Consider the following 57,087-nt stretch of genomic DNA (forward strand, 5'->3'; position numbering starts at 1 on the left):
GCTGGTACGGCTGGAGGACGGCACCGTGCGCGGCGCCGAGGCGCTCGTCCGCTGGCTGCACCCGGTGCACGGGGTGCTCGGCCCGGACCGCTTCATACCCCTCGCCGAGAGCACCGGCCTCATCGTCCCGCTGGGCCGCTGGGTCCTGGAAGAGGCCGCCCGCCAGGCCCGCTCCTGGCACACCGAGGGCCCGGGCGGCACCCCCTTCCGCGTCAACGTCAACCTCTCGCCCTCCCAGCTCCGCTACCCCGGCCTCGTCGCCGACACCGTCGCCGTGCTGGACGACGCGGGCCTCGACCCCTCCGCCCTGTGCCTGGAGGTCACCGAGAACGCCCTCATCGGCGCCGACGAGGCGGAGCTGCGCCCGCTGCGCCAGCTCGCCGACCTCGGCGTCGACATCGCCCTCGACGACTTCGGTACGGGCTACTCCAACCTCTCGTACCTGCGCCGGCTGCCCGTCAGCACGCTCAAGCTCGACCGCTCCTTCACCCGCGGCATGCAGTGCGCCCCCGCCGACCCCGTCGATGTGAAGATCGTCGAAGGCATCGTCTCGCTCGCCCACACCCTCGACCTGTCGGTCACGGTCGAGGGCGTGGAGACGGGCACCCAGGCGGACCACCTGCGGCTGCTGGGCTGCGACACGGCCCAGGGCTGGTACTACGCCCGCCCCGGCCCGCCGGACCGGCTGCACACCCTCTCCCTGGCGGACGCGGCCTCCGTCTGACGGACGGAGGCCGGCGGGCGCGGGCTCAGCCGGTGGGGGGTGTGGCGGCGGCGCCGTCGAGGGCACGGGACTCCCGGTCCGTCAGCAGCCGTGAGCGGATCAGGAAGCGCACCCCCTCCGGAGCCTCCAGCGAGAAGCCGCTGCCCCGCCCCGGCACCACGTCCACCGTCAGATGGGTGTGGCGCCACCGCTCGAACTGCTCGGCCGACATCCAGAACCCGATGGGCTCCGCCACCCCGTCGACGACCAGCTCGGCCAGCAGCACGTCCGAGCCGCCCGTGCGGAACTCGCCGCGCGGGTAGCACATCGGCGAACTGCCGTCGCAGCAGCCGCCCGACTGGTGGAACATCAGCGGCCCGTGCCGCTCGCCGAGCCGCCGGACGAGCCCGGCGGCGGCGGGGGTGAGGGCGATCCGCGAGACGCCCCCGCCGTTCCCGTGCCCGCTCATGGGTGGTGCCCTTGCCGCCGGCCTAAGTGAGGATTCATGGAATATCCCTCCTCGATGCGCGCCCATGTGCTGAGGGACGACAGCCTGCCCCGAGCCGGGAGCTGATCGCCAGAGGAACGCGACGGAGTCCGCCGCCGGGGCCTCACCCCGGGGCCGTGTACCAGTCGAACTCGTGGCCGACGTGCCGGTAGGTCCCGCGCGGCCGGACGAGCGTCCAGTCGTAGTCGGGCATGTTGTCCCAGGACCGCTGGAAGTCCGCCAGCGCCTCCTGGGTGCGCCGCTGCGCGCAGTGCACCGCGCCGCGCCGGGCGAGCGCCCAGTCGTTGTCCGGCCGGATGCGCAGGGCTTCGTCGAGATCGCGCAACGCCTCCTCGAAGCGGCCCTCGCGCCGGTGGACCTCCCCTCGCCCGGCCAGGCACCAGTCGTAGCCGGGGCGCAGATCGATGGCCCGCGTGAGGTCGGCGTGCGCCTCGTCGTACCGCTCCAGCAGCCGGTACGTCGCGCCGCGCACCGCGTGCGCCCACCACGAGTCCGGCTTGAGGCGCAGGGCGTGGCCGCAGTCGGCCAGAGCCAGATCGTAGTGGCCCTCGCAGCGGTGGGCGCAGGCCCGCCCGATGAACAGCAGCGAGTCGTCGGGCCGGTGGCCGAGGGCGCGGGTGAAGGCCTTGGCCGCGTCCTCGGGCTGCAGGGTGGACAGATAGGACCAGCCGCGTTCGGCGTGGGCCCAGTGGAGTTCGGGGTTGATCTCGACGGCCCGCGCCAGGTCGGCCAGCGCGTCGCCGAACCGTCCCATCAGCCGGTGGGTGGCGCCCCGCCCGGCGAGGGTGACCGGGTCGCCGGGGGCGAGTTCCAGGGCGCGGGTGAAGTCCGCGCGCGATTCCTCGAGACGGGACATGGCGCGGTAGAGGGCGCCGCGCCCCCGGTAGACGCGCGGGGAGGCCGGATCCAGCTGAAGGGCGTCCCGGTAGTCGGCTAGCGCCTCCTCGGCGCGCCCGGCCCTGCGGTGCCGCTCGCCCCGGGCCACGAGCGCCGCGACCCGCCCGGCGGTGTCCAGACCGGGCTCGGCCAGCAGGACGTCCAGGGCGGGGGTGACGTCGGCGCGCTCGTCCGGCAGGACGTCCAGCAGCCGCTGCCCGAGGCTCCGGGCGGCCTCCACGTCGGCCGCCCCGCCGGCCTGCGTCAGCATGTCGGCGCAGGTCCGGACCCGGGGCGGCTCGCAGGCGCAGGCGTCGACGAGGAAGCGCATCGTGGTGCGTGGCGAGCCCTGCGGGAACGCGCACACATGGTGGTAGCGCTCCTCCAGCGCGTACCGCAGCCAGCGGTCGTCGGCCCACCGCGCCTCCGGTGCCAGGGTTTCCTCCAGCCGCAGCCGCCACCCCTCGAACGCGCCGGCCAGCGCCCGGTGCCGGTCGTACCAGCGTTGGGGCGAGTGATGGCGCTGATGGCGCAGGAAGGCCGCCCGGATGGGCTCGTTGTACTGGCAGACGCCGCCCTGGTCGGTGACGAACGCGAGGGTGCGCAGCCAGCCGAAGAGACCGGCGGCCTCCGGGTCGGCCACGGCCCGGTAGACGTCCTCGTCGAGCAGACGGGGGACGGCGCACGCCAGCGCCGCGGCCCGCCGGACCGGGTCGTCCACCCCCTTGAGGACCCGCTCGACCGTGGCGCCGCTGACGTCGGCGAGATGCGGGTCGCCGGGGCCGTTCTCGGCCATCAGGGCCACCTGCCGGGGCAGCCTGCCGGACTCGCGCAGCAGTACGGCGACGCCGCGCTCGTCGGTGATGCCCTTCGCGGCCAGCAACTGCCGGGCCTCCGCCTCGGTGAAGACGTCGAGCGGCATCTGCTGGACCACGCCCAGCTGGTCGCCCCACCCGGCGTAGCCGAGCGGCTGCTGTCCCGCGAGGGCGATCACGGCGTTGCCGGGGAGCGTGCCGTGGACGGCGCTCAGGAGGAGCTCGCGCAGCCAGTCGTCGAGCACCGGCGCCGTGCGCTCGTAGTCGTCGAAGAACAGCGCCAGCCAGGGGCGGCGGCCCGCGATGTCGTGGAGGTCCTTGGCGAAGACGGGCGTGAGCGTCCTGACCGGGGACATCACCAGTTCGACGTCCTCGCGGTTGTGGAAATGGCTGCCGAGCCATTCCCGCAGCCGGTCCGTCGCCTGGGCGAGCTCGGTGGCGTCGGCCGCCTCGGCGACGAACCCGAGGCCGGGCACCAGCCCCAGCGACGCCAGCCCGATCCGTGCCGCCACCCGGCTGGAGGCGGAGGGGGAGCCGTCCCGGCCGGGCGCGGGCTGCGCCGCGTGGGCGAGGGCCTCGGCCTCGCGCAGCTTGCGGTGGTAAGTGGTGAGGAGGCCGTCGAACTTCTTGAGGGGGAAGCCCTGGCGCGCCAGCTCCGCGCCGATGGCCGCCATGGTGTCGACGACGGTGCGGGCCGCGTCGGTGACGTACGCGGTCAGGGCCCCCTGCGCCCGCGCGCCGCTGATCATCTGCTGGAGCAGGAAGGTCTTGCCCACTCCGCTGGCGCCGTGGAGGTGGAAGACGAAACGGTGGGAGGGGTCGTCGGCGGGCTGCCGTAAGTTCTCCTGGAAGCAGGTGAGTTCCGCCTGGCGGCCGACGAGTCCCGAGCGGTGTTGACGAGCGATCAGTTCCTGTAGTGACGTGCCCTGTTCCGGCATCGAACCCCCCGTGCCGTGTCCGTCCCTTTCGCGGTGCCGCACTGCCGTGGTGCCGTGGTGCCGTGGTCAGTATGCGCGCCGGGGCGAACGGTGGCGGACGCAGCGAAGCGCTTCGGGCCGGAATCCGAAGCGGGGGGCGAACGGGGCGGGCGGGTCGGCGGGATGGGCGGGCTCTAGGTGTCGGAGGTGCCCTGGCCGTCGGAGGAGCCCTGGGTGTCGGGGGTGACGCGAGGCTCGGGGAGGGTCCGGCCGGTCCCGGTCAGATAGGCCGAGACCACCAGGTTGGCGGTGTACTCGTGCTGGGCGCGGTCGTAGTCGCCGCCGCAGGTGATCAGGCGGAGTTCGGCGCGGTTGGTGTCGCGGGGGCCGTAGACCTTGTCGTCGTCCCAGTGGTCCTTGTCGACGACGGTGATGTCGTCGACGGTGAACTCGGCGGTGGAGCCGTCCACCCGGGTGACGTTGATCTTCGCGCCGCGCTTGAGGGAGCTCAGTTCGTAGAAGACCGCCGGTGAGGTCGTGGTGTCGACGTGCCCGACGAGCACGGCGGTGCCGGTGCTTCCGGGCGCGGGGCCGTCCTGGTACCAGGAGACGGCGTTGGGGCGCTCGTACGGTGGCGGTTCCACGCCGCCGCGCGGGTCGAGCCCGTGCCCCTCGATCGGGGCCTTCAGCCCCACCGCCTTGATGGCGAGCGCGAGGGGGCCCGCCCCCGGCAACGGTTGGTGTGCCGGGGGCAGGCCGCGCGCAGGGGGTCGGCCCGCGGTGGCCACGTCACCGGGCTTGGGAGCCGAGGCTATCGGCTCCTCCGCGGTGTCGTGACCCCAGAGCCACAGGGCCAGCAGCAGAGCCACCCAGGCCACCCCGGTCAGCAGGCGGCGCTTCGAACCGCCTGTGCGCGCTTCTGACATGACGCCGGTTCGCTCCCTGTCACCGCTTGGCCGCGCTGGCGCGGCGCCGGTACCAGATCAGCCCACCGGCCATACCCACCGTGGCGCCCGCGAGGGCGAGTGCGGGGGCATCGACGGACGTGGACTCGGACGCGGCCACCGGCGCCGTGGCGCCACCACCGGTGTGGTTGCGGCCGTGCGGTCGCTCGTGTTCGCGGCCGTGGTCGTCACGTCCGTGTTCGCGGCCGTGGTCCTCACGTCCGTGGTCGCGCCCGTGGTCGTCCCGGCCGTGGTCCTCCCGACCGTGGTCACGGCCGTGGTCCTCACGTCCGTGGTCCCGGCCGTGGTCCTCGTGGTCCCGGCCGTGATCGTCCCGGCCATGGTCGTCCCGACCGTGGTCGTCCCAGTCGCGGTCACGCCCGTGGTCACGGCCATGGTCGTCACGTCCGTGGTCCCGGCCGTGTTCGCGGCCGTGGTCCTCGTGGTCGCGACCGTGGTCACGGCCGTGGTCGTCCCGACCGTGGTCGTCGTCGTCGCAGTCGTCACGGTCGTGACGGCCGTGATCACGACCGTGGTCGTGGTCGCCACGGCCGTGGTCGTCGTCGCAGTCCTCGTCGTGACCGGTGTGCTGCACGACGCTGCTTTGGGGCGGCTTGACCGGGGTGTTGGAGGAGCCGAGGGCGTATGCGGCAGGTGCCGCGCAGACGGCGACTGCCGTCAGGGTGCCGCAGAGAGCGGTACGGATTGACTTCATTGGGTGTACCTCCTTCGTTTCCGAGGTTCACCCCCCACTCCGGACGGAGCATCCGCAGAGTAGTTCTATTGCTCCATTCGGTAAGCAACATGGGCCGGTCGGGGGAGAGGGATGGGTTCCGCGGCTGAATCCGGGGCCCGTACGGCGTGGCGGGGGCGCGGGGAGCGGGGTGGGAGGTAAGGGGGTGGCCGGCCGCGGCAATCGCCATGCCGCGCGCCACCCGGGGGCGGGGCGTTGGGGCTCTCGGGGGCGTTCCGGCTGCTGACAGGGGTGGCGAAGGTATGGCGGGGCCTGGCGGACGGTGGGCGTTTGGCGTGGCCCGTTGTGGCCGGATTCTCGTCGTCGCAGGTCAAAGGGGTGGCAGGCGCTTGACCGATTGCTAGAGTGACGTTCGCGGTCAGCCGGCGCCGCCGGGAGAACGCCGGGCGGCCGCGGCTGACGACGACCGAGCTCCGCGGAACGGATGGCAGAACGGCGGAGGCCAGTCTCTCGTACGGGACACGAAAGGCCCGGCTCCGGAGGTTGCCGAGAGCCAGGCCCGTCGCGTGCGAGGCATCGTGTGGACCCGGCCGACCTAGCGGCGGTCGGGTCCACACCTTCCGGTGGGGCCGACCAGTCGTCCGGAACCGCCCCAGCCGTACGCCTCAGCGCAGCAGCTGGTCACAACACCGCGCGATGGCGGCAACCGCGTTCAGAAGCACCGCCGAGAGCGTCACCCAGTCCTGAGGGCCCTGACGATCCCGGCCGGGGCGCCGTCCCCGACGCCTCCTCCCGCTCCTCGGTTTCACCATCAGCCGGCTCCTCACCTCTTGACGATCCCGGGTTCGTGCCGGGGCCCCGCCCGGCGGGCGAGGCACTCAGGGGAGGCAGAGCCGTTGCACCCAGTAGCGTAGCGGGCGCGGTGAGTTGAGCGATCCGCGTGGAGGTTTTCGCCGCCTGGTGGGCCGGGTTGCGGCATGATGGGAGATTTTCGCGGACGGTGCGGACGGTGCGGCCCCGTGTCCACGTGACGACGGGGGTCGCCCCCACAGAGTGAACCGGCCCAACTCGTCGGGCACAGAGGCATCTTGTTTCCACTCCATTACGCCATGCTGAGCTGAGCGTTCGCGTGGGCGACACGCTGCGCGGCCAGACTGCGGCGACAGCTCGCGCCACGACACAGCGCCACGACACAGAGACAGAGAGGGCAGGGAGGAAAGTGGTGAAGATCAGACGCATGCGCCGGCCGGTGCTCACCGCCGGCCTGGCCGTACTGACGCTCGTTCTGCCGGCCACGGGTCTGCACGCCCAGGCGGCCGCTCGACCCGCCGATCGGACCGCCGCTCAACCCACCGTACAGCGACTCCCGTTGGGGGACGCCAACCTGCCGGAGACGCGCACGACCACCCAGGTGGCCCCGGGGGTGACCTGGACCCGGATCAAGCGCGGCCGTCCCGACGCCCGTGACCACTGGACGATCGAGGTCGCGCTGCTGAAGGACGAGAGCGCGGCGCGCTCCCTGGCCGCCAAGCTGAAGGCCGCCGGGTTCGCCCCCGTCGTCAGCAGGGTGGACGAGCGTCCCCAGGACCTGCCCTCGAAGCAGCCGTGGGGCTGGCGTGTACGGGTCGGCGAGCTAGCCGACCAGGAGGCGGCCGCCCGCCTGGTGAAGGACCTGCGCGCGGCGGGCTTCCGCCCCACGCACACCTATTTCACGGGGGAGGACGGCAACGGCCGCACCGGCCCCTGGGTCGTCGACGTGCTGCGGGTCTCCGCCGCGCAGCGCGGCCGGGTCCAGGTGCGGCAGGCCCAGGACCGGGTGCCGGGCGGCGAGACGCTGGCCGACATGGTCAAGCACATGGGCGGCATCGCCGGGATCAACGGCAGCTACGGCTCGGACGAGGAGGACGGCACCTTCGGCGACGTCGCCGGCCTGTCGGTCGTCGGTGGCAAACTCGTCAGCGAGGCGGTGCAGGGGACCAGCGCCCTCGTCCTGCCCTCCGACCGGCGAGCCCGCCCCTCCGTCCAGCAACTGAGCACCCACCTGCGCCTGCGCTCCGACGACGGCGCCCAGCGCGAGCTCGACGGGCTGAACCGCTCCCCGGGCAAGATCCGCAACTGCGGTGGCACCGGGGGAGACCTGCCCACCGAGCGGCCGCGCCACGACGTCCAGTGCACCGACGACTCCGAGGTCATCCAGTACACCGACTTCTTCCACGGGCCCGTGCACGCCGGTGACGGCGTCGCGGTGGTTATCGACAAGAACGGCAAGGTGCTGGAGGTACGCGACAAGCGCGGCGGCACGTTCCCCTCCGGCACGACGCTGCTCGCCGGCACGGGCGACGGCGCCGACTGGCTGCGCGCCCACGCCCGCAAGGGCCGGACGGTGACCGTGACGGCCACCGTCCTCGACCGGAACGGCCGGCCCCTCACGGCCACCGCCGGACGCGCCATGGACGTCGCCTCGGGCGGCCCGCAACTGCTCCGGGACGGCCGCGTCGACATCCCCGCGGACGCCGAGGGCTTCAACTACCCCGACGACCCCGGCTTCTTCGACTACTTCAGCACCCACCGGCACCCGCGCAGCCTCGCGGGGGTCGCGGACGACGGCTCGCTGCTGTTCGTCGCCGTCGACGGCAGGCGCCCGGGCTACAGCGAGGGGCTGTCCTTCCGGGAGAGCGCGGAAGTCATGCGGTCCCTCGGCGCGGTGAACGCCCTCAACCTCGACGGGGGCGGATCCACCACCATGGTGGTTGGCGGCCGGCTCATCAACCGGCCCTCCGACAGCACGGGGCCGCGGTTGATGGAGAACGCGCTGATCATTCACTGACGTTCTTGCGGCGTGGCCCTGACGGGTGTCGTGACGTCCCGTCAGGAGCACGGCCGGCGTTCGATGGAATCCATGAAGCGCAGCATGCGGCGGTTGATCTCCTCCGCGTGATCGATCTGGGGCCCGTGGCCGGTGTCCGAGATGATCTCGGCCCGGGCCCCCGGTATCAGGCGAGGAACGCGCTCCACCTGCCGCCGCGGGTGGACGAGAAGGCTGCGCTTGCCGAGCACCAGATAGAGCGGGGTGCGGATGGTGGCCAGTTCCTGCTCGGAGAGGGGGAGCGGCGCCGGGCGGCGGATGCGGTGGGCACGGACTCCCGCCCTGATCATCGCGCGCAGCTCCGGCACGATGAGCACCGGCTGCTCCAGCCAACGCGCCAGCCGGGGGCGCAGCGCCTTGGGGGCGGAGGTCGCGAAGAGGCTGACGAAGATCCAGACGAAGAAGCGCAGCCCCACCTTCTCCAGGCCGCCGGGGTCGAGCAGGGTGACCGAGGCGAGCCGGCCGGACCCGCGGTGCGCCTGGTTCAGCGCGAGCCATCCGCCGTAGGAGGAGCCGACGAGGTGGACGCGGTCGAGGCCGAGCCCATCGAGCGTCTCGTCCAGCCAGCGCGCGGCGTCCTCGGGCCGGTGGAGGGGTTCGCGATGCACGCTGCGGCCCGGGTCGCCCGGGGTGTCGATCGCGTAGACGGGGCGTTCGGCGCTGAACGCGGGCGTGTTGGGGTACCACATCGCGGAGCAGCTGCCGGAGCCGTGCACGAGGACGATCGGGGTGCGGGCGGCACCGGCGGGGTCGTCGGGCCCGTAGCGGTAGACGTGCGTCGTCCCGAACGAGGTCTCCACGTCCGTCTCGGCGACGGCTGTCGCCCCGAGGGCGTAGACGGCGTCGCATGCCGCGAAGTAGCGGTCGCGCAGGGCGTCGTTGACGTATCGCGCGACGTCGGGGCGGGTAGCGGTCTGGGGCACGGGTGGCCTCCTCGGGAACGATCACCTGTTCTTCGTGGTACGACCGTACCATCAACCTGATACGGCGGTACCATAAAGAGGTCCCGGTATGGAGAACCCCTGTCACTGAAGAGCGGAGCCGCAACCGATGCCGAAGCGCGTGGACCACGCAGAGCGGCGCACCGAGATCGCCGAGGCACTCCTCCGCGTCGCCGGACGCCGTGGACTGCACGCCGTGCGGATGCGGGACGTGGCGGCGGAGGCGGGTGTGTCGCTGCGCCTGGTGCAGTACTACTTCGAGACGAAGGAGAAGCTGCTCCTCTACGGGCTGGAGCACCTGAGCGAGCGCTTCGGCGAACGGGTGGCCGCCCGGCTCCGGGCAGCCGGTGACGACCCGGGCCCACGCGCGGTCATCGAGGCGTTCCTGACGGCATCACTGCCGACCGACGAGGCCGGCCGCACCTTCCACCTCGTCTACACCTCGTACGGCGTCCTGGCCGTAACCGACGAGGCCCTCGCCGCCCAGCCCTTCATCCGCAACCCGGAGGCGGCCGAGGACCACCTGACCGAACTCCTGCGGCAGGCCCAGGAAGCGGACCTCACCCACCCGGGAACGGACCCCCGCCTGGAAGCGATCGCTCTGCTCGCTCTGTCGGCGGGCCTGGGTACGAGCATCCTCGTCGGCCAGCGCGGCCCGGAGTCGGCGGTGGAGGTCCTGGGGCGGCAGCTGGACCGGGTCTTCAAGGGGTGAGAATCCCGCGAATTGATGCCCGCACGGGGGCGCGGGGAGGGCGTCCGAAGGTCCTTGAGGCGCTGCGGTTTCTTTTATGCGATCGCTAATGCGGAATGCGGAATTCGGTACGTGCCCGGGAGTCGGCTCCCCTAGCGTGACCGCATGAATGAAGATCGTGACTTCTCGGTACGGTCCCTCCGGAACCTGGTGCCGTACGAGGCGTGGGCAGAGCTGACCCGCCAACCCAAGCCGTACGCATCGGACCAGACCCTGTTACGGCAGGGGGACGGCGGAACCCATGTACTTGCCCTGACCAAGGGGCTGGTGAAGGTGGTCCGTAGAGACCGTGACGGGCGGGAGCGACTGCTCGCCTTCCGTGGGCCAGGTGAAATCCTGGGCGAAATGGCGATCCAGTGCGAAGGGGAACGGCTGGCCGATGTGCGGACGATGACCAAATGCGAAGCCTCCTTGATCCTTGCTGAAGACTTTCAGCGCTTCGTGCGCGAGCACCAGCTTGCGCACCCGCTTGCTGTGCTGGCGTCCACACGGCTGCGAGAGCAGACCGAGATCCATGACGGGGCTGTCCACGAACGCCTCGCCTTGGCGCTGATCCGCCTGGTCGAGGTATCCGGCGTGCAGTCCTTCTCCCTCACTCGGGAAGAGCTGGCCCAGCACATCGGGGTGGGCCGCCGGTCCGTCAGCGAAGCCCTGAAACTCCTCGGTCCGGGCCGGGTCGAGGCGGCGAAGAGCCGCGTCAGCGTGATCAGCGTGGAGAGCCTGAGGAAGGTACTCGACGACTCCATCAGCGGCTAACGGTGTCGTGACTCACGTCACACGTTTTCTGTGCGTGCGGAGCGGAGCGATCGCGCGCCCGCTGTGAAGCTCGAGGGGTTCGACCACGCAACGCACAGGCGTCTCCCGTCCGGCCCGTCACGGGCCGGACGGGCTTCACGAAGGAGCGACACATGCGCGAACACCTCGGCGAATTTCCCCAGGAGAGCCCGCGCCCGTACACCCGCAGCAGGCCTCTCCCCGGCTATCGGGGCATTCTGGCCGTGGACACCAAGGGGTTCACCGGCCATCCCGCCATCGAGCACGAGGCCATCAGCCGTGCCGTACCCGAACTGCTCGAGACCGCGTTCGCCAGGGCGGGGCTGCGCGAGCTCTGGAACGATCGCAAATTCCCCGCCTCGACCGGCGACGGTTACGTCTTCGGGTTCGATCCCGCGCTGATGCCCTTCGTCATCCATCCGCTGCTGCTCACCCTCCAGGACGTACTGACCGACTTCAACGTCCTGTCCCATGGAGCAGTACCCATCAGGCTCCGGGTCAGCCTCCACGTCGGCCCGTTGCCGGACACCGGGGACGAATTCGGCGGCAACGGGACGGTTCGCAATGACACGCACCGGCTGCTCGACTCCCGCCCCGTCAAGGCTGTGCTGGCCTCGCACAAGGAAAGCATCACGCACGTCGCGGCCATCCTCTCCGGCCGCTGCTATGAAGACGCGGTGGCCAGTGGGTACACCGGGCTGCACCCCGATCACTTCGTGGAAGTGGTCGCGACCGTCGACGGAAAGCCCTTCGCCCAGCAGGCATGGATCTACGTACCCCAGCCGTCCGGGCCGCTGTACGAGGAAGACCCGGCCGACGGTACCGGCACGGAGCCGGCGCCGCGAGAGGACCCACGTCCGTCGGAGGGCGGCGGTACGCGGAGCACACGTGTCAGGAACAGCGCTCCCAATGGCAACATCAACACCGGCACTGTGCACGGCGGCCAGAGCGTAGGCAACCACCACGTCGCCGGCGACTATGTCGAAGGAAACAAGGCGGGCCGTGTCCGTGGTTTCCAGGGAGACCAGGTCCGTGGCGACAAGCGCCAGAGGCGATCGTGACCCCGGACGCCTTGCCCGGGCCACCGGAGCCGCCGGGCCCTGAGCGGCCGGTACCCGAAGCCCCGTCCGAGGACGAGTCGACGCGCGCGGAACCCGAGTTCGACGTCTCCGAGCTGATCGATGCCATAGGTGGAGCCTCGGGACCCACGGGGACGTTCGTATATGCCCCGCGTGGAAACATCAACGCGGGTTCCGTCCACGGTGATCAGCACGTGTCCAACAAGGCGACGGATGGGCGGCGGACAGCTCGGGCGTCCAGGGTACGCGAGGGACCGATACCGGAGACGGAGGTGCAGGCCGCCGCATTCGGGTTCGCGGAACCCGCATGGTTCGGGACCGCTTTGACGGAGCTGGGGCAAGGGCTGCTCTTCCTGACCGGACGCCCGGGAACCGGCCGTCGCACCGCGGCACTCAACCTTCTGCGCAAATGTTGCGGGGACGATGCCCAGCTGCGGGCCCTGGACAGCGTCACCGAGCTGGATCGTTGGCAGCCCACCGACGCGTCAGCGCGCGGCTACCTGGTCGATGGACTGTTCCCGTCCCGGCCGCTCGGGCCCGGAGTCCTCGGCCATGTGCGCTCCCTACTGGAGAAAGCCGGGGCGTATATGGTGATCATTCTGCCCGATGACAGAGCGCTGTTGCGGCGCCTCGAACAAGACCTTCACATCAGGCCCATCGCGTGCGAGCCGCCTGCGCCTTCCGCGGTGTTCGGCAGTCGTTTTGAAGCAGTCGTATCGGATCAGCGTGAACGGGAGCGCCTGCTGGCGGCAGTGGGTCACCAGGAACTGGGGGCGCTCCTGGTCCCCGAACTGGTGCCGGCCGAAGTGGTCGAGCTGGTGACCGCCATCGTGTCGGCCGACGGTGACGCGAACGCGTTGGGTGACCTCCGGGCCCGGCTGAGCTACCAGGCCGAGCAGGAAGTTCCGGAACTCATAGAGAAGTTGCGCGGCGATCCGGACTCCCTGTCCTTTCTGCTGGCGGTCTGCGTCTACGAGGGGCTGGATCACCGGATTGTCAGGGAAGAGGCCGACCGGTTGCTGGACCTCGCCGAGGGGCGCCTGACGGCCGTGCTGCCGGCGCAGGATTCTCAAGGATCCGAGAACGCCGGGCGCCCCAATCCGGATTTCGTCTTCCGGCGTCCCCTGACGGAACTGCTGCATGCCGTTCGTGCTTCCCGGCAGACGCGTGAGATCCGCACGGAAGGGGCCTACGCGCACAGTGTGGAAGCGGTCGCGTTTGTAAGGCACCGACAGGCCGAAGCCGTGCTCAGGCACGTGTGGCGTGAGTACGGTCAGCTGTCGGAACTGCTCGTCCGGTGGTTGCGCGAAGTGAAGCGCGACAGCGAACTGACCCTGCCGGTGGGCCGGGTCATGGGGATGGCGACGAGCTGGGGAGGCGGCCGCAGGGCGCTGCGCCACGTCCAGGCGCTCGCCGAATCCGAGCGCACGACCAGCCGCCTCATCGCGGCACATGCTCTGGGCATCGCGGCGGAAGACCCCGTACTGGTCGCGGAGGTGCGTTATCGCCTCCAGCGCTGGAGCCTGGCAGTCAGCCCTCACCTGAGGACCGCAGTGGCGTACGCGTGCGGTGCGGAGTTCGGGCTGTCGCGCCCGGATGTCGCCCTGCAACTGCTCCACACCCTCATCCGTGGCCTGCGGACCCGCGGTGAAGAGGGCGAGGGGCAGGCCGGGGTCCGCATCGCGGTGCGAATGGCGGTTCTGAGACTGTTCCATGCCGGTAACGAGGAGCATGTCTTCGGCCGACTCCTCGAGTGGCTGGGTGCGGACCAAGCCGATGAGGAGGAGCTGTTCGTGTTGTTCGGCCACTTGCTCCGATACCAGCAGTGGTTCCAGCGACAGCTCGCCGACAGGACTCCTCAGGGACAGCTGGTCACTGAGATGATTCGCCGGGCACTGAATTCGGACAGTTCGTTCGACATGACCTGCGCGGCGCTGCTGAGATGGGCTGACTGGGGCAGGTGGGACGAGACATTGTTCCGGGCAGTGGAGAATCTCTTCACTGATTTGGCTGACGCCATGCGACTCGGTGAATTCCGGCTGTTCGTGGAGATCGACCAGGGGGACACCAGCGGCTGGGCGGGGCGGGACACCGCTCGGACCGCGCTCACCAGGTGGCGGGCCGGGGAACGGCGGGAGGCGGCATGAGCGACGACTCGGCCGAGCGTCTCTACTATCGGACGGCGAGATCGCCCCGGTGGGAAATCGTCGGTCACCGCTGGTCGGCCTCAAGGGACTGGGCACTCGTTCTCAGAGACGCCACCGGTGAATATTTCGTCCTCGGCCGCCGCGGGGATCCCGACGACGCCGGCGGGTACGTGCCGATGCCCGACGAGGCCGCGGCGCCGCCCCTGCGCGGCCACTACACCGACGGCTTCCGCGTCGATGTGACCGAGCACGTGGATACCCGGGCCATCGGCCTTCCCACGGTGTACGGCACGGAATCGGTGGAACTGTGGGTGTCGTGGTGGGTGCACGACCCCGTGCGGGTGGTGCGCACGAAGACCGTGCACGGCTGGCACGTTATCCGCACTTACCTCACCACGGCCCTGCGTCATTTGGCCGAGACCCAGGCGGTGGCAGGCAATGGGCTCGGAGCCCCCGAGATCATGCAGCACCTCGGCGTGCCACAGCGCCTGGAAGAGGCAGGCCTGAGCTACCGGGTGTTCGATGTACGGCTCCGGGACAACGGTGAGGAACTTCTCCTCGGCCAGGGGGAGAACGAGGGTGTCCGCTATTCCTGGACGACCAGCCGCCGAGGTGAGTACGAGTTCTGCCTCCAGGCGCTGCACGCCGGACCGGCCTCCCTGGCTGCGCTCTGGCTCCTCAGGCATCCCGATCAGGTCCGCCAGGTCCTGGACTGGGCCGTCGACCACCAGGATCTGCTCAGCCCTCCGCTAACCGACTGGCAGGAGGAGCTGGCCTCGTTGCTCGGCACGCTGACCGATCAGGAACGAAAGGAGATCTCCTACCTGCTGCGTGACCGGATCTCCGCGCTGGGACGCCCGGTTCCCGGCATGGCCGACTGACACGGCTGACTGCAGAAACGCATTCAACAATCAAATAAATGGGTGGGTGTGTCGTCTTCGGGCGGCGCACCCACCTGTGTTTTTGCGCGGTGTTCCGCACGGCCGCACGAAATGTGCTGGAGGCCACTCGCCGTGTGTTCTTCCGGAACAGACAGACCAGCGGCCGTGCGGGAATCTCGAGTCGTTCAGGAAAACGACGCACGAGCAAGGCTCGGGCGTCCCGCTCGATCTCGGGAGGACGATTTGAGGGCAAAAGGATCCGGCCAGGCGGACAATGTGATCGCGTTCCGTCGCCCACAACCGACACCTGAAGCAGTGGGTAGTCGCCACGAGGCGCAGAATGCCATCGACGAGCCCATGGTTCCGCCGGGCACGGTGCTGAACGCCGACCGGGGGATCATCAACACCGGCACGGTCCATGGCGGTCAGCACGTCACCACCATTGAGCTTTCCGGTCGCTCCGAAGGAGCTGACGATGACATCTGACGCATTCCAAGCCGGCGACGTCGATGCTCTCGTAGCGGCCCTGGCGTCCCGGCGCGCGATGGTGGTCCTCGCGTCCAACAGCACCGTCAACACGGGCTCGGTGACGGGTGATCAACGGCAGATCGTGGCCGCCTCACCAGCTTCCGGCCCCGCTGTGGCACCGATTCGGCAGGGCCCTGTACGGCCGAAGGACCTGAGAGTGGCGACGTGCCGTTTCGTGCCGCCTCCCACCTTCGAGAAGGCGCTCGCGGAACTTGAATCCGGTGTCTCCGTGCTCGTCGGAGCTCCCGGGACCGGTCGTGAGACATGTGCCCTCAATCTGCTGGCTCACGGCAGGGACAACCCCGTGCTGGTCCAGTTGGACGGGACGGTGGACCTCTCCCGGTGGAGTCCGCGATCGCAGGAAGTGCATGGCTACCTGATGATGGAACCTCCGGATCCGTTCGCACTCCGCTCCTGGGACCTGTCTCGGCTGGAAGCCTCCTTGACGAAGGTGGGGGCGCGCCTCCTCATCGTGGTGGCGGAGGCCCCCGGCCTGGCCTCTGCCTTGGAAGGCCGCTTGGGCACGCCGGTCCTACGCCACGTGCCTCCTGACCCACGGGAGGTCTTCGCCGCCCATCTCGCGGACATCTGCTCGGGCGAGGACGCGCGCGACCGGCTGCTGCGATCCCTGGGGCCGGACGTCTTGGACGAGTTGCTGCCCGCGGAGCTGCCGCCCCACCATGCGGCACAGGCGGCCGAAGCCGCGGCCCGGCTGTGTGATGCCGGCAGCTCATCCCGCACCGAGGTACTGCGGGCATTGGCCGAGGCGGAAGCACCAGGGCTCGTGGCCCGGGCGCAGGAAGATCCCGTGCTCTTCAGCCACCTGCTCTCACTCAGCGTGTACGGCGGGCTCGAACGCGGCGTCGTCGTGGAACGGGCGGCGGACCTGCTGGAGCTGGCGGTCTCCGAAGGAGAACAGGAGCCCGCGGCACACACGCTGCGCCCTCGGCTTGACCTGGGGCAGGTCGGCACGACTCGCCAGCGGCCGATATCCGAGATCTTGCGTGCCCTTGGGGCGTACTGCACGCGGCACGAAGGGGCGGACGCCACCGACACTGTGTCCTTCTTCTGGCCAACCGTGGGCGATGCCGTCCGGGAAGTCCTGTGCCGGGATCACACGGACCTTCTGCCCCTGTTCCACGCATGGCTCGCCGGCGCCGGGTACGACCCGGAGCAGATCGAACAAGCCGGGCATGCAGCTGCCGCCATGGCCGTGGCGACCGGCGGCAGAAGCCTGCAGCTCCTACGTCCTCTGGCTTTGGTTCCATGGCCCCCGGCCGTCGAAGTGGCCGCTCGGTGCCTTGGAGCGGCCGTCCGCGACCCGGCAGTGGCGGCGAAAGCGGAAGCTCTGCTTGAGCAGTGGAGCGTCGCGCCCGAGGCGGCCCTGCGGAAGGCGGCCGCATACGCCTGCCGCTCGGACGGCGGCCCGTTCACAGTTGGCCGGGCCCTTCGACTACTGCACACCCTTGCGGAATCGCTGAGCAACGACGCGGACGACATGGCTGTCGGAGTAGCTGTCGTGGAAGCGCTGGTGTTGCTTTTCGTAGAGGGCGACTCCCGCGCCAGGGAAACCATCCTTGTGCGGATGAGGGACTGGACCTTGCGGGACGGTATCCCGGGCCAAATGGCAGCGCTCGCATTTCCCGTCATGGCGGGGGTGGATCTCGCATGGTGCGGAAGCCGGATGCTCTCGGATGCCGACACGGCCTCGAGCATGGTCCAGCTGACCGGTCACGCTCTGAACGAACCGGCCACTTACACGTCCATGCGTGACGTCCTCCTCGAATGGTGCTGCGGCGTGGACGGCGTGCCACAACCGGATCCGTCCCTGGAGGAACTGCTCAAGGGCCTGATGAAAGCCAGGGAACCCGGCTTCCTGCGGTGGCTTATGGCCGTCGAACGGGGCCCGGACACGATTCCCGGAAGAGACCTCGCGACGCGACTGCTGACGCTGTGGCGCAGCAAGTCACCGACAAGCAAAGCGAATTGATAGGAGCAGGAGATGTCAGAGTTCTATCGTCCCGGCCTCTTCGCCTCTGTTGAGCGTCAGTGCGTGGGCATGAATCCGACGCCTCGACTACGGCTCCGCGACGGATCAGACGGAGACGGTGTCTCCCTTGAGCTGGAGCAGTCCCGACGGTACCTGTACGACCGTTCCGTGGACCCCGCCGTACGTGCCGACCTGTGGCATCAGATCGCGGAGCGCCGCCTGTCCGGCATCGAGCGGTCCGACTGGCCGACGGCAGTCGTGTGGCTTGGGCTGCCCGGGCTGCGCCGTACTGCGTTCCGGATCACCTGGTACTTTCGCGCGGACCGAGAAGACGTCGAATCCGAACTCGTCGCGTGCTATCTCGAAGCCCTGGCGGAAGTCGGAGCGCATACCCCCGACCCTGGTGATCGGGTACTCCGCGCGGCCTGTTCCCGCGCATGGACCTTATGGCGCAAGGCCCGCCCCGAGACGGCCGTGGAGAACGTGGAAGGGGCCGCACGTCTTCCTTCCGATACGGAAACGGAAGACGGATGGGAAGTGGACTACGACCCGCCCGCGAGCCCGCGCGGACTCTCGGCCACTGTGCGGATCACCGTTCCCGCCCACCGGGTCGAAGGGGTGCGGATCGGCGCGCTGGCGCGGCGATGGGGTCTGGCCGACACGGCCACTTCCACTGGGTACGCGGGCCGGGGCCGCCAGGTCGCGACACTCTCCCTGCGGCGAGTCGGAGGGAATGGATGACCATCCACATCGATACACCGCTTACCTTCCGCGAGATCTTCAATCTCCCGGTCAGCGTCGACCTGAGGACGGCGGCCCGGGCGTTCGGTATGTGCGTGAGCACCGCCTACCGCCTCGTCGCCCGTGATGCCTTCCCCTGTGCCACCGTCCGGGTCGGCGGACGCCATCGCGTGCTCACCGTGGATCTGTTGCGCGCACTGGGTATCCAGGAGCGCCCGGTCTTTGCCGATGAGATCGCCGACGGCGTCGCGCTCACCTTGTTCGACTGACCTTCTCCGGACTGCCGGCGGCTTACGGCCGTTGGCAGTCCACGAACTCTCCTGAAGGAGTCTGCTGTGCCCACTTGCCTTGCCATCGGGGCGAAGACTGCCGTCCTTGACCCTTCCCGCCAAGGCGTCCCGGACAGGCGACACCGGACCGCGTTCTTCTACGAGGACGTCGTCCGTCCCACCTGTGAACAACTGGACCTTACTCCGCTATGGGCGGACGACCTCATGGGCGCAGGTCTGCCTATGGGCCATTTCCTGCGCCTGGTGGCCGAAGCGGACGTCGTCGTCGTGGAACTCAGCGAGTGCGATCAGGAGCTGTCCTTTGCACTCGGAATGCGACACGCGCTCGGCCGATGCACCGTTCATGTCGCCGAGGGGGCTGTCACCCGTCCCGGGGCGGGTGAGATTCCCTTCGTCGAGCTCCCGTCCCACCCTGCGGACGCGGTCATGGCCCGACAGCAGCTCACGACCGTATTGACCGATGCCTTGAACGGAATGGCTCCGGTGATTCCACCCACCGTTTCGTCGGCGCCCCGCGTGGAACAGGCTGTGCACGATGAGGACGCGCCCGGCCTCTTGGACCTGATCGCCGCCGCCGAGGCACAGCTGGAAGGCATCTCGGGCGACATGGCTGCGCTGGAGGCCGCCTTGGCGGATCTCGGGGCGATGGCGGAGCTCATCGGCGAGGACATGGCGCGTGTCAGCCATCCCGGGGCTTCGATGAGCATGAAGCTGGCAGTGGTCAACCGTCTGGGCAAGGCAATCGATGGACCGGCCGGAGACCTGGAGAGAGCGGCCGAGCGCTACGCAGGGCGCATGAAGGCCAGCGTTGTCGCCTTCGGGGCTCTGCTGGAGTGGGTGGGGGACATGCCTCGTCACGAATGGCCGGACGGCGTGGCGGGGATCCTGGACGACGTGATCAAAGTGGCCTCGGACATGCGGACCGCAGCGGTTGAATTTCAGGAAGGGATGGCGCTGATCAATATGTTCGCCGCTTCCAGTCGGCACTTACGCGGCCCCCTACGGCGGATCGGCACCGCCTTCCAGACGATTTTCGGGAGTGTGGCCGTGCTGGAACAGTGGCAAGACACGGCCGTGGCCCTGAGCCGATCCTGACCCGCCCCGACATCCACATGCCATGAGGGCCGCCCGGAGAGACTCCGGGCGGCCCTCCCATCGCGTTTCTCCCATCTCACCTGGCGGCGTCACCTGGGTGTCCGCCCGGCTCGGGCGGACACCCAGGTGTGCGGGCGGGGGCGGCGAAGGGGGCAGGCGCCCATGCCGACGATTTCCTGGCCGCGTATGCGTCTGAAGGCGGTGGTGCTACCGGCGCGACGCGGTGTCGGAGGGGAGTTCGTTGAAACGGTCGCGGTAGTCGCCGGCGAAGCGGCCCAGGTGGGAGACGCCCCACCGGTAGGCGATGGTGCCGACGTTGTCGGTGGTGGTGAGGATGTCCTGGCGGATCCGGTCCAGCCGCAGGTTGCGTACGTAGGACATGGGTGACAGGCCGAGCCGGTCGCGGAATGCGGAGCTGATGGTCCGCGGGGCGCAGTCGGCGGCCTTGGCGATGTCGCCGAGGGTGATGCGCTCGGCGAGGTTGGCTTCGATGAACGCGAGAGCTGCGCGCAAGGAGCGCGGGTGGCCTGGCTGAGGGCCGTCTCGCAGTTCGTCGGTGTGCGAGTGAGGCTGGGCCAGGAGCAGCGCGGTGACGATGCAGCGGAGCTGGCTGCGCTGGAGTTCGGCGCGCTGGAACAGGGGATCTCCCGAGTCCAGTCCCTCCAGGAGGGAGCGGACAGCCAGTCGTATGGCCCGGCCCTCGGGTTTGGACAGGTCCAGGGCGAAGTCGAAGCGGACGGCCGACTCCGGCGGGCTCCCGGTCAGTGCCGCGTATTCCTGGTCGACCAGGGCCGCGTCGATCCGAAGTCCGAGGAAGCGCGACGGGGTTGGGGGCGCGGGGCGCAGTTCCTGGGTGTCTCCGGGGTTGACCACTCCGGCCGTGGCGGTGTCGAGGGTGACGTCCAGGCCGCCGCGGGACGCGGCGATCGCACCGGACACACCTATGTTGACGAAGTAGGAGCTGAGCCCTTCCGTCGAGGAGACGCGTATCTGGAGCGGCGAGGCGAAGTAGCCGACGGCGAAGTCGTGCGCGGCCACCCCGCGCAGTTCGTGATCTCCCCTGCACAGGCCGTCCAGCGGCGATGTGGCGATGGAGCCGCCGAACAGGCGGGTGGCGGCGTTCAGGAGGTCGACGGGGTTCTGGGAACGGGTGATGAGGAAGTTTCGCAGCGGAGGCGGCAACACGTCCACCTTCTTCGGGGCGCCAGCCGTGGGCGCGTGGTGCGGGTGTTCCGGGCCTGCCGCCTTGCTGCCCTGGTGTCAGTGTGTCACCGTTTCCGGTCCGCAATGGGCTGGTCGGCGGTCGGTCGTCCGCAGGTGAACGTCGCCCTCACGAGCGTGCTCACATCGGCGGGGCGACGAACAGCCCGGGATCGGCGTCGTTGTGGGACTTGGCGGCGATGAACTCGTCCATCTCGTCGGCTGTGCCCCATTGATCCGCGTTGGCGGGGTCGCGCAGGTCGTAGAGGTGGGGGTGCCAGGTGTCCTCGTCCAGGATCTCCAGCTCGGTGGTGTACTCGACGGTGTTGCCCGCCCGGTCGAGGTAGTAGCTGAAGGAGTTGTCACCGGCACGGTGACGTCCCGGTCCCCACAGGCGTTCGATGCCCAGGCGCCGCATCCGGCCGGTGCCGCGCATGAACTCGTCGATCCCGCGCATCTCGAAGGAGGCGTGGTGGAAGGCCGCGTGCGGGCCGCGCACGATGCCGAAGCTGTGGTGGAAGGTATTGCACCGCAGGAACCACATGACCTCGATCCCGCCGCGGTTGCCCAGGTACATGGTGTCCGACAGCCGGAATCCCAGGTGTTTGATGTACCAGGCGACTGTGGCCTCGGGGGTGGGGGAGTTCATCAGCACATGGGAGAGGCGTACGGGGACCGACTCGCGGGCCTCGATCTTGCGGTGCCGGCGTGTGGTGACGCCGGCGGAGACCTCGACCACGCGGCCCTCGTTGTCGAAGAAGCGGACCGCGTAGCCGCCACCGGGAGTGTCCAGCAGCTTCGGCTCGTACACCAACCGCACGCCCTGGGCGATCAGTCGTGAGGCCAGGGCATCGACATCGCCGGCGCCGGCGGCACCGAAGGCGATGAGGTCGGTGCGCTTGTGGGCGTCCTCGCGCAGCCGCACCACGTACTGCTCCGGGGAGCCTTCAGCCGCCAGGAACGAGACGCCCGTGTCAGCGGCGGTCTCCGTCAGGCCCCACAGCTCGGTGTAGAAGCGACGCTGCTCGGCGAAGTTCGGCATGGCGACATCGATGTGCCGCAGGTGGGTGATCAGGCTGTTGTCGCTCATGGTGCGTGCACTCCCTTGGGCGCGTGCCCGACTCCGGTCAGGTGTCTGGTTCAGCTCAGCCGTTCGGCCAGCCGGTCGAGGACGGTGGGCAGCACGGGTCCCTCGCCCATGTGGCCGCCGGGGAACATCCGGCCCGTCTTGGGGCCGCCGTGCTCCAGGGCCAGATGGAGGTCGGCGGAGGCGTTCTGCCGGTCGTCCTTGCCGTTGGCCAGAAGCAGCGGGCAGCTCGGGAGGTCCAGGTCGCCCTGGTCGAGCAGGGACAGCTCCGGGCAGCGGGCGACGTACTCCGCGAGGGTGCTGCCGCCAAAGATGCGGGCCCTGGCCGGTTCGCGCTCGCCGTTCTCCTCGGTCTCGCGCGCACGGGCCGCGAAGCCCTCGGCCTCCGACAGCCAGTGTCCGGCCCAGGACACGGGGTCGGCTCCCGGCAGTGTCTCGATGTGCCGCGCGGCGGCTTCGTGATCGATGGCGTTGAAAGGGTTCCTACGCTGCTCCAGGTGCGTACGCAGCCACTGCCGCGTCTCGAGCAGGGTGCGGAACGTTGCCGCAGACATGAGTGCTCCTCCTCTCCTCGTCCGTCGTACGAACAGCCGGTCGGCTACGCGGGCTCGGCCATGAGGCGGTGACAGGCATCGACCAGCGGATACGCTTCGTCGTGGCGCCGAGCCCGCTCCAGGCCGGCGATGGCCACCGAGGTCTCCACGAGCGTTCGGCACCGCTGTGCGCGTCGGCTCACGAACGCCTTGAGCCCCGCGCCGATCGACTCGTGCCGCCCCAGCTCCTGGGCCAGCACGAGGCCGTCCTCGATGGCCAGGGCCGTGCCACTGGCCATCTGTGGTGCGGGTGCGTGGGCGGCGTCGCCGATGACGACGCCGCTGCCGCGGTTCCAGCCGCCCTGCAGGAAGTGCGTCCGCACCGGGCGGCGTATCACCGACTCGGACACGGACACCAGCGGGGCGAGCTCCGCCACCCGGCCGGGGAAGGGCTCCAGCAACTTCCTCAGGCGCGGCGCGAGCTCGGCGTCCGGGAGGACGTCCCGCTCCACCCCGTTCTCCGTCAGGAAGACGTACGCCCGGCTGTCCGAGAGGGGGACGAGTCCTGCCGTATTGACCTTGCCGGCGAAGTGATGGATCCCGGTGCCCCACGACGGGCGCCGCACCAGCGCCCGCCACACCATCTGCCCGTGATAGTCGAGTGAGGCCCGAAGTCCCAGCAGTCCTCGTGCCGAGGAACGGATCCCGTCCGCTCCGACGACGAGCCCGGCCTGCCGCTCGGTCCCGTCCGGCAGCCGCACACGGACCAGCTCTGCCTCCTGGTCCACCGCCGCAACGGTCAGACCGTGGTGCACCACCACGCCGCACCGCTCGGCTTCCGTGTGCAGGATGCGGTGCAGTACGGGACGCGCGATGCCGACCATCGCCGGCCGCCGCGCACCGATCAGACGCGGCAACTGGACCTGGTCCGCGGGTTCGCCGTGCACATCCACGTGCGTAATCACGCTCATGCCGTGGCCCTCGGCCAGACACGCCTCCGCAACCCCCAACTCGGCCAGCGCGCGCAGTGAAGGCCCGGTCAGGCACAACCCCCAGCCATGAGTCGCTCTTGACGGGCTGACCTCGACGATCTCAACCCGCCATCCCGCGCGCGCGAGGGCTGTGGCCGCCGTCAGACCAGCGACACCCGCGCCCACGATCAGGGCCGTCCGCACACCGCGATAGCTGTCCATGTACGCCTCCAGAGCACTGGGTTCTCCGGAACCGTAAGAGCCGTCGGCTCTCCGCCTTATCCGCATCGGGCGGCAACCATCCGCTGTCGGCAATCAGCCGCCAGAGCCGGGTCCCTCTCACGAGAGTCGTCATGGCCCCGATGATCACCGCCTTGTGCCGGGCCGCCTTGCACCGGGCCGCCCTGTGCGTGCCCGGCCACCGGCTGCCGCTCTCGGAGATGCCGGACTGCCCCCGGGCTCCGAACGGGCAGCGGCATTGGCTCGATATATGCCCTAAATCAGCAAACCGTCCAGGTTCGGTCAGGGTAATTCCACAAGATTCTGCCCGGAGTTCTAGCGGATGCGTCCCTTCCCGGTCTCGTGACCCTCATCGAGGATCGGTGACATCCGGAAGAACTCCCTCCGCTTCATTGACTCCGCACTCCAATGAGGATTCATGTTGGCCCCATGCGACTCCCATGCCGCTCCCTCCAGACGGGGATTCAGTGAAGGCCCCGCCCTCTGCGCCCGTCGAGGGCGAGGTGCCTTGGGTGAGGTCACCTGGTGGTATATCCGGCGAAAGCCATGCCGAATGGCGGATGGAAGAGCGCTGGCCCCTTGAGGTTCCGGATCGGTCGTCCAAACAGCACATCCGCACACCCGTCTCCGGAGGTCCCGGTGCCTGCCCAGGCCGCCGTGGAGCCGGAGACCGCCGAAGCGCCTTTGTCGGACCGCGAGATAGAGCTCATAAGGACTTCCCTGTCGGTGGTCGAGCCCTTCGCGGGGGAAATAACGGTCTACTTCTACGCAACCCTGTTCGCCCGCTATCCCGAAGTCCGTGCGATGTTCCCGCATGGGATGGATGATCAGCGCGACCGCCTCCTGCGCGCGCTGTTGCGCATCGTGGATCTGGTCGACGACCCCGAAAGCCTTGTCCGCTTCTGCGGACACCTCGGGCGCGATCACCGTAAGTTCGGCACCCTCCCCGCGCACTTCCCGGCTGTGGGCGAGTGCCTCCTCGACACTCTGGCCCGGTACGCCGGCGTCGCCTGGACCCCGGAAATCGCCGCCGCCTGGACGAAGGCGTACGGCGTGGTCTCCCAAGTCATGATCAGTGCGGCCGAGGAGGACGAGGCGGTACGGCCCGCCGTTTGGCCCGCCACGGTGGTGGACCGTGTCTCGCGCGGCCACGGCATCACCGAAATCACCGTACGTCCACATATCGCCTACGAGTACGCCGCAGGTCAGTACGTGAGCGTCGAGACCCCCTGGTGGCCGAGGCGGTGGCGTTACTACTCCGTCGCCAACGCGCCTCGCGAGGACGGCACACTCACCTTTCACGTGCGCGCCGTGCCCGGCGGCTCGGTCAGCGAGGCGCTGGTGCACCGAGCGGCGGTGGGGGATGTGATCCAGCTGGGGCCTCCGATGGGTGACATGGTCCTGGACGCGGCCGACCACAGCGACCTGCTCTTCGTGGCCGGCGGCACCGGCCTCGCCCCGATCCGCGCGCTCATCGAAGAGGTCGCCCGTCGAGGGGGACGCCATCAAGTGGAACTGTTCCTCGGTGCCCGAACCGGGGCCGAGCTGTACGGAGTCGACGACATGCTCCGGATGGCCCAGCGACACCACTGGCTGACCATCAGGGGTGCGGTCTCCCACGAGCACATCCCCGGAATCCGGGGATCCCTGCCGGACGTGCTGGCCGAATACGGCCCGTGGTACGAGCACGACGTGTTTCTCAGCGGCCCGGTCCAGATGATCGTCTCTGCCAGGGAGACGCTCACCCTCAAGGGCACCCCGTCCCACCGCATCCATCACGACCCGTTCGATACGCCCGTCCTGTCCACTCCCTGAGCCGCACCGCCTGTCCGCTCTGCCAGGAGACCCCTTCGTGACTTTGCCTCCGCCGTCTTTCGGATCAGCGGGTGAACACCGGCTGCAGCAGTACCTGGGTACGGCCCATCGTGCCGCTCGGTTCTACGATCAACAGGTACGCCCCCATCTCACACCCGAGATGCGGGACTTCATCGGCCGACAGGCAATGGTCTTCCTGGCCACCGCCGACTCCCGTGGAGAGTGCGATGCCAGCTTTCGGGCCGGGCCACCGGGATTCGTCCACGTCATCGACGACCGCACCCTTGCCTATCCCGAATTCCGCGGGAACGGCGTGATGGCCAGTGCCGGCAACGTGATCGAGAATCCTCATCTCGGCATGCTCTTCGTGGACTTCACCCACCATCACGTAGGGCTTCACGTCAACGGCGTGGCCCATCTCTACCGCGACTGGGACCTGCGCAGCATCCATCCCGATCTGCCCACCGACATCGCGCCCGGGCGCAGTCCGGAAATGTGGGTCCACCTCACCATCGAAGAGGCATACATCCACTGCTCCAAGCACATCCCCCACCTGGAACCATCCCCCCGCCCCACCGGCCGCGACGCAGCCCGCCCCAAGGACTCGGACTACTTCACCGAGCCCCGCACAACGCACCACCCGGGCCTTCCGTGAACCGCGGGCACGGGAGACCGGCGACCGCTTGTCGACAAGGTCGCGGACCTGCTGCGCGCCGCCGGACATGAGGGTCTCCGACCTGCTTCCGCGCAGGTCGGAGGCCCTTCCCTTACCTCCTAGAAGAAGCCCAGCTTCTTCGGTGAGTAGCTCACCAAGAGGTTCTTCGTCTGCCTGGGGTGCGCGGCTGGTTGCCCATCTGACCTGCGGAGTAGCAGCTGACAATGGTTCTGCGCCGTTCACTGGTCCGCGCATGGTCCGGATCTTGGTCGTGCAGGTCGGCTGCTGTGTCCTGGAGTTCGCTCGATCAGACGTCGCGCTCCAGGATCGGGCGAGGCCGGCGGCCGGACAGGAGCGTCTGATAACCGGGCGGTGAGGCGAGGTGTTCGCACACTCCGCCGTGCTCGCGGAACGCGATGCCCGTCTCTCTCTCCAGGGCAGGGAAGAACTTTTTGGCCTCCGGGGATTGCCCCGTGGTCTGCCAGCTGTAGCCGGGGCCATCGGTGAGCGCCCTGCGGATCAGGCGCTGCCCGAGGCCATGGCGCTGATGGCCAGGGTCGATGGAAATCTTGTTGATACTCCCGACACGACAGGCACCGCACACCACCCACAGCAGACGGCCGATGTCGTACCCATCTCGGTCGAACATTCGGAGGTCTCGGTGCCCAGTCGGCTGCCGCGGCGGCCAGTACAGGAACCGCACCTCGCGATGCTGGGTGGTCAGCAGAATCCAGCGCCACCGTAAAGGCGAGAGACACTCGGGAACAGGCGGTGTCACAGGTTTCTCCTTCGGGTTGGTTTGGGCTGGTGAGCGGCATGTTGGGGCGTCGTGCGTGCGTGGCTAGCTGAATGCATCGCGTGGGCCTCGGATTAGGCGACAGCAGCGGATCAATCCGCTAGCCCTACTCTGCCTGTTCGGCCTGAGGCCCACATTGTGTGCTCGCGTGAAATCGCAGCTTCGGCTTGGTCGACGAACTTTGCCCATTGGGTTTCAGAAGCCGATTCATCAAGCAGGGAGAGGATGTGTCTGATCTCGCGTGCAGTCAGACTATAGGCGGCTGCTTCTGTGTCCAGGCGATGGGCCTGGAACCATGCGGTGATGCCGGCAACTGCCGCGCTGACCACTCCGGATATTTCAAGAGGCAGGGCGCTGTATGCCTTGAGAACTCCAGTTGTAACGCCGATCAGCTCGCCTGCCAGCGCTGCTCTTCGCCATACGCGCGACTGTTTGTCGCGTGCATGAGCCATGCGGGAGTACCAGTCGACTTGCTCCGTCAGTCGGTTGGCCTTATAGGTGGCAATCCGCGTTTCCCTGGAGCTTGCTCGGCACCGTTCCATGGCCTCGTTTACGTCCGGTCCGGATGAGACGTCGACGATCTCTCCAAGGAAGAGCAAGTCTCTCTTGTTGCCAAACGCCCGTACGACCTATGTCACGCGGGCATCTCCTTCTGGCTTCACTCCGGCGTGGACCCGGCCGAGTGCGCCCGCCGGGCTGGCCAGAGCATTGAGGTCCTGTTTCGCGTCTACGCCAAGGTGCTTGCGGCAGGCCAGGAGAGAGCCAACCAGCGGATCGCAACGGCTATGAGGGAGTGGGTAAGCCGGTAGCGCTGATGCCCTGACTCCGGCAGGCGGGGAGTCAGGGCATTCGCAACGAGGGGCCGATTGTTCTCAATATTCGACTATCTATGCGCTGTCTTGACGGCCTTCGTGTGGCTGGTCGAGTTCTTGCTCGCGCCTCTTCTGTTCAACTCGGAGTGCCTCTACCTCCCGAGCAAGCCGGGCGAGGTTGTCATCCTCGTTGTCCCCGTCGTACGGGTAGATCCCCAGGTCGAAGGCGTTCTCCTGATGCTCAATGTCATCGGCTGTCTTTTGCAGGTAGTAGCCCCTCTCTCGGTACTTGTAGTAGCCCGTGAACCCTGCTGCTGTGCCGACGGAGAAGCTGATCCCGACTGTGATCCACTTCCATGGGGCAGGGGTGTCGGCAAAGCTGGCTGCTGCCGTGGTGGCGTACGAGCCGATGATGATGACTGCCTGGAAGGCGTTGTGGACTCTCCGATAATGGGAGCTCTGCCGCCTGTAGGCTTGCAGGCCGCCAGCGATGTCTTCCTTGTAGGCGTACTGCCGTTGATTGAGGGAGAGCCCTACTTGGGAGGCATAGAGACGTCTGCGCTCCTCGGCGAGTTCCAGGTCCAACTCTAGTCGTTGAACCGCCTGCTTCTCGCGATCTGGTCGTGAGCTTTCCCGATCCAACAGGAAGAGCAGAATGGCGATCGAGGCGACGGACAAGGGGGCCGCGATCGTGTTGTAGGGCCTCATGTCTACTGAGCGCCATGTGGATGCTGTCGCCACGTAGATTGAAAGGGTTCCGGTGATCGATGTGATCGTGAAAAGGCGAATCAGGCGAAGCTGTAGTTTTCGAACCCGTATTGCCTCCTGGGCTTTCAGGATCTCTTCTTTGAATTCAAGTAGCTGCTCGACTGGTCCTGGATGTGTTGACATTGCGGTTTCCTGGCGATCGGCGTCTGGAACGGTATCGACTCAAACCAAACAGGGAGATTTGTTGGTCTGCTGCGTTGGGCACCGCAGCCCCGTCGATGTCGGCAGGCCGATCGTCGGGGTCTGCCGCAGAGGAGAGATGGCATGCCGTGTCCCTGGGTGGCTCAAGCTGAAGAGATCACCATCATCCAGGTGAGGCGGCTCCTTCGGGGGCAATCGCTTGGATCTCTCCAGGTTCCTACTCGTGGCCGGCCGTAGATTGGGGGTGTCAACCGTAGGCTGGGCGGCCGGGGTTGGCCCGTGACTGGCCCGGAACCACTGATCGGCCCTGGGGCTGGCGTGGGACAGGGTGGCCTATTCCTCGTAAAGGCCCCGAATCGCCACCCTGTGGCCGTACATGCAGTTAGCGGGCCTCCAGCCTGGTTCGCCGCAGATCGGAGGCCCTTTTCTTCGTCCTAGAAGAAGCCCAGCTTCTTCGGCGAGTAGCTCACCAGAAGATTCTTCGTCTGCTGATAGTGCTCCAGCATCATCTTGTGCCCCTCCCTCCCGATCCCCGACTGCTTGTAGCCTCCGAAGGCGGCGTGGGCCGGGTAGGTGTGGTAGCAGTTGGTCCAGACGCGGCCGGCCTGGATGGTGCGGCCGGCGCGGTAGGCGGTGGTGCCGTTGCGGGTCCAGACGCCGGCGCCTAGGCCGTAGAGGGTGTCGTTGGCGAGGGACATGGCGTCGTCGAAGTCGGTGAAGGACGTGACGGCGACGACCGGGCCGAAGATCTCCTCCTGGAAGACGCGCATGCGGTTGTGGCCCTCGAGGATGGTGGGCTGGACGTAGTAGCCGCCCGCGAGTTCGCCGCCCAGGTCGGCTCGGGTGCCGCCCGTCAGGATGCGGGCGCCTTCCTGCTTGCCGATGTCGAGGTAGGAGAGGATCTTCTCCAACTGGTCGTTGGAGGCCTGGGCGCCGATCATGGTGTCGGTGTCCAGGGGGTGGCCGGGGACGATCGCCTCGGTGCGGGCCTTGGCCGCTTCCAGGAACGTGGCGTAGTGGCCGCGCTGGACGAGGGCGCGGGAGGGGCAGGTGCAGACCTCGCCCTGGTTGAGGGCGAACATCGTGAAGCCTTCGAGGGCCTTGTCGAGGAAGTCGTCGTCGGCGGCGGAGACGTCGTCGAAGAAGATGTTCGGGCTCTTGCCGCCGAGTTCGAGGGTGACCGGCTTCAGGTTCTCCGAGGCGTACTGCATGATCAGGCGGCCTGTTGTCGTTTCGCCGGTGAAGGCGATTTTGGCTACGCGAGGGCTGGAGGCCAGGGGTTTGCCCGCTTCCACGCCGAAGCCGTTGACTATGTTGACCACCCCCGGGGGGAGCAGGTCCGCCACCAGGTCCAGCCAGACGTGGATCGACGCCGGGGTCTGCTCCGCCGGCTTGAGGACGACCGCGTTGCCCGCCGCCAGCGCCGGGGCCAGCTTCCAGGCGGCCATCAGGATCGGGAAGTTCCAGGGGATGATCTGGGCGACCACGCCCAGCGGCTCGTGGAAGTGGTAGGCGACGGAGTCCTCGTCGAGTTCGGAGAGGCTGCCTTCCTGGGCCCGTATCGCGCCCGCGAAATAGCGGAAGTGGTCTATCGCCAGGGGGATGTCGGCGGCCAGGGTCTCGCGGATCGGTTTTCCGTTGTCCCAGGTCTCGGCGACGGCCAGGATTTCGAGATTCCGCTCCATGCGGTCCGCTATGCGGTTCAGGACGAGGGCCCGTTCCGCGGGGGAGGTGCGGCCCCATGCCGGGGCCGCGGCGTGGGCGGCGTCCAGGGCGCGTTCCACGTCCTCGGCCGTGCCCCGCGCGATCTCCGTGAAGGGGCGGCCGTCGACCGGTGACGGGTTCTCGAAGTACCCGCCCTGCTTGGGCGGTACGTACTCGCCGCCGATCCAGTGGTCGTACCGTGGGCGGTAGGTGACGATCGCGTCCGGGGAACCAGGGGTGGCGTAGCGGGTCATGGCGGCCCTTCGGGTGGGTGGGGTTCGTCGTGCGTTCCGGGGTGGTTCGGGGTGCGCCTCGCGTGCATGTCCTGCACGTCCTGTGCGTCACGCGACGCTAGCCGCGGCCACGTTGCGCGAACGTTGCCCGTAGTCGTCCCGCCCTCGCCGCCACCGGACCCCGGTGTGCCGCGTCCTCGGGGAGCGCGGCCAGCAGGCGCTCCCAGACCTCCAAGTCCTCCTCGCCCCACGCGCTGTCCGCCCACAGCTGGAGCGCCCCCGCGTCGCCGCCACTCAGTACTGCCCTGCGCAGTCTGCCCTCCAGGAGGCGGCGCAGCCGCTGTATCCCCGGCGCCTCGGACAAGGGGAGCAGCGGGCCGGCGTAGGCCCGTAGCGCGGCGCACAGGTCGCCTGCCGTCAGCGCTCGTTCCACTTCCGCCGCGTCCGTCTCCACGGGGACGCTCAGCCGGTACGGGCGCGAGTGCAGCAGCCCGCCCACCAGCCGCCGCAGCCGGGACAGTTCCGCGCGCAGGGTCACCGGCGGCACCGGGCGCTCCCCGTAGAGGGCCAGGGAGAGCTGGTCGCCGGTCAGGCCGGCGGGGTGGGCCGCCAGCAGGGCCAGGATCTCGCTGTGTCGTCTGCTCAGGCGTAATCGGCGCCCGTCGGTCACCAGCAGGGCTTCGTCCCGGCCCAGGACCGACAATGCGGGCTGCCCTCCGGCAGGGCTGGATGCCAACTGCGCCTCCGCCGCGCGGGCCGTCGCCTGGACCAGGGCCAGGCTGTGCGGGCCGGCCAGGTGGTCGCCGCCGGTGATGTCCACCGCGCCCAGCAGCCGTCCGGTCACCGGGTCGTGGATGGGGGCCGCGGCGCACGTCCACGGCTGGACCAGGCGGTTGTAGTGCTCGGTGGCGAAGATCTGCACGGCGTGGTCCAGGGCGAGGGCCGTGCCCGGGGCGTTGGTGCCGGCGTGGCGCTCGTCCCAGCGGGCGCCCGGTACGAAGTTCATCCGCTCGGCGCCCCTCCGCACCCCCGCGTGCCCCTCCACCCACAGCATCCGGCCCGCCGCGTCGCAGACCGCGAGCAGGTGGGCGCCGTCGTCCGCGATGGTGCCGAGCAGTTCGCGCAGGAGCGGCATCACGCGCGCCAGCGGGTGCGCGCGCCGGTAGCGGTCCAGGTCGTCGTCGGTCAGCTCCACCGGAGCCATGAACTCCGGACCGGGCAGCACGGCCGCCGAGCGCCGCCACGAATCCGCGACGACCGCCCGGACCCGGGGGCTCACCACCCCGTCCGAGACGAACGCCGAGTGCGCGCCGCCCATCGCCCGGCTCCGCTCGGCGGGGTCGGCGCCGGACACCATCGCCAGCCAGGGGTTGACCACGTGGACCCTCCCGGAGGTCGGCCGCCTCCGTGACCATACCGCCGGGCGGGGGCGCGGCGAACGCCGAGCGGAAGAGGGCTGCGCCGACGGGTCGGTGGGTAGGACACGGACAGCGGAGAGTTGCGGTGGACACGTCACAGTGGTGACGCCGGCCCCCGCCATCGCCTCCGCATGTACATCAGGAACTCCCGAAACGGAAACACAGTGAACCGTAAGGTATTTCTCGACATAGCCGAGCGAACCCTCGCCGCCTATGTGACCACCTTCCTCGGCATCATCATCGCCGATGGTTTCGACCTCACCAGCATCTCCGCGCTCAAGGCCGCGGCCGTCGCCGCGCTCCCCGCCGCGCTCTCCGTGATCAAGGGCGCGATCGGCAGCCGTTTCGGGGACAAGGACAGTGCCGCCTGGCTGCCCGAGCGTGACAAGGCGGGTGGCGGGTCGGCGACGGGGTCGGCGGGCACCCCCGCCGGCGGTCGGTAGCGCGGGACGCCGCGGCCGCCGAAGTCTCGCGGAAGCCGGCATTTCACACGGGGTGTGCGCGGCGCACCCGCGCCACCCCCTCGCACACGCTCCCGCCCGGGCCGTCCGCGCGGTTGACTCGAGAACGCGAGTCCCACTGGCGCGACGGGACCGGTGCCGCCGGTCATTCCCCCCGAGCCTGGCGGCCCGCCGACCCGTACCGCCGGGCGGACGGTACGGGGCGGCTCGCCTTCTTGCAGGCGGCCGCCCTCGTCACTGCGCCAGTCGGGCACATGGCGGGCACATGGGCGCCGGGGTGCATACGCACAGCCGGCTGCTCCTCTTACGCCGTGGGGATAAATCCAACCCTGATGCTAGCTGGTCAGACGCGGGGTTTCATGATGGTGAACCGAGCCACTGGTCCATCGTCCGCAATCCGGCGCCGCTGAGCTCCCGGATCCAGTGCGCGTAATACCGGTAGACCGTCTCGACCGTGTCACCCATCCATGCGGCCACTGTCGCCGGAGTCTCACCAGCGGCCAGGTGCACTGAGGCGAACGTGTCACGCAGGACGTGGTAGGTGTTGCCACCCTCGGGGTCCTCCCACGCCTTGCGCGGCGTGCCGTCTTCCCGGTACAGGCGCTTGAGGACCCCGGCCTGCTCCAGCGACGGCTTCCACACGTCTCTGTTCCATTCCCTGGCTGTCACTGGGTTGCCATAGGCGGTGACGACCAGCAGCTCGACGGTCACCCGAGGGAGCTCGTCCCACGGCACCTCTGGGTCTTCACTGCGCACCCATGGCAGCGTCACTTTGACCGGCGGGAACTGCTCCATGTGGTCCTTGACGCTCCGGCACAGCGCCGCAGGAATCGGGAAACGCCGCGTCTTGTCTTCCTTCGGCAGCTTGAACCACATTCTCCCCGAGTAGCTCTGGAGCTGCCGGACCACGCTCAGGTGCCCGGTCTCGAAGTCGAAGTCTTCGGGGCTCACCCCGAACGCCTCGCCCTGGCGAAGGCCCCCGCCGAACCCTAGATCGTCCGTGACACGCCACCTGGGCGGCAGCGCCTGCCGCACCTCCCGCACACGCTGGCTGGACCAGGCATGCTTGTTTGACGGCGGTTCCTTGGGCGGCCTCGCCGAGTCCAGACCGCGGCACGGGTTCCGGTCGATCCGCCCAGCTTCGAACGCCCCTTGCAGGACCTTTGACAAGGCGTACCAGCTTCTGCGGACCGAATTGACTCCCACCTGAGACCGCAGCGCCGTCTTCCACGCATTGAGCTCTTCCGGGCCAATGCCGGCCAGCTCCAGGTGCCCGATCGGATACGCGAGGATGCACGAGCGGATCAGCTGCTCCTTCCGCTCGCGCTGGCCGGGCGGCAGCTGGACGTTGGGCCAGTACACGTCCCAGATATACCGCTCCAGCGTGATACGTCCGGTCTGTTCCTGTCGATGCTTGCCGGAGCGGACATTCCCGCTCAGATTCTCCGCGCGGGTGGCTGCGTCCTCGTACGCCTCATAGTTCTCCTTCGGCAGGCGCCCGCCCTCATCGTCGTAGCCCCGCACCTGCCAACGGGCACCCTGCCCGTGCACGCTCGACCGGTAGGGCTTTGGCGACTTGTGCTGTCGGCAACGCTCCGACGGCGCGCCAGTCTTCTTGTGCCATAGGTCCTCGACCCATGCTTTAGCCATCAAATCCCCTGGATTCGCGGACGCTTCAATCGACGTCGACGCGCCGGAGCATCCTGTACGGGTGCTGAGCCGACATCGTGGGAGCTTCTGGAATCGCGCGTAGCCATGTACGCGGTCACAGCGGAAGCGGGGTATCGCACCGGGCCGTGGAGCTTGCCGAGGAGAACCCAGCGAGGTCCCTTGCCGAGGACGCGCCAGTTACCCAGCGTCTTGGGCGTGACGCCCAGGATGTCGGCCACCTCGCGCGGGGTGAGGTAGCGGTCCACCGGACTCATCACGCGCCCACCGAGGTGCAGTTCGTAGATCCTGCCACACCCTCGGGATCTCGGGCTACGGCAGCAGCAGACGGGGACTCAGGTGGACTTGACACGAAAGCAGTCCAGGAAGACTCGTCGGTGAAGGCATCCATCTCGCGCTCGCCGTGACGCACACAGCCGGCGAAGTCTGGCGACATGTTGTAGCGCCGCGGCCCTTTCCCGACAGCCGACCAGTTCCAAAGCGTGTCCACCGCGATGCCGATCCGGCGTGCAGTCTCGGCCGGCGTCAGGAAGACGTCACCGGGCGGTGCGGGCTTCTTGATTCGAGGCATGGTTCAACCCAGGGGCGCAGAGGTACAGGGAGGCGCCCGAAGGCGCACGCACAGGATCAGGCCTAATCAAGCCCTGCTGAAGAAGCTGAACGGGGCACGTTTCACCACGATTTTTTGACCAGGTGTGACACCACAACTTCCAGCCATTCAGCGGGCATAGGCGATTTATTGGCGATCTCGCCCCCTGGTGCCGCCACTTTCCTGCTGCTCCGGACGGGTGGTTTAGGGAGCCCCGACCCTTGCGGGGCCTGAGCTGTAATGACTGCCGACAACACAGACGCACTCAGGTATTACCACTCGGAAAATCGCGGTGTTCACCCTGGAGTCAGTCAGACCACGACGACCCGGAGGACACTGTGTCCCTTGCGCCCTTCACCGCGCCCACCTTCTCGCCCGCCCGGCTCTACCGCCTGATTCACGAGCGCGGGCTGTCCTACACGGAACTCGGAGCCGCCGTTGAGCGGGCCGGACAGTCGGTTCGCGCCTACGCGACCGGCGAGCGCACCCCCAGTGTACGAATCGTGCACCGCCTCGCCGCCGCCCTCGAAGTCGACTTCGCCGAGCTGTGCGAGCCCTCCGACCCGGACGCCGAGCTGTTCGCCGCGCTGGCTCACCTCGACGGGGAGCGCCGTAAGCGTGCTCTGGCCGTCCTGACCGCGAACTGAAACCCGGACGGGCTCAGAGATGCCAGACCCCCGACTGGCACCGGGGCGAGGCGGAAAGAGAGAAGCGAAATGATCAATCCCGGTACGACCGTTGACACTGCCTTGCCGGTGACCGACGTACTTACCCATGCGCAGCTCATAGCGCGCCTGACGGCCCGTCCCGGCACCCTCCCGGACTTCGGCGACGGCGCGGTACCCCGGCTCAATCCCCGCCGCCTGGAGGGGCGTCTGGTGGCTGTGCAGAGGCTCGGCTTCGTGCCCGGCCGGCGTGCCCGGCTCGACATCCGCGTCCGCGGTCTCGACGGCGCAGCGAAGGTGGAGGAGCTGGGTGTCCACCGCGTCCACCTGGCCCACCACATCCGCCAGTTCGCGTCACTGCCTCAAGGAGGGTGGAGCGTGGGGCGCTTCGAGCGGATGCAAGGTCATGGTCACCAGTGGGCGCCGCTTCCTCACCGGCTGCCGCCGGGGCCCCGGATTCGGTCCCGGACATAGCAAGGCTCCCGGGCTGGCAACCCCGGGAGCCTTCACCAGACTTCCAGCGAACGGAATCACGATGTTGAATTCAGGCTACCAAGAACCGCCCTATGCCATTAATCGTGCGGACGAGCGCCGCCGTATTCATGATGCTGGCCAACGTTGCGTCAACGACTACGGCCTGTACGTCTTTCCTGTCACCTACCGAGGCAAGGCACCGGCCTGCCCGGCATGGCCAGCCGAGGCGACGCGGAATCCTGCGATGCTGAAGAAGTGGTTCGGCAGCGGCCTCCACAACATCGGTGTGGCCATGAAGCGGTCCGACGTTATCGGGATCGACATCGACCGCGCGGGGGCCTTCGAGGAAGCCGAGGAGGCGTTCCCCGGCATCTGGGCGCCCACCTTCACCATCACCACGGCCAAGGGCCGCCATCTCTACTACAGGGTGCCGGACGTGGAACTAGGCAACTACACCGGCAGGCTCCCGAAGAACATCGACGTCCGGGGAATCAAGGGCGACGGCGGTTATCTCGTCGGCCCCGGCTCCCGCCACGAATCCGGCGCCCTGTACGAGGCGGAGAACTGGAACGTTCCCATCGCCCCCATGCCGCCGGTCTTGGTGCAAGTACTGACGCCTGTGCCTCGGCCGGCCAGGGTGAGGCCGGGAATCGCGAGCGGGGCGGGGGCTCTCGTGCCGCTGGTCGCGAATGTCCTGGAGGCCGTAGAGGGCGAGCGCAACAACCGGTTGCACTGGGCCGCATCCCGTGCTGCGGAGGAGATCCTGCTGGGCTTCTACGACACCAACGCTGCCCGTGCGGCACTGCTCGCGGCGGCGCTCATGACCGGGCTGGACGAACGCGAGGCCGACGCGACGATTTCCTCGGCCTTCCGCAGGATGGGGACGGAACGGTGAGCCTCGATGCCAACGACAGGGCTCGTGCGGTGGTCCGGCAGATCGCCGGGGACGGTTTACTGATCGCACCGGGCGGCGACAACAAACTTTTCCCGAAGGGAGCGAAGAGCGCAAAGGGAGCAGCACACGGTGATGTGCACTCTTCGGGGGACAGGGCGCAGGGCGAGGAAGAACCGCCTTTCCTCCGGCAGATCTACGGCGTCCCGTTCAGCACCTTCCGCACACGGGCCAAGATGTGGCTGTGGGAGGAGAACGGCCATAAGTTCATCCCTCTCGGAGAAGCCGGGTACGTCGCTGGACCTGGCGGAATCGGCAAGACCACGTACTTCCTTCAGCAGGTGGTTGCGCCCCTGACTCTTGGCACGCTGCCCGGCGTCTTCGAGGGCGAGCCCCGCAACGCGGCCGTCTTCTGCGCGGAGGACTCCTACGAGCACATCGTCAAGCCCCGTCTGATCGCCGCGAAGGCCGACCTCGATCGCGTGTTCAAGATCGCGGCTCGCACACCCGAGCGTGACGACCTCGTACCGCAGTTCCCTTTTGACGCTGATTCGTTGGAGGAGTTCCTGGCCGCGCACGAGATCTCATTCACCCTGCTCGACCCCGTCATGTCGTGCCTTGGAAATGGCATCAAGCACAACGACCCGCAGGCCATCCGCAGCGTCTTCGACGCCTTCCAGCCCGTTGTCGAACGCACCGACTCCTCCCTGATCAGCGTCATGCACCTCAACCGCCGCCACGGCGAGGATGCGGCCGGCCGCATGTCGGGGGCCCATTCCTACAGCGACTGTGCGCGGGTGGGCTTCGTCTTCGCCGAGGTGGAAGAGGGTTCCTACGTCGTCAGCCAGAAAAAGAATAGCTACGCGCCGCAGAAGGCCCCGGACATGGCCTATCACTTCGACTCGGTGCTGGTGGACACCGACGACGGTATCCCGGTGGACGTCGGCCTCGTCGTCGTTGACGGCGAGTCGGAGGTATCAGCCGACGACGCCCTGACCGCACCGCGCCAGACCGCGGAGGAGCGCGAAGAGACCGAAGACCTGGCCAGCGTGCTGCACGAGCATTTCGTAGAGAACGGAGTCGGCGAGTTCCGCGAGATTCCGTCCAGCGACATGCCCCGCATCGCGAAGACCCTTGGGGCCTCCGTCGATCAGCTCAAGCGGGCCAAACGCCGGGCTGGGATCAAGTCCGGAAAGACCCAAGGCGCCTTCAGCGGCGGGTGGGTGTGGTACCTCACCGAGCCCATTGCCGAGGATCAGGGCACCGAGTTCGCGAAGGGAGCGACGAAGGGAGCAGACTCCTGTGTGCCGCTCCCTTCGCTCCCTTCGCACCCTTCGGGGAAGCGGGAGGACGAGAAACTTGCCCTCCCCGCCTCCGGCGCACCGCGTGAGCCCTGGACCCTGCCTGACGGCTTGCCGAACGTCGCCACGGCCAAGCCAGAGAGCCAGGAACCGCCCAAGTCTCAGCCGGCCGGAACGAAGAAACACAAAGGGCGCCCCTCGAAGCTGACGCCCCAGCAGTGGGAGGAGGCCGCGCGGATGAAGCATGGCGGCATGAGCAACCAGAAGATCGCCGATCACTTCACCGAGGAGACCGGAGAGCGCATCACCTCCAAGGCCATCCACGCTCACTTCGCCCGTGCGGCCGAGAAGAGCCGGTGAAGCGCCGTCGGCGCTGCTGCCGCTGGCGCACCGAGCACAAGTTTCACGACGCCGAGGGCTACGTCTTCGTTTACCGCGTCCACGAGGCCCGCTGTCCAGTCCGGGAGCCCAGAGGCGCGGACAGGGGCTCAGAAGAGTGTCATGGGCCCTTCCTGGCCCTCCGCGGGCGCCTCGGCGAGCTCCAGCTGCCACGCGGTTGCCTGCGCGAGGGCGACATGGGATTCGGAGCCGGGACACAGGATCAGCGACCGGCGCTCGCGCTTGTGGTCGTGCAGGGCCCCGTATCCCGGCCGGCGCGTGGGCACGAGCACCACGGGGCGGGAGCAGACCGGGCGCGGGGATACTCCATCAGCGACACCTCATGAGGCCAGGATGCGGCAGGAGCTCCAACTTTGCCTGGTCCCAAGGTTGTTAGCCCGGGGCTGTCAGTGGCCAGCGGTAGGTTTCGTGGCCATGTGGGATCTCAGCTGGGACGAGGATCAGGCCCTGTGTGGGCTGTGCGGGGAGTGGCTCCCGAGCAAGACCCCGGGGCGCGATGATCAGCGCTGTCGCGGGTGTGCAGTGACCCAACGGCGCGTCTGGAACTACGGCCTGTCCATAGCCGGGTACAACGCGATCTTCCGCGTCCAGGAGTTCCGATGCGCACTGTGCGGGGAGTGCGAGCCGGAAGCTCTCTCCGGGACTGAGCGGACCTGGCACATCGACCACGATCACCGCTGCTGCACGATCAAGACCGGCTCTAAAAGGTGCTGCGTGCGCGGCATTCTGTGCCCCGAGTGCAACGTGAAGCGTCTGCCGGCCTACGAACGGCTGCCCGAGCAGATGCGGGACAGCCCCCTGTTCAACGGCTACCTCCTGAACCCGCCTGCTCGTCGGCCCGAGGCCGAGGTCATCGTCGGCCGGGACGATCGGTACATGCCGGGGCCGGGCGCTATGGAGTGGGACACGATCGCTGATGCGTTTTTCGGCCGCCACTCGGAGGAGTAGGAGCACGGAGACGCGAGAAAAGGAGAAAGGGCGCCGGCCGCTCCCGAAGGAGGGTTGGTACCCGGCGCCCCAAGGAAATTCAGTGCGACACTGGGATTCCCTGGCGGGAGACTAGCACGTAGGCTTACGGCGCCGCCTCTGGGAGTTGGGCACTGCTCGGCCGGCTGACACTGCTTTCGCCTGAACTGGGCTTTCGTGTGTGGGCGATCAGGGGCACAGGCCGGAGAATTCGGGCATTAAGGGTGGGGGCGTCTTATTCGGGCGTCCCGCATCGAATGGGTGCACCCTGGGCGTTCTCTAAATGTCAAGCGAATTCCCTGAATGTCTCGAATCCTGGACGTAGTATTTACCACGCCCCCTTTTTTGTTTCTGGGCCTAGTGCCCTGCTATTCTGCGGCCCTTTTCGATAAAATGGAGACCTGCCCATCCGGGCGCGCCGGTTTGGTACCCGGCGCCAGTGCGACATTCGGCGATAGGGGTTTCTCGAAAATGGCAAAATCTCCCGGGGAGAGCTCTGCACAAAATCAAGACGGTCATGAAGTCTTGGAAAGTGCCGACAAGCGCTTGCGCTTCACGCTGCGCACCGTTCCCGATGACGCGCGCCCGGACGCAGTCGAGGCGTACGCCGAGCAGCGCGCAAAGCTTGTTGCAGGGGTAGAGAAACAGGAAAAGGGTGCCCCGAAATTCCGGCCGTCCACCGCTCACCGTGCACGGAAGATGCGGCTGCCCAAGTCGCCGGATGCGCCCATGAAAGAGCGCGAGGCTTTCGCCCCGGGTGACTGGATCGAGTGGACCCCCTGCGGTGCCGACGCACCGGTTTCTGGTTCGGTGTGGAGCGCGGGACCGGGCTATGCAAATTGGTGGGTCGTCACGGACCGCTCCGGCGTGACCGGCGAATGTCACCTCATGGAGCGTGACCGGCTAGGCGGGTACAAGATCAATGGCGCGGCAGCGCGCTCTCTCCGGGGAGAGATTCCCGAGCAATTGGCGTTCGAGGAAATTCCGCAGACTCCGGGTGCGCGGATTCCTGAGCCTCCCAAGCCGTACACGCTGTGGGAGGGGCGGGGGTTCGAGAAGGTCTCACGTCGAATGCCGGTCGCTATCTCCGATGAGCAGGTGGCCATTTTTGGCACGGTGCGCTATTACCCACATCGCACGATTTCGGTAGACGGCTTGGAATTCACTGTCAAGCTGACGTGGCACGACCGCACCCGCCAGCCGCTCTTCGAATCACGGATATTCCACGGTGAGAAGCCGATTGCCACGCTCGGGCAGGCGGAGAGCCTGGGTGAGGCAGTGAGGCGCACGGTTTCCTATGCGAGGGTGGTGGATAAGGAGGCGGCGGAGCGCGTTTATTCGGAGAAGTACCGGGAGTTTTTCTCGCCGGAATACGACCACTCCGGGATTTGCCCCAGGTGTGAGGGCGAGAACGAATGCCCTCTCTACGTCATTCCGGAATTCGACACACTTCCGGGCAAACCGCTCTGCGCTGACTGTCTCGGATTCCGGCTCTGTTGCTCCGGGAAGAAGCTCAGTAGCGTCGGGCGCGCAAAGCGCGTAGCTGCGACACGGCGTCATACGCTGGAACGCAACCAGGCGATAGCGGCATGGGAGAAGTGGCGGAGTGAGCAGGCGCGGGGGCAGCGGCGATACCGCCTTGAATTTCCGCTGGACGTGGCGTTGCCGTCGCTGGGCGACTCGGGTGTGTGGGGCGCCCAAACCCCGATGGGCGGGGACAAAGAGCGCGGCTGGAACTGGCCGTGCCGTAATGAGTTGTACCGCGTGGAAGTAGCCGGATTCAAATACGCCGTGAAATGGGACGGCTCGGAATGCGTCGGTGTTGGCTACTGGCAGGAAATCAAAAACATCGTGCGTAGCCATCGTCGCGCCCTGGAGGAGGAGCGCCGGAAGCGGGTGCTGGAGCGGCTGGCAGGCAAGGGAGAGTTTTCCCCGGGGGAGGAGACACCCGACAACGCACCCGGGCGCTCCGCAGAGACTCCGAAGCGAGTCCTTTGGGCTCCGGGTGACCGGGTGATCGTGGACGGACGTCAGGGGTGTGTGCGATCGGTCGAGATGGGTGGGACGCCGGTGCGGGTCGCTTGGGATGGCGAGATCACCACGAGCGCCGTTCCGGCCGCCGACTTGAAGCCTGTGAAAGTGCCTGCCCAGGAAAATGAGCCGGAGCAGGTGCGGAAGCCGAAGGAACAGTCCCCGAAGGTGTCAGCGAAGCCGAAGGTGGGCGATATCGCGTTCAGTGGCGAGAGGGGCCGGGAGCGGGCCGAAATCCTCGGCCATGCCTATGGGATATCCATGCTGGCCGGGGTGTATTTCATCAAGCACTTCGGGACCGGTGTGGAGATTGCCGCCGGAGTCCAGGGACGCCCGGCCATGAAGCGCGCGATCCTCGCGGATGCCGTCGCCAGGGGCGCAGCAGCGCCGGAGCCGGAGCCGCAGGCATGCGAGGACTGCGAGGAATCTCCGTGCGCGTGCTATGACCCGGACGCACCGCAGCCTGAGCCGCAGCCGGAGGAATCCCACGCGGCGGCCGTCTACCCCGAGCTGCGACCGTGGCTGACGCGGTGGCAGGAGGGCGACCGTAAGCGAGTCCTGAATCTCTTCTGCGGCCCCGGCGGGGCATGCGTGGCCCTGCGGAGGCTGCTGCGGGACGACGTGGACATGATCTGTGTGGACAGCGATGCGCGCTGCGCCGCCACACAGCGCGCCGCGGGCTGTACCGCCATTCACGCGGACGTGACCACCCTCGACCCCTCGGACCCTGTCTTCCGTGACGTGCACGGGCTGATCGTGACGCCCCCGTGCATCGACTACACGGACGCCGGGAAGAGGTTGGGGCGGCTCGCCGAGAACATCGACATTCTTGGGGAGGCGTGGGACTGCGCGCGGTACGCGGCGGGGGTTATGCCGCTCTGCGGCGGGGATCACCCCGACTTCGGCAAGGAGATGGGGCGGCGCCTGCCCAACGGCCGTTCCTGGTTCGACGTCCGGCGGGACTTGGACGGGTACTCGGGCGAGACCGGCGGTCTGATGCTGGAGATTGCCGTCTGGACCCTGGGCCTGGAAGCCGCAGGGGCACCGCTGGAGTGGGTGGCTGTTGAGCAGAGCTCGAAGCTTCCCGAGGAGATACGCGGGGAAGTCGTCGCCGATTTCCAGCTTCTCGGCTGGAGCATCGCGGAGTGGAAGGTTGCCGACGCGGCCGACTACGGCGGTCCCTCGCACCGCGTGCGCGCGCTGCTGTACGCACGCCGCGACGGTGGCGTCATGTCCATGGAGGCGCCTGGCTTGGCCACGGGCGCGGCGCAGGCAACGGGACTCCCTGAGGGAACCACTGTCTGGACCCGGGGCAATCGCAAGACGTCCGGCGGCAACGCCTTCACCATCACGGGCGAAGCGTGCACGGCCATTACCAGCAAGGTGCGTTCCTGGGACCTCGGGGAGCGCGGCGGACGCTTCACCCTCGAACAGGTTGCCGCCCTGGTGACCATGCCGCGCGGCTTCCCCGCTCAGGGCTCCCGTACGGCCATCTGTCAGCAATTCGGCGACGTCATTGCCCCCGTGGCAGCCCTCGCGCTGCTCGGCGCCGCTCAGGGCATCCCGTGGCTTCCCGTGCTGCGCCAGTACCTCGCGGAGCTCTACCCCGACGTTCACGGCATGCACGAGCACGAGCAGGTGTGGGAGGACGACGGGGGCGCCGTTCCTGGCGTAGCCATGCCCCAGCCGGAGCAGCAGCGGCCGACGATGGCGGAGCTCCTGGAGAAGCACGTGGGGTCCGACTGGAAACCGCTGGAGGCCACCGCTGACCCTGAGTTCGAGGGCGATGGCCAGGAGGGCGACGAGGAGGAGCAACCGCAGGGCATCGCCCCCGTCTCCCGCGAACAGCGCGCGGCAGCATGGAGGATCGCGGCCGGGGAGCAGCGGCCGGAGCCCCAGCCCCAGCCCGAGCCGGAGCCCCAGGAGCCCGAGGAGAACGACGAGGAGCGCCGGGAGGCGGAGGGCGACCGCGCGGCCGTCGCCAGGATCATGGCCCTTGCTGCGCGCCTGAGTGAGCAGCGCGCCCGTGAGGCGGACCAAGTCACCGGGATTCTGGAGCTTGCCGACCGCGTACGCGCCCAGGAGCGCCAGGCGGCCGAGGAGGAGCGCCAGGAGGAGGTTGCCCCTGAGCCGGAGCCCGAGCCGGACCGCTTCGAGGAGCTGAAGCGGGAGCTCGAAGAGCTGCGCGCGGACGTGGAGAGCTGGGGCGCGGAGGTTGCCGCCCTGGCCGTCGCCGAGGCGGAACGCGTCGTCGCCGAGGTCGCCCAGGACATGAGGGCGGCGGAGTTGCTGGAGCTGCGCCGGGAGGCGGCGGCCGTCCGGGAAGAGCTGACGTCCAGCGTCGTATGGGAGCCGGAGGAGGAGGTGGTGGGGGCCGGGGTGCCCCGGGCGGCATGGTGGCATACGGCCTGGGCCAGTGCTGCGGCGTGGACCGTGGGAACGGCGGTCGCCTTCGGCGAAGGCTGGGTGGAGGGGTGGCAAGAGGCGATGCGGCAGTAGGGGGCAGGCGCGGGGGCTGGGGCGGCAGGCGCCGCCGTCCCGGCCCTCCCGAGCACTACTTGGAAATCCTGCGAGGCACGGCCGGCCGAGGTCGCGCGGGGACGGAACAGAAACAGCACTGCCTTGGCGCAGAGCGCTGCGATTTTTCGGGGACGAATTCGGGGGCGGCACGTCGGCCAAGTCGGGCAACCGGTCTTGTGGCCGCCGCTCCAGCGATCGGGAAGCAGATGACGACGAACAAGACGTGCGCGTACGAGGGTCGCGAGATCGAGATACGGCCCGCCCCCATGAAGTACGGACCGCCGTTCTTCCGTGTCGGCACGGGCGAATGGATGCAGGGGAACCGGGGGGAGAGCCCGGGCGACCTGCTGAAGCGCGTCAAGCGCACCACAAGGGCGTGAAGATGGCATGCACAGCGCCGGAATGCGTGAAAGCTGCCCGCATCGAGGCCCAGCGCGCGAAGCGCCGTACGGGTCTCACGGCGGGCGCGGTCTCGCGGGTGCTGGGGAAGGCGGGCATTCTGCGGGCGGAACTCCGTAGCGACGGCACCGCCAAGACCGAGGGGTTCAAGGCCCAGGGCGAGGAAGGTATCCACCGCGTCGCGGTGATCTGGTGTGGGGGCGAGATCGCGGCCGGCGAAGGGCTGCCCGAAGATCTGCGCGCGTGCGCCCAGGTGCTCGCGAGTGCGGGCTACCCGGTACGGCGGACGCCCTACGGGGCCGCGCTGTGGGTTTTCCCGAAAGGGTCCGACCCGGCCGAGGGGCTGGCGCTGGAGGAAGAGGAGTTCGAGGAGAACGACGTCGAAGAACCGGCGCTCTGGTCTCCGGTCGATCCGGTGCCGGGTCAGCTCGGGCTCTTCGGGGAGGCCGGGGAGGAGGAGCCGCAGCCGGGCTCGGAGCGGTGGGATATCCGGCGCGTGCGCGAGATCCTGGCCGAGCGGTTCGAGGAGGCGTACGGCGGGCGCGACGGCTTCCACGTCGGACCGGAGATGTGGGACGTCATGGTCACGCGGCAGCAGGGAACGGCCATCACCCGCCCTCGTGGAGGGGCAGGGCAGTGCTGGGACATCGCCATGGCGAAGTACCTCGTTCACCTGGAGGCGGCCGGCCTGGAGGTCGTGACGAAAGACCGGCACTGCATCGTCGTAAGAGTGCCGCGGCCAGCAAGCCGCAGACCCACGCGGGGGTTTTCCACACGGGCGAGCTAAAGATCTTCTCGTAACCATGTAGATCGACCCGCGTTGGTCTGGTCGTGCACGTGCTCTCCGCTCAGTGTCCTGAGTTCGTCGAGGTGTTCACCGGGCTACGCCCACGGCAGTTCCAGCGGCTGGTCAAGGCTGTCCAGCGGGCTGGCGGGCGGGCCTTGGATCCTGGCCGGCCGGGCCGCCCGTGGTCGCTGTCGCTGAAGGACCGGGTCCTGCTGGTGGCGGTGTATTGCCGCACGAACCTGTCCATGCCCCAGCTCGCCCCGCTGTTCGGGATCTCTACGGCGGCGGTCGGCCGGATCATCAAACGGCACGGCCCGCTGATGACCCTCGCACCCGCCAGGCACAGGCCGGGCAGCGATGACGTGCTCGTCGTGGACGGCACGCTGGTGCCCACGCGGGACCGGTCGGTCGCCGCTTCCTCGAAGAACCACCGCTACTCGACGAACGTGCAGGTACTGATCAAGGCGGAGACCAAGCTCGTGCTCGCGGTCGGCCGCCCGATGCCCGGCAACCACAACGACTGCATCGCCTTCGCCGACTCCGGTATCAAGGCGGCCTGCGGGAACGCGACCGTCATCGCCGATGGCGGCTACCGGGGAACCGGGCTGCTCATCCCGCACCGCCGCCAGGCCGGGCAGGAACGGCTGGAGCCGTGGAAGGAAGAGCACAACGCATCCCACCGCCGGGTGCGGGCCCGGGTCGAGCACGTCTTCGCCCGGATGAAGAACTGGAAGATTCTCCGCGACTGCCGCCTGAAAGGCGACGGCGTCTACTGGGCCGTCAGCGGAGTCGCTCGCATGCACAACCTCGCCTTGGCCGGCTGGCCGGTGGTGCGGGCGGGGAACCGTCCGGCCGTGGTGTGACTGCGTCGTTGACAGGTGTCCTGTCCGTATTCGGTCAGGACCCACCCGTGAGCGACGGCCCTTGGTGTGGTCCCGGCCGGGGCCACACCAAGGGCACTGGGGTCATTCGTTGGTAGGGAAATTGAAGGAGAGGAAGTGCAGGGTCTTTGGTCCTTTGGCCTTCTGGCTGATGATCTGCTTGTCGCCGCCGCAGTACTTCTTGGAGTAGACCCAGAGCACCGTGTCGGTGAGGTTTTGGGGCGAAAACGCGAACTTGGCTGCTCCGCTGGCTACTTCCGGGACAGTGATGCAGGTGTTGGTTGCCGGGTTGAGCAGTTGAGAGTCGTCCACCTCATGAGTGTTCACATCGGTGTACTCGTAGTTGAACTGTCCGCTCGCAACGGCGGAGGCGGAGCCCGGAGTGGCGAGAAGCAGTGCCAGGGCGGAGACGGCAGCGGTGGCGATGACGCGTAGACGGGCCAAGGCGGGGGTCCTCACGTGGCAGGGACGTGCTCAGACACCTCCGGACTGCCCAGCGCAGTTTCCGGCCAATCGCCGCTTCACCCGAACCGGGATGGCGGACATGTGTCCACGCCCTGTTCGGATCGCCCCTGGCCAGGTGCCATCCCCCTCCAACAGGACGACCGCCCCACCGCGAGGGCAGGACGGTCGCCACAAGACGTCACGGCACGGGCAAGGGAACCAGGGATGTCCCGTGCCGGGCCGGTCTACAGGCCGCTGGTGAGGTTGCCGAGGGAGGTCTCAACTCCCGTGACCGTGTCCTGGAGCGTAGCAACGAGCGCGCCAGCGGTGCCGCCGACGTCTGCGGAGGCGGGTGTGGCGAGGACGCCGAGGAGCGCGACGGTTCCCAGGAGTACGGCAGCGATGCGACGCATGGCGATGTGCCTTTCGAAGAAGGAGGGTTGGCGCCCGACTCGGCGTAGATCGAGTCGCCCACCGATTGCCCAAACCGATGACCGGACATGCGCCACTCACCCGAACGGGAAGAAGCGGAAACGATTCGCCGGTCGCCGCGGTACCCTCCGCCCTCGACGCCTGCCGGACACCGTCAGAGCCTCCTGCGACACCAAGTCCATCAAACAGTTACGAGATGGCCTTTAGGAGGGTTCTCGTACGTGGTCACCTTCGAAGGCTTCGACTCGATCGGCGGCACGCTCGTCTTTCAGAGAGCCGGCATCGGCACGAGCAATTACACCGTCACCGACCACGAGGGAACGGCGGTGGAGGTCGGACGGTCGGACCAGAACGGTGCGGTGGAGTGGCTGGCCCATCACTACGGGTTGCCGATGCCGGTTCGCATGAACGAGATGTAGGCGCCCGCGTCCGACTGGAGCCCACATCTCGCGCAGTTGCATGAAGTTGATTGCCAGAGACAGGGGGCAGACTATCCTAAAAAGGGCGATAGCTCTCTGACCTGTGCTGTATCATCTATGACAAATATCGATACGGCATTTTGGCCCGAGCGAGTGAGGGGGCTCACATTGACGCAGCCGACGGAGCGCCTTCGGCTTATCGCCCTGCTTCGCGTCAGTACCAAAGGGCAGATTGACGCTTATGGCCTGCCCGCGCAGCGCAAAGACGTCAAGAGGTGGGCGAAGCTGACAGGGCATCGCCTGGTGGACATCCTGGAAGACAAGGCAATTTCCGGCACCGAGGATGAACGGGAAGAACTGACCAACGCCCTGGAGCTGCTGGCCGAGGGGCGGGTGGACGGCCTCCTCTTCCCCAATATGGACCGGCTGGCACGCGAGCTGACGACCCAAGAGGCGATCCTGGCCGTGATCTGGTCCCTCGGCGGCCGGGCCTTCACTGCCGACGGCGGCGAGGTCTTGCAGGACGACCCCGATGACCCTATGCGCACCTTCGTCCGTCAGGTGATGGGCGCGGCGGCACAGCTCGAACGTGGCCTCATCTCCAAGCGCCTCCGTAACGGCCGCAAGACCAAAGCCGAGAAAGGCGGCTACGCCTACGGCGCCCCCCGCTACGGCTGGGAGACCAGCACGAAGAAGGAGCTGGGCGAAGTCGACGGAGAGCAGGCCGGCCGAGTCCGCGCCCAGGAACTGCGCGCCCAGCTCGACGAGAACGGCAAGCCCATGAGCTTCCGAGCCATCGGCGCCAAGCTCAAAGAGGAGGGCTACAAGACGAAGCGTGGCCTGGACGACTGGCAGCCTGCTACCGTCGCACGCCTCCTGGATGACGACTACCGGCAGCGCTCCGCCGAGTCCGCCGCCCGCATCCGGCAGCAGAAGAAGGAGGCTGCGCGCGCCCAGAAGGCCCGGCGCGTCCTCGGCAAGGTCAGCTGAGAAATCGCACGAATAATGCGCTAGGCCGGAGGTAGGAGTCCGGCCCCGCGAGACGAACCCCAACCGCTACAGAAGAAGTTCCACCCCTGGGCATCCACCGCGCTCCGCGGTTTCTCGAAGGGGCATCACGCTGTGACGGTCCCCTTCAGTGCTGCTGAGGGTGTCGCTACTATCGACACCCCTACCCCTGACAGCACGTTTTCCAGTCCACAGCATGGACACCCTTCCGCCCGCCAGGGGTGCTCACAGTGGGAGGACCCTTCCCGGCGCCGAGGAGATAGCTCCCTCCCTCCGGGAGATCGAGCACGCCGCTCGCGACTACGCCGAGGGGGCGGAGCTCTCCCGCCGGGGTGATGCGCTCAAGCGCCGCGCCCAGAAAGTCCTCCAGCCCGTCCCTGACGGGACGTATGTCTGTGCCACGGTCAACCGAAGTCCAACAGCCCGATCGCCGACAAGGCCGCCTGGAGCGCCGGTTGGAGGTCTTCGGGGAAGGCGTGTCGATGACGGAGCGCGCCCCCTCGCTCGTTGTCGAGCTGGTGGAGGCTCCCACGGTTTCCACCGAGGCAATCGCCGGCCTCCCGTTGGCCGAGCCGCCAGACTCGTGAGTGGATGACATTTTTCGTAGCCGCACGCCCCGCGGCACTCACTGCCTGAGCTGTAACCCGAAAAAGCCGTCGCCACCGGGGGCGTTTTCATTTTGCGGAGAATTACGCACATGAAGGCACTGCCTGATGTTGATTTCTGATGTAGTGGCTGACCTCCCTGGCTTCAGCTGTGGCAAGGCTCCGCGTGAGTCACTCGGTCCGGTAGGGCGTGGTCCTTGGGCGTTCCATCCCTTAGGGAGTAAATGTTACAGCCTAAACGACTGGGCCGGCGGGTGGTTCTGGCTTGTTCGCGCGAGCTACCTCAGCGGTATTCGCGTCTTCGGCGCAGAAATCGTGAAGTGAAGCCGATGTTTAGTCGTTGGTTTCCCAGCGATGCCAACCGACCGCGTAGGGAAGATTTGCCAGGCCGGTTCGGTTTACCTTCGATGGGCAATTATCGTAGATCACTTCTTCGGTCATGGCGGTCCTATACATCCACACGCCGTATTGAATGTGGCCGTACTTTCCACGACTGACCGGAACGCTTACGCCGTGGACGATCTGAGTGGTCTTACTCGCTGACACGTTGACGTCGATTTTCATCTTGGCCTCCGCTACCACTGCCTTGACCGCCTCTTCGCCCCCCACTGTCACCGAGGCACCAATCGTGTAGCTTTCGGAGGAGCTGCCAGTGACGCTTAGGGGGCCTGGGCCATCCCTGAATACCTTCGTCACGGGATGGTGCCACTTCTTATATTTCTTGGAGATGCTGTATTCCGTTCTCAAGTACATGCAGCCGCGCTGATTGTGGGCTTTCTGGTCAGTTCCACTAGCATTGGCTGGAACCAAGGTCAGGCACAACATTCCTGCCGTCAAGCAGGTCGCTGCCTTGCTCAGTAGACCCATCGTCTCCACCTCGTCATACGCTCCCGGAACCTGTTTTGCTCCTGGCTGGATGCTCCTACCACCTGACTTAGCGTCGAGACGGACGGAGGCGGAGTCACTCGATTGGGTGATTTTCATCGAATGTGCGGTCGACCGTCTTCTGTGTCAAGAGGTGTCGCCTGTGTAGACCGCGGCAATGGAAGTTCCCTGTTGCCTCCGGTGCGGGAGAGGTGATAAAAAGTGTTCGCTCTTTGAAGAAGCTGCGGAGGGCGAAGCTCGTCCACCCTATCCGCCAGGCTGACTGAGAGCCGAACCCCAACTACATGTTCGGCGGCTACCGCGGTGACGTCACTGCCGTAGCTTTCCTATTGCTGCCTGACGCGTGGAAGTGTGCCGAGGGAGCCCGCCCGCTCCGCCCCCTTCAGATTACGAAGGGCAGGCTTCTGCTGTCAGCGGTAGTTCTCCTCGTAGACGTGCTCTTCGAGGCCGCGATTCCGGCTTTGCGGTGAGTGTGAGCCCGCGGGACGATAGCCGGTCTCCAGGCCCTCGTGAAACGGCTCGGCCTCGCGGAACTGGCTGCCGAGCGTTCCCCGGTGGATCTGTTGTACCGCAGGGTGAAGGTCAGGGGCGTTGATGAAGGTGCCCGGCGCGTACCCATTGACGTGGTGCTGCCACACCGGCCGGTATGCCTCTGGCCCGAGCGGAGAAGCCTGCTCTCCTGCTTCGCGATGAACAGTCTTCTTCTGCGTGTCGACCTTGGTGTCGGAAATTCTCCACCTCATGCCGTCCTCCCTGGGTAGTGGGTTCTCCAAGTATCGGCACATAAATTTTGGGGCGCACCATCAGTGGTGAACCTATTTGCTATGCGATTCGGGAGTTCTCATGTCTGACGTCGTTTACGTGCGCCCTGTATCCGACCATCCGATCGGAGGGGGCGCCAACCTGCACGACATTCGCCGGGATTACCATCTTGCGGCCATCGGCCGGTACCGGAACGCTCAAGCGCGCCTGAACCCGGGCAACGCTTCCTGCGCCAACGGCCAGGGCATGTTCGACGGCCTGGCGGCCGAGATCGTCATGGACCAGGGCGCTTCCTTCCACGTCTTTGCGGACGCGGAAATGCGCCTGACGGGCCCGTCGGCTCGCCGACCCCGGGGGCGTTGAGCCGTGAGAGTCCTTTACACGCGGACTCCACCGGGGCCTGCACCCGCGGGGGAGTTCACGAGGTACAAGACGCTGCGCGAGCGGTATGGGCCGTCTTCCTTCTCCAACGGCCAGCCGACCACCCAGTCCCGCGTTCTCCCGACGAGCGGCTGCTACTGGGCCAGCGGGGTGCGGTGGTGGCAGATCCGCAGCGGCACGGTACTTCTCCGTGCAGTGGGCGGGGATATCGCCCACAACGGGCACCGCTGGGTCAGGACGGTGCTTGCCGACCTCCATCTGGGCGACGGAACCGAGCTGTACGGGGTCGCGCTGCCGTCGAGCAGCCTTTCCCGGGATGTTGAGCCCATCACCGACTGGGCTGCCGTCCGGATCGTGCGCGATGGTCACCGACGCCCCTGGCGGGCGGTGACGACGGGGATTGACCCGGCATGGCATGAGCGCGCAGACAAGCTCAATGGGAGGGCCCGGTGACTTCTCGACCCGTGAACGCGGACACCGCTGCCGGTGCGGAATTGCTGAGTTACTACGTCCTGGGCCTGAGCCAAGGTTGGAGTGAGCCGTCCAGGGGATGGTCAGTTACGGCCTCGGCTCCGCCACGGGTGCCAGTGGGGTACTACACCTCTGCCGGGGGTGCCAACCCCACTGCCGGTGTGCCGCGTTCGCGACCGGCGGGGAGCTGAAGATGAGGACACCACCCTTCCCCCGGTGGTATCGGCCCGGAACAGAGCCGGTCATAGACGTTTCCACCCCCAAGGCTCAACGCGCTTACCTCGACCTCCTGGAGGAGAAGGAACGTACATTCCAGGCGTCCCGCCCGGTCGTGGACTTCTCCCGGCCGCCGCAGCCTCCACCGATTCGCCGCCGGGGCTCAGGTGATCCTCGGCCCACGTTCCGGCTCGTGAGCAAGCGGTCGTCGGCACCGCGGCCGAAGCCCGCCGTTCTCCCGGATGTGATCGACTGATGGGCTGCGTCGGGAGCCGCCGTCAGCGGCGGCAGGAGATGCTGACACAAGCCCGCGAGGTGGCCGTCGCTGATGAGGAGCCGCAAGAGCCTGCGCAAGCCCCGGTGAACGCTGTGCGCGGACGGGCCGAAGAGATCCTGAACTCACCGCCCCCGAAGACCCCCACGGCGTGGTACAGCGGTCCGGAGCCGCCCGTGTGGATGACGGCGCCAGAGATCACCTACGACGGTGCTGGGCGACCGGCGGGCTGGATCGACAATGCCCCGTACCGGGAGTGGGAGCTGCGGCGCGGACGGGCTGCGTACGAGGTGCTGCGCGAAGACGAGCGCGACCGGCTCCGCTCCGTGAGCCAGCACGAGGACGTACGTCCCTGGTCCGGTTACCAGGACCACGCTTCCGAGGATCACGCCAATGACGTGATCAACCACCTGCGCAACCGGCTGACCGTCAAGCAGCGCGAAGAGCGGGGCATGACCGGACACTGGGGGCGACCGTTGCCACCACCCCCGAAAGATGACCTGCCCGAGGCTGAATGCTCCTGGCAGCCCTGGGCCTACGAGTAAGCCTCAGTGTTTCGCACCAGCGCCTCATCGACGTGCAGGGCCTCGACCTGGCTGCTGGGGCCGGGAAGTGCCTGCCCCTTGACCGGCGCCGGACGGAGAAGGCCGCACGCCTGGTCCTGCGGCGCATGAGCGGCGTCGAGGTCCTGGACGTCTGGGGTGACACCGATACGCGGTGTGCGGGGGCGCTGGAGGAGCTGGTGTGTGCGGTTGTGGATCGACGGTGCGGGAAGAGCCCCGTTCGACTTCATGGCGTGTCGCCGGGACCGCACCCGGTTCGCCGGCGTGTCCAGGTCTTCCGTGCTGTTCGCAAGGCGCCCGGCCACCCTTGACGCCCCGCCGGCGCAGGAGAAGTCTGGCGCAAGTACGCGCAACCGACTTGCTACAGGAGGGGACCGTGGACCTAACCTTCATCGGGATTGACCCGGAGACCACCGGGGGCGGCTCGCCGACCGTGTGGGTGCACGACGATACGGCCGACCTGGTTCTTCAGGGCGAGGAAGCCGAGGAGTTGCTGAAGGCGCAGATCGGCGAGACGGACTGGGTGCCTGGTCATGACCGGGGCATCCCCGCGCACGAGACCGTGATCCGTATTCCGGCCCGCATGGTGCCGATTTTGAGGGAGGCGTGTGATGTCGCAGAACGGCGTGCTGCCGGACTTCGCTGAGCTGCTGGGCGGTGCACAGCACACTGCCGTGCACCTGGAGATGCGCGACCTCTACAGCGTTGGCGATGAGAGGAGCGGCTTCGAAGAGTTTCTGCGGACTGGCCGAACCGACCTCGACCCGGACTCGCCGTTCTGGCAGGGCTGGACCCCGCTGGTGCGTGAGGCTGTCGGCCGAGGTGTGGTGATCCGGCGGGCCCGGATTGTCTCCGAGCCGGTTACCGACTACATCCGTTGGGAGCACGCCCTGACCTCGGTCAACCTCGCCGTCGGCGAGCAAGTCCGCTGGCTCCCGCGTCGGCTTGCTTCCGACATCGCCCTTCCCGGAAACGATCTGTGGCTGATCGATGACCGCCGGGTCCTCTTCCACTGGTTCACTGGTGATGGCGACTGGGCCGGGCACGAGTTCAACGAAGACCCCGCCGTAGTGAAGATGGTTGTCTCCGCGTTCGAGGCCGTGTGGGAGCGCGGCGTCGATCACGAGAAGTTCACCGTCTGATCCGCCCAGTACACCCATGTCTGCCTCCCCCTCCTCCAGTGCCCAGGCGGCCCGGGAAGCCCTTGCCGTGCGCCTGTCGCATCTCCGCAAGGACGCCGGCCTGACTGGTCGAGAGTTGTCTGTCCGGTGCGGCTGGCACCCGGCGAAGACCACGCGGCTCCAGAAGGGGGAGGCCGCACCCACCGACGCCGATATTCGTGCGTGGTGCGCAGCCTGCGGTGCAGAAGACCAGATAGAGGACTTGATCGCCACCGCTCGTACGGTGGACTCCATGTACCTGGAGTGGCGCAGGCTCCACAGGTACGGCATGCGCAAGGTGCAGGAGGACTTCTACACCCTGCACGAGCAGACCAGCGTGTGCCTGGTCTACGCCTCCAACGCGGTGCCCGGGTTCCTCCAGACCTCGGCCTACGCCACCACCCTCATGCAGTCCATTACAGACTTCCAGGGCACCCCTGACGACGTCACCGAGGCCGTTGCCGCCCGCGTCGCTCGCTCGCGGTTTCTCTACGAGGGCAACCGCCGTTTCGTCGTGCTCATGGAGGAGTGGGTGCTGCGGTCGCGCATCGGGGATCGCGACACCATGACCGGACAGCTCCGGCACCTGCTCACGGCCATGCCGCTACCGTCTCTCTCCCTCGGTGTCATCCCGTTCACCGCCCGTCGCCGGATGTGGCCCCTGGAGGCGTTCTACGTCTACGACGACCGGCGTGTCCTCGTGGAGACCCTCACGGCCGAAGTCAATGTGACGCAGCCTCGCGAACTCGCCGACTACCGCAAGGCGTTTGGGGAGCTGTCACAGATGGCTGTATATGGCGCTCCTGCGCGCGCCCTGATCGAGTCGGCTCTCTGCGCCCTCAGGTGAGTCTGCGCAACAACTCGCAATTGCATTGAGGGTCCTCCCCAGCGCTCCCTACCGTCGATGAGGTCGCCGGGTACCTGGCTTCGACGAGGATTCCGCGTCCGGCGGCACTTCAGCCCGGCAGCTCTCCCACGCCCTTCCCCGTCGTGATCAGGGCTGCCCTCCTATTGGAGGTCACGATGAATACCCGTTCGCCGTCTCCCCCCTCGCTCCCCGAGTGGTTGCACGAGGGTGCGCGCGTCTTCGACCCGGGCACGGATAGAGAGGCCATCGTGCAATTTATCGGGGAGTGGGAGGACCCGAACACGCGGCGCCGGTACCGGCGGGCGGTCTTCCTCCGCCCCGAGCGCGGCGGCCGTGAGTGGGTGGTCGAGAACCCGGGAGTGCTGAGAGAAGCGCCCGGCCGGTGAGCCCCCGCGAGTACGAGCCGATCTACGTCACCCATCCGGCGAAGGCCGTTTTCGCACTGCTCCTTGGTGCCGTGGTTGCGCCTGCCGTCGCCCTGTTCGGTGGGCACGGAACCCCCGGCATGCAGAGCGCACCGCCTCGGCCGGCCCCCGTCTTGGATCCGGATGATCTGCCGAACGACTGATGCATCTACCCGTTCCTCCTGGGAGGGGCCGCCATGGGCGAGATCAACAAGGTTGTAGGTGTCAGGATCAGCAAGGGCCGAAGGCGCCGAGGGATGTCGCAGCGTGATTTGGCGCTGAATATCCGCCGGTCAGAGTCTTGGGTGAGCCAGGTGGAGCGCGGTGCTTTGCCGTTGGACAGCCTCGCCATGGCGGAGAAGGTAGCGGGGGTGCTGGAGATGGACCCGGCTTTTCTCCTCGCTCTCGATGTGCGGTGGGCTCGAACAAGCGGCCGCATTTCGGCAGGTCAGAGCGCTATTGGCCCTTCGCTGGGACGGCAGGGTCTAGACCGTTCCGCAATGGTGCTACGGGGTCGCAACCTGGCTGCGATCCAAACGCTCGCGTACGGGGTTGACTGTCTCCCGAGCCGCACCGGAGACCCGGGTGGCGCATCCATCCCGAAGGGGAGGCACTGATGCACGAGCAGTCCGGCGGATTCGCTCCGCAGATCAGCGAGCATGACGTGGACGAGCTCACGCTCGGCGACAAGACTTTCAACAACGCCGATGGCTCGCAGTACTGGGAGTCCGAGACCACCTGAACCTCGGCCTCTTCAGGCACATCGATCGTCACCCTCCGGGGCCCAAGCACACACGGCTTGGGCCCCGGCCCATGCCCCGGAAGGGAGCGCGCGATGAACAGCACGTTCGAGGTGATGTGGACGGCCGGGACCGGCCCCGGCACGGCCGTACGAACCGGCGGCGGGGTCACGATACGTACGGCCGTCGACGGCCCCATACAGCTGACGATCGTGGGCGATTGCGGCGCCACCGAGGAACAGCTGCACTTGGCACTGGGCGCGGTCGCTGACGGCAGGTGGGCGGAGCTGACGACGTGGACCGGCTCATACTGGGTCATCGCCGATCGCCCCGGTGAACGACTGGTCGGCGGGGACCTCGCAGGCCTGCGCGCCCTGTTCTATCGGCGCACCGGTGAGGCCGTCCGATGGGCGAGCCGGGCCTGTGACCTGGCCGACGGATCGCCTGACCTGCCGCTGCTGGCCGCCCGTCTGGTGGCCACGGATCACTGGACCGACCGCAGCTTCTACCCCGATGTGCGGGCTGTGCCCGGGGGCCAGGCACTGTTGCTGACCCGCGGCCCGGTGCGGCTGATCGACGTCACGGCCGTGCCCGGCCGGCGCTCCCTCGACGAGGGCGCCCCCTTCTTCGGCCAGGCCCTCACAGACGCGGTGGCGCTGCGCATGCGCAGCGGGGCCGGGCCGGTCGGCGCGGACCTGTCCGGCGGGCTCGATTCCTCCACAGCTGTCCTGCTCGCCGCGCCCCTGGGCGAGGTCCGCGCGATGACCTACAGCGACCCCTACACCAGCAGCGAGGACACGGCCTTCGCCATCCGCGTCGCCGAGCACGTCGGCATCCGCCATCACATCGCCTCCGGCGGGCCTGCTCAGCTCCCGTTCGACTTCGCCGAGGGCGTCCCGGCCGGTGACGAGCCGTGCCTGAGCGCGGCGAACTCGGCTATGGAAGCTGCGTACCTCGCCCCTGCCGCCGGGCTGCGCTGTCACCTGACGGGGCACGGCGGCGACGTCGTCCTGAGCATCGGCTCGGCCCGCTTCGCCGGCCTGCTCCAGGCCGGTCACCGCCGCGAGGCACACCGGAAGGTCGTCGCCTGGGCGCGGGCCCAGAACACGGCGCCGGGCCCCGTCTGGCGCCAGGTCAAGGACGCGGCCATCGGCTATTCCTACGCGCTCACCCAGGCCGCGAGCCAGGTCGCCTCCGGGTGCTTCCCGGCCCACGGCCGGGTGAGGGCGTGGTCGTGGGTGCAGCTGGGAGCTGCTGCGTCCTGGCTGACCGGCGACGGGCGCGAAGCGGTCTCGGGCCTGCTGCGGCAGGCCGCGCACCGGGCTGCGGACCGGCCGGCGGTGGAGTTCGCCCAGTGGGATGCGTTGCACTTCACCGGCGCCTGCTCCCGAGCCGCCGCCCCGCTGGACGCCTCCCGCCGGATACGCCCCGGGCACCCCTTCCTCGACAACCAGGTCGTGCGAGCCGCGTTCGCCGTAGACCCCTTCGACCGCCCGCACGTCTTCAAGG

At 68.0% G+C, this 57,087-nt stretch carries 56 protein-coding genes and 1 pseudogene (2 of these 57 cut by a window edge); 37 read left to right on the top strand and 20 right to left on the bottom strand.

What is annotated here, in order from left to right; all coding sequences use genetic code 11:
- Window positions 1-724, top strand: the final stretch of a protein-coding gene (locus RM609_RS12605) for a putative bifunctional diguanylate cyclase/phosphodiesterase (RefSeq protein WP_438828425.1). The gene continues 1,505 nt to the left of window position 1, outside the view; only the last 724 of its 2,229 coding nucleotides appear in the window; its start codon lies off the left edge, out of view; the stop codon is at window positions 722-724.
- 25 nt (window positions 725-749) lie between these two features.
- Here the strand turns inward: RM609_RS12605 and RM609_RS12610 are convergent, their stop codons facing one another.
- The 3 genes from RM609_RS12610 to RM609_RS12620 form a co-directional block, all read right to left on the bottom strand.
- Window positions 750-1,172: a DUF779 domain-containing protein gene (locus RM609_RS12610; RefSeq protein WP_311610480.1), complete on the bottom strand. Its 423-nt coding sequence runs from the start codon at window positions 1,170-1,172 to the stop codon at window positions 750-752.
- Between the two features lie 142 nt (window positions 1,173-1,314).
- The gene (locus RM609_RS12615) at window positions 1,315-3,840 is read right to left on the bottom strand and encodes a tetratricopeptide repeat protein (RefSeq protein ID WP_311610482.1); all 2,526 of its coding nucleotides are present in this window, start codon (window positions 3,838-3,840) and stop codon (window positions 1,315-1,317) included.
- A gap of 173 nt (window positions 3,841-4,013) precedes the next feature.
- Window positions 4,014-4,745 (bottom strand): class F sortase, encoded by a 732-nt coding sequence (locus RM609_RS12620; RefSeq protein WP_311610484.1) that lies wholly within the window; start codon window positions 4,743-4,745, stop codon window positions 4,014-4,016.
- A gap of 175 nt (window positions 4,746-4,920) precedes the next feature.
- Here RM609_RS12620 and RM609_RS12625 point away from each other — a divergent pair, with 175 nt between their 5' ends.
- Both RM609_RS12625 and RM609_RS12630 read left to right on the top strand, forming a co-directional pair.
- Window positions 4,921-5,472 carry a hypothetical protein gene (locus RM609_RS12625; RefSeq protein ID WP_311610486.1) on the top strand — a complete coding sequence of 184 codons (552 nt, stop codon included), beginning with the start codon at window positions 4,921-4,923 and terminating at the stop codon, window positions 5,470-5,472.
- A 1,207-nt stretch (window positions 5,473-6,679) separates the two neighbouring features.
- The gene (locus RM609_RS12630; protein WP_311610487.1) at window positions 6,680-8,284 is read left to right on the top strand and encodes a phosphodiester glycosidase family protein; all 1,605 of its coding nucleotides are present in this window, start codon (window positions 6,680-6,682) and stop codon (window positions 8,282-8,284) included.
- A 41-nt stretch (window positions 8,285-8,325) separates the two neighbouring features.
- On the opposite strand, the gene RM609_RS12635 is transcribed toward RM609_RS12630, so the two are convergent.
- A complete protein-coding gene (locus RM609_RS12635) occupies window positions 8,326-9,246 on the bottom strand; it encodes an alpha/beta fold hydrolase (RefSeq protein WP_311610489.1) in 921 nt (306 codons plus the stop codon).
- Window positions 9,247-9,373: 127 nt separating this feature from the next.
- Between RM609_RS12635 and RM609_RS12640 the strand changes: the two genes are divergently transcribed.
- From RM609_RS12640 to RM609_RS12685, 10 genes are all read left to right on the top strand, one after another.
- Window positions 9,374-9,976: a TetR/AcrR family transcriptional regulator gene (locus RM609_RS12640; RefSeq protein ID WP_311610490.1), complete on the top strand. Its 603-nt coding sequence runs from the start codon at window positions 9,374-9,376 to the stop codon at window positions 9,974-9,976.
- A gap of 144 nt (window positions 9,977-10,120) precedes the next feature.
- Window positions 10,121-10,771, top strand: a complete 651-nt coding sequence (locus RM609_RS12645) for a Crp/Fnr family transcriptional regulator (protein ID WP_311610491.1) — start codon at window positions 10,121-10,123, stop codon at window positions 10,769-10,771.
- 152 nt (window positions 10,772-10,923) lie between these two features.
- Window positions 10,924-11,850, top strand: a complete 927-nt coding sequence (locus RM609_RS12650) for a hypothetical protein (RefSeq protein WP_311610492.1) — start codon at window positions 10,924-10,926, stop codon at window positions 11,848-11,850.
- 290 nt (window positions 11,851-12,140) lie between these two features.
- Window positions 12,141-14,015 (top strand): hypothetical protein, encoded by a 1,875-nt coding sequence (locus tag RM609_RS12655; protein WP_311610493.1) that lies wholly within the window; start codon window positions 12,141-12,143, stop codon window positions 14,013-14,015.
- Window positions 14,012-14,896: a hypothetical protein gene (locus RM609_RS12660; RefSeq protein WP_311610494.1), complete on the top strand. Its 885-nt coding sequence runs from the start codon at window positions 14,012-14,014 to the stop codon at window positions 14,894-14,896. Before RM609_RS12655 ends, RM609_RS12660 begins: the two co-directional genes overlap by 4 nt.
- Before the next feature lie 276 nt (window positions 14,897-15,172).
- On the top strand, window positions 15,173-15,382 hold the full coding sequence (locus tag RM609_RS12665; protein WP_311610495.1) for an S-type pyocin domain-containing protein: 210 nt from the start codon (window positions 15,173-15,175) through the stop codon (window positions 15,380-15,382).
- On the top strand, window positions 15,372-17,414 hold the full coding sequence (locus tag RM609_RS12670) for a hypothetical protein (RefSeq protein ID WP_311610497.1): 2,043 nt from the start codon (window positions 15,372-15,374) through the stop codon (window positions 17,412-17,414). The genes RM609_RS12665 and RM609_RS12670 overlap by 11 nt, the downstream gene beginning before the upstream one ends.
- 12 nt (window positions 17,415-17,426) lie before the next feature.
- Window positions 17,427-18,155 (top strand): hypothetical protein, encoded by a 729-nt coding sequence (locus RM609_RS12675; RefSeq protein WP_311610498.1) that lies wholly within the window; start codon window positions 17,427-17,429, stop codon window positions 18,153-18,155.
- Complete coding sequence (locus tag RM609_RS12680; RefSeq protein ID WP_311610499.1) at window positions 18,152-18,424, top strand: DNA-binding protein; 273 nt, start codon at window positions 18,152-18,154, stop codon at window positions 18,422-18,424. Before RM609_RS12675 ends, RM609_RS12680 begins: the two co-directional genes overlap by 4 nt.
- Window positions 18,425-18,649: 225 nt before the next feature.
- Window positions 18,650-19,540, top strand: coding sequence for a hypothetical protein (locus RM609_RS12685; RefSeq protein ID WP_311610501.1), 891 nt, complete (start codon window positions 18,650-18,652; stop codon window positions 19,538-19,540).
- 207 nt (window positions 19,541-19,747) lie between these two features.
- Here RM609_RS12685 and RM609_RS12690 read toward each other — a convergent pair whose 3' ends face one another.
- The 4 genes from RM609_RS12690 to RM609_RS12705 all read right to left on the bottom strand — a co-directional run bounded on the left by RM609_RS12690 (window position 19,748) and on the right by RM609_RS12705 (window position 23,553).
- Entirely contained in the window at window positions 19,748-20,725 is a 978-nt protein-coding gene (locus tag RM609_RS12690) for a helix-turn-helix transcriptional regulator (RefSeq protein WP_311610502.1), read from the bottom strand.
- Between the two features lie 157 nt (window positions 20,726-20,882).
- Window positions 20,883-21,830: a VOC family protein gene (locus tag RM609_RS12695; RefSeq protein ID WP_311610503.1), complete on the bottom strand. Its 948-nt coding sequence runs from the start codon at window positions 21,828-21,830 to the stop codon at window positions 20,883-20,885.
- A 50-nt stretch (window positions 21,831-21,880) separates the two neighbouring features.
- Entirely contained in the window at window positions 21,881-22,381 is a 501-nt protein-coding gene (locus RM609_RS12700; RefSeq protein WP_311610504.1) for a hypothetical protein, read from the bottom strand.
- 44 nt (window positions 22,382-22,425) lie between these two features.
- A complete protein-coding gene (locus RM609_RS12705; RefSeq protein WP_311610505.1) occupies window positions 22,426-23,553 on the bottom strand; it encodes an FAD-dependent monooxygenase in 1,128 nt (375 codons plus the stop codon).
- A 657-nt stretch (window positions 23,554-24,210) separates the two neighbouring features.
- Between RM609_RS12705 and RM609_RS12710 the strand changes: the two genes are divergently transcribed.
- Window positions 24,211-25,386 (top strand): globin domain-containing protein, encoded by a 1,176-nt coding sequence (locus RM609_RS12710; RefSeq protein WP_311610507.1) that lies wholly within the window; start codon window positions 24,211-24,213, stop codon window positions 25,384-25,386.
- A gap of 37 nt (window positions 25,387-25,423) precedes the next feature.
- Window positions 25,424-26,041, top strand: a complete 618-nt coding sequence (locus RM609_RS12715) for a pyridoxamine 5'-phosphate oxidase family protein (RefSeq protein WP_311610509.1) — start codon at window positions 25,424-25,426, stop codon at window positions 26,039-26,041.
- Between the two features lie 307 nt (window positions 26,042-26,348).
- On the opposite strand, the gene RM609_RS12720 is transcribed toward RM609_RS12715, so the two are convergent.
- Window positions 26,349-26,819, bottom strand: a complete 471-nt coding sequence (locus RM609_RS12720) for a hypothetical protein (RefSeq protein WP_311610510.1) — start codon at window positions 26,817-26,819, stop codon at window positions 26,349-26,351.
- Between the two features lie 110 nt (window positions 26,820-26,929).
- Entirely contained in the window at window positions 26,930-27,379 is a 450-nt protein-coding gene (locus tag RM609_RS12725; RefSeq protein ID WP_311610691.1) for an SLATT domain-containing protein, read from the bottom strand.
- Between the two features lie 39 nt (window positions 27,380-27,418).
- Here RM609_RS12725 and RM609_RS12730 point away from each other — a divergent pair.
- Window positions 27,419-27,646 (top strand): annotated as a pseudogene (locus RM609_RS12730) (site-specific integrase); the annotation flags it as partial.
- 78 nt (window positions 27,647-27,724) lie between these two features.
- On the opposite strand, the gene RM609_RS12735 reads toward RM609_RS12730, so the two are convergent.
- The 3 genes from RM609_RS12735 to RM609_RS12745 form a co-directional block, all read right to left on the bottom strand.
- The gene (locus RM609_RS12735; RefSeq protein ID WP_311610511.1) at window positions 27,725-28,540 is read right to left on the bottom strand and encodes a DUF4231 domain-containing protein; all 816 of its coding nucleotides are present in this window, start codon (window positions 28,538-28,540) and stop codon (window positions 27,725-27,727) included.
- A 452-nt stretch (window positions 28,541-28,992) separates the two neighbouring features.
- Window positions 28,993-30,516 (bottom strand): aldehyde dehydrogenase, encoded by a 1,524-nt coding sequence (gene adh / locus RM609_RS12740; protein ID WP_311610512.1) that lies wholly within the window; start codon window positions 30,514-30,516, stop codon window positions 28,993-28,995.
- Between the two features lie 97 nt (window positions 30,517-30,613).
- Window positions 30,614-31,873 (bottom strand): GAF domain-containing protein, encoded by a 1,260-nt coding sequence (locus RM609_RS12745; RefSeq protein ID WP_311610513.1) that lies wholly within the window; start codon window positions 31,871-31,873, stop codon window positions 30,614-30,616.
- Window positions 31,874-32,077: 204 nt separating this feature from the next.
- Between RM609_RS12745 and RM609_RS12750 the strand changes: the two genes are divergently transcribed.
- Entirely contained in the window at window positions 32,078-32,356 is a 279-nt protein-coding gene (locus tag RM609_RS12750; RefSeq protein WP_311610514.1) for a holin, read from the top strand.
- Window positions 32,357-32,731: 375 nt separating this feature from the next.
- On the opposite strand, the gene RM609_RS12755 is transcribed toward RM609_RS12750, so the two are convergent.
- The gene (locus RM609_RS12755; RefSeq protein ID WP_311610515.1) at window positions 32,732-34,024 is read right to left on the bottom strand and encodes a tyrosine-type recombinase/integrase; all 1,293 of its coding nucleotides are present in this window, start codon (window positions 34,022-34,024) and stop codon (window positions 32,732-32,734) included.
- Window positions 34,024-34,299 carry a helix-turn-helix transcriptional regulator gene (locus RM609_RS34485; protein ID WP_369016235.1) on the bottom strand — a complete coding sequence of 92 codons (276 nt, stop codon included), beginning with the start codon at window positions 34,297-34,299 and terminating at the stop codon, window positions 34,024-34,026. The genes RM609_RS12755 and RM609_RS34485 overlap by 1 nt, the downstream gene beginning before the upstream one ends.
- Window positions 34,300-34,969: 670 nt before the next feature.
- Here RM609_RS34485 and RM609_RS12760 point away from each other — a divergent pair.
- The 4 genes from RM609_RS12760 to RM609_RS12775 all read left to right on the top strand — a co-directional run bounded on the left by RM609_RS12760 (window position 34,970) and on the right by RM609_RS12775 (window position 38,323).
- Entirely contained in the window at window positions 34,970-35,278 is a 309-nt protein-coding gene (locus tag RM609_RS12760) for a helix-turn-helix domain-containing protein (RefSeq protein ID WP_311610516.1), read from the top strand.
- Between the two features lie 108 nt (window positions 35,279-35,386).
- Window positions 35,387-35,770 carry a hypothetical protein gene (locus RM609_RS12765; RefSeq protein ID WP_311610517.1) on the top strand — a complete coding sequence of 128 codons (384 nt, stop codon included), beginning with the start codon at window positions 35,387-35,389 and terminating at the stop codon, window positions 35,768-35,770.
- 61 nt (window positions 35,771-35,831) lie between these two features.
- Entirely contained in the window at window positions 35,832-36,665 is an 834-nt protein-coding gene (locus RM609_RS12770) for a bifunctional DNA primase/polymerase (protein ID WP_311610518.1), read from the top strand.
- A complete protein-coding gene (locus RM609_RS12775) occupies window positions 36,662-38,323 on the top strand; it encodes an AAA family ATPase (protein ID WP_311610519.1) in 1,662 nt (553 codons plus the stop codon). The genes RM609_RS12770 and RM609_RS12775 overlap by 4 nt, the downstream gene beginning before the upstream one ends.
- A gap of 128 nt (window positions 38,324-38,451) precedes the next feature.
- Here the strand turns inward: RM609_RS12775 and RM609_RS12780 are convergent, their stop codons facing one another.
- A complete protein-coding gene (locus RM609_RS12780) occupies window positions 38,452-38,628 on the bottom strand; it encodes a hypothetical protein (RefSeq protein WP_311610520.1) in 177 nt (58 codons plus the stop codon).
- 148 nt (window positions 38,629-38,776) lie between these two features.
- Between RM609_RS12780 and RM609_RS12785 the strand changes: the two genes are divergently transcribed.
- The 5 genes from RM609_RS12785 (at window position 38,777) to RM609_RS12805 (ending at window position 45,928) form a co-directional block, all read left to right on the top strand.
- A complete protein-coding gene (locus RM609_RS12785) occupies window positions 38,777-39,310 on the top strand; it encodes an endonuclease domain-containing protein (protein WP_311610521.1) in 534 nt (177 codons plus the stop codon).
- A 543-nt stretch (window positions 39,311-39,853) separates the two neighbouring features.
- Window positions 39,854-43,858, top strand: coding sequence for a DNA cytosine methyltransferase (locus RM609_RS12790; protein ID WP_311610522.1), 4,005 nt, complete (start codon window positions 39,854-39,856; stop codon window positions 43,856-43,858).
- Window positions 43,859-44,085: 227 nt separating this feature from the next.
- Entirely contained in the window at window positions 44,086-44,259 is a 174-nt protein-coding gene (locus RM609_RS12795) for a hypothetical protein (RefSeq protein ID WP_311610523.1), read from the top strand.
- A 26-nt stretch (window positions 44,260-44,285) separates the two neighbouring features.
- The gene (locus RM609_RS12800; protein WP_311610524.1) at window positions 44,286-45,065 is read left to right on the top strand and encodes a hypothetical protein; all 780 of its coding nucleotides are present in this window, start codon (window positions 44,286-44,288) and stop codon (window positions 45,063-45,065) included.
- Between the two features lie 44 nt (window positions 45,066-45,109).
- A complete protein-coding gene (locus tag RM609_RS12805) occupies window positions 45,110-45,928 on the top strand; it encodes a transposase (protein WP_311610525.1) in 819 nt (272 codons plus the stop codon).
- Window positions 45,929-46,030: 102 nt separating this feature from the next.
- Here RM609_RS12805 and RM609_RS12810 read toward each other — a convergent pair whose 3' ends face one another.
- A complete protein-coding gene (locus RM609_RS12810; RefSeq protein WP_311610526.1) occupies window positions 46,031-46,390 on the bottom strand; it encodes a hypothetical protein in 360 nt (119 codons plus the stop codon).
- Window positions 46,391-46,635: 245 nt separating this feature from the next.
- Complete coding sequence (locus RM609_RS12815; RefSeq protein WP_311610527.1) at window positions 46,636-46,803, bottom strand: hypothetical protein; 168 nt, start codon at window positions 46,801-46,803, stop codon at window positions 46,636-46,638.
- 240 nt (window positions 46,804-47,043) lie between these two features.
- On the opposite strand from RM609_RS12815, the gene RM609_RS12820 reads away from it, so the two are divergent.
- Window positions 47,044-47,241 carry a hypothetical protein gene (locus RM609_RS12820; protein ID WP_311610529.1) on the top strand — a complete coding sequence of 66 codons (198 nt, stop codon included), beginning with the start codon at window positions 47,044-47,046 and terminating at the stop codon, window positions 47,239-47,241.
- A 168-nt stretch (window positions 47,242-47,409) separates the two neighbouring features.
- Window positions 47,410-48,231 carry a recombinase family protein gene (locus RM609_RS12825; protein WP_311610530.1) on the top strand — a complete coding sequence of 274 codons (822 nt, stop codon included), beginning with the start codon at window positions 47,410-47,412 and terminating at the stop codon, window positions 48,229-48,231.
- A gap of 956 nt (window positions 48,232-49,187) precedes the next feature.
- Here RM609_RS12825 and RM609_RS12830 read toward each other — a convergent pair.
- Window positions 49,188-49,721: a hypothetical protein gene (locus RM609_RS12830; protein WP_311610531.1), complete on the bottom strand. Its 534-nt coding sequence runs from the start codon at window positions 49,719-49,721 to the stop codon at window positions 49,188-49,190.
- A gap of 428 nt (window positions 49,722-50,149) precedes the next feature.
- Window positions 50,150-50,482, bottom strand: a complete 333-nt coding sequence (locus RM609_RS12835; protein ID WP_311610532.1) for a hypothetical protein — start codon at window positions 50,480-50,482, stop codon at window positions 50,150-50,152.
- Between the two features lie 100 nt (window positions 50,483-50,582).
- Between RM609_RS12835 and RM609_RS12840 the strand changes: the two genes are divergently transcribed.
- From RM609_RS12840 to RM609_RS12875, 9 genes are all read left to right on the top strand, one after another.
- Window positions 50,583-50,864 (top strand): hypothetical protein, encoded by a 282-nt coding sequence (locus RM609_RS12840; protein WP_311610533.1) that lies wholly within the window; start codon window positions 50,583-50,585, stop codon window positions 50,862-50,864.
- 999 nt (window positions 50,865-51,863) lie between these two features.
- Complete coding sequence (locus tag RM609_RS12845) at window positions 51,864-52,388, top strand: hypothetical protein (protein ID WP_311610534.1); 525 nt, start codon at window positions 51,864-51,866, stop codon at window positions 52,386-52,388.
- 394 nt (window positions 52,389-52,782) lie between these two features.
- Complete coding sequence (locus tag RM609_RS12850; protein WP_311610535.1) at window positions 52,783-53,052, top strand: hypothetical protein; 270 nt, start codon at window positions 52,783-52,785, stop codon at window positions 53,050-53,052.
- Window positions 53,018-53,548, top strand: a complete 531-nt coding sequence (locus tag RM609_RS12855) for a DUF6879 family protein (protein ID WP_311610537.1) — start codon at window positions 53,018-53,020, stop codon at window positions 53,546-53,548. Before RM609_RS12850 ends, RM609_RS12855 begins: the two co-directional genes overlap by 35 nt.
- A gap of 16 nt (window positions 53,549-53,564) precedes the next feature.
- Window positions 53,565-54,413 carry a helix-turn-helix domain-containing protein gene (locus tag RM609_RS12860; RefSeq protein ID WP_311610539.1) on the top strand — a complete coding sequence of 283 codons (849 nt, stop codon included), beginning with the start codon at window positions 53,565-53,567 and terminating at the stop codon, window positions 54,411-54,413.
- A 176-nt stretch (window positions 54,414-54,589) separates the two neighbouring features.
- Window positions 54,590-54,820: a hypothetical protein gene (locus tag RM609_RS12865; RefSeq protein ID WP_311610540.1), complete on the top strand. Its 231-nt coding sequence runs from the start codon at window positions 54,590-54,592 to the stop codon at window positions 54,818-54,820.
- A 215-nt stretch (window positions 54,821-55,035) separates the two neighbouring features.
- Entirely contained in the window at window positions 55,036-55,455 is a 420-nt protein-coding gene (locus RM609_RS34490) for a helix-turn-helix domain-containing protein (RefSeq protein WP_369016236.1), read from the top strand.
- Window positions 55,455-55,580 (top strand): hypothetical protein, encoded by a 126-nt coding sequence (locus tag RM609_RS12870; RefSeq protein WP_311610542.1) that lies wholly within the window; start codon window positions 55,455-55,457, stop codon window positions 55,578-55,580. Before RM609_RS34490 ends, RM609_RS12870 begins: the two co-directional genes overlap by 1 nt.
- Window positions 55,581-55,673: 93 nt before the next feature.
- Window positions 55,674-57,087, top strand: the 5' portion of a protein-coding gene (locus RM609_RS12875; RefSeq protein WP_311610544.1) for an asparagine synthase-related protein. It continues 320 nt past the right edge of the window; only the first 1,414 of its 1,734 coding nucleotides appear in the window; it begins with the start codon at window positions 55,674-55,676; the stop codon falls past the right edge of the window.

Source organism: Streptomyces hesseae (assembly GCF_031845785.1).
Lineage (GTDB): Bacteria > Actinomycetota > Actinomycetes > Streptomycetales > Streptomycetaceae > Streptomyces > Streptomyces hesseae.

Coding starts and splice junctions, on each gene's coding strand:
- RM609_RS12770 (WP_311610518.1), top strand. CDS start 35,832: ATGTTGAATTCAGGCTACCAAGAACCGCCCTATGCCATTAATCGTGCG.
- RM609_RS12695 (WP_311610503.1), bottom strand. CDS start 21,830: ATGAGCGACAACAGCCTGATCACCCACCTGCGGCACATCGATGTCGCC.
- RM609_RS12845 (WP_311610534.1), top strand. CDS start 51,864: ATGCTGACACAAGCCCGCGAGGTGGCCGTCGCTGATGAGGAGCCGCAA.
- RM609_RS34490 (WP_369016236.1), top strand. CDS start 55,036: ATGGGCGAGATCAACAAGGTTGTAGGTGTCAGGATCAGCAAGGGCCGA.
- RM609_RS12615 (WP_311610482.1), bottom strand. CDS start 3,840: ATGCCGGAACAGGGCACGTCACTACAGGAACTGATCGCTCGTCAACAC.
- RM609_RS12865 (WP_311610540.1), top strand. CDS start 54,590: ATGAATACCCGTTCGCCGTCTCCCCCCTCGCTCCCCGAGTGGTTGCAC.
- RM609_RS12785 (WP_311610521.1), top strand. CDS start 38,777: ATGTGGGATCTCAGCTGGGACGAGGATCAGGCCCTGTGTGGGCTGTGC.
- RM609_RS12700 (WP_311610504.1), bottom strand. CDS start 22,381: ATGTCTGCGGCAACGTTCCGCACCCTGCTCGAGACGCGGCAGTGGCTG.
- RM609_RS12855 (WP_311610537.1), top strand. CDS start 53,018: ATGTCGCAGAACGGCGTGCTGCCGGACTTCGCTGAGCTGCTGGGCGGT.
- RM609_RS12660 (WP_311610494.1), top strand. CDS start 14,012: ATGAGCGACGACTCGGCCGAGCGTCTCTACTATCGGACGGCGAGATCG.
- RM609_RS12735 (WP_311610511.1), bottom strand. CDS start 28,540: ATGTCAACACATCCAGGACCAGTCGAGCAGCTACTTGAATTCAAAGAA.
- adh (WP_311610512.1), bottom strand. CDS start 30,516: ATGACCCGCTACGCCACCCCTGGTTCCCCGGACGCGATCGTCACCTAC.
- RM609_RS12835 (WP_311610532.1), bottom strand. CDS start 50,482: ATGAGGTGGAGAATTTCCGACACCAAGGTCGACACGCAGAAGAAGACT.
- RM609_RS12725 (WP_311610691.1), bottom strand. CDS start 27,379: ATGGAACGGTGCCGAGCAAGCTCCAGGGAAACGCGGATTGCCACCTAT.
- RM609_RS12670 (WP_311610497.1), top strand. CDS start 15,372: ATGACATCTGACGCATTCCAAGCCGGCGACGTCGATGCTCTCGTAGCG.
- RM609_RS12675 (WP_311610498.1), top strand. CDS start 17,427: ATGTCAGAGTTCTATCGTCCCGGCCTCTTCGCCTCTGTTGAGCGTCAG.
- RM609_RS12645 (WP_311610491.1), top strand. CDS start 10,121: ATGAATGAAGATCGTGACTTCTCGGTACGGTCCCTCCGGAACCTGGTG.
- RM609_RS12610 (WP_311610480.1), bottom strand. CDS start 1,172: ATGAGCGGGCACGGGAACGGCGGGGGCGTCTCGCGGATCGCCCTCACC.
- RM609_RS12620 (WP_311610484.1), bottom strand. CDS start 4,745: ATGTCAGAAGCGCGCACAGGCGGTTCGAAGCGCCGCCTGCTGACCGGG.
- RM609_RS12870 (WP_311610542.1), top strand. CDS start 55,455: ATGCACGAGCAGTCCGGCGGATTCGCTCCGCAGATCAGCGAGCATGAC.
- RM609_RS34485 (WP_369016235.1), bottom strand. CDS start 34,299: ATGAGTCCGGTGGACCGCTACCTCACCCCGCGCGAGGTGGCCGACATC.
- RM609_RS12815 (WP_311610527.1), bottom strand. CDS start 46,803: ATGCGTCGCATCGCTGCCGTACTCCTGGGAACCGTCGCGCTCCTCGGC.
- RM609_RS12795 (WP_311610523.1), top strand. CDS start 44,086: ATGACGACGAACAAGACGTGCGCGTACGAGGGTCGCGAGATCGAGATA.
- RM609_RS12755 (WP_311610515.1), bottom strand. CDS start 34,024: ATGGCTAAAGCATGGGTCGAGGACCTATGGCACAAGAAGACTGGCGCG.
- RM609_RS12650 (WP_311610492.1), top strand. CDS start 10,924: ATGCGCGAACACCTCGGCGAATTTCCCCAGGAGAGCCCGCGCCCGTAC.
- RM609_RS12830 (WP_311610531.1), bottom strand. CDS start 49,721: ATGGGTCTACTGAGCAAGGCAGCGACCTGCTTGACGGCAGGAATGTTG.
- RM609_RS12840 (WP_311610533.1), top strand. CDS start 50,583: ATGTCTGACGTCGTTTACGTGCGCCCTGTATCCGACCATCCGATCGGA.
- RM609_RS12860 (WP_311610539.1), top strand. CDS start 53,565: ATGTCTGCCTCCCCCTCCTCCAGTGCCCAGGCGGCCCGGGAAGCCCTT.
- RM609_RS12705 (WP_311610505.1), bottom strand. CDS start 23,553: ATGGACAGCTATCGCGGTGTGCGGACGGCCCTGATCGTGGGCGCGGGT.
- RM609_RS12685 (WP_311610501.1), top strand. CDS start 18,650: ATGGGCGCAGGTCTGCCTATGGGCCATTTCCTGCGCCTGGTGGCCGAA.
- RM609_RS12640 (WP_311610490.1), top strand. CDS start 9,374: ATGCCGAAGCGCGTGGACCACGCAGAGCGGCGCACCGAGATCGCCGAG.
- RM609_RS12680 (WP_311610499.1), top strand. CDS start 18,152: ATGACCATCCACATCGATACACCGCTTACCTTCCGCGAGATCTTCAAT.